The 43,901-nt window shown below is 70.2% G+C and carries 14 protein-coding genes; 13 read left to right on the forward strand and 1 reads right to left on the reverse strand.

Annotation, left to right across the window (positions count from 1 at the left end):
• Positions 1 to 1,176 (reverse strand): sigma-54 dependent transcriptional regulator (locus D7V77_RS09985; RefSeq protein WP_139922455.1); only part of this gene is annotated, 1,176 nt, incomplete at its 3' end.
• A gap of 176 nt (positions 1,177 to 1,352) precedes the next feature.
• Between D7V77_RS09985 and D7V77_RS09990 the strand changes: the two genes are divergently transcribed.
• The 13 genes from D7V77_RS09990 to D7V77_RS10045 all read left to right on the forward strand — a co-directional run.
• Positions 1,353 to 2,102: an OmpA family protein gene (locus tag D7V77_RS09990; protein ID WP_120576045.1), complete on the forward strand. Its 750-nt coding sequence runs from the start codon at positions 1,353 to 1,355 to the stop codon at positions 2,100 to 2,102.
• A gap of 23 nt (positions 2,103 to 2,125) precedes the next feature.
• Complete coding sequence (locus tag D7V77_RS09995) at positions 2,126 to 2,560, forward strand: chemotaxis protein CheW (protein ID WP_120576036.1); 435 nt, start codon at positions 2,126 to 2,128, stop codon at positions 2,558 to 2,560.
• 4 nt (positions 2,561 to 2,564) lie between these two features.
• Positions 2,565 to 2,933: a protein CrdC gene (locus tag D7V77_RS10000; RefSeq protein ID WP_120576037.1), complete on the forward strand. Its 369-nt coding sequence runs from the start codon at positions 2,565 to 2,567 to the stop codon at positions 2,931 to 2,933.
• The gene (locus D7V77_RS10005; RefSeq protein WP_120576038.1) at positions 2,930 to 4,774 is read left to right on the forward strand and encodes a methyl-accepting chemotaxis protein; all 1,845 of its coding nucleotides are present in this window, start codon (positions 2,930 to 2,932) and stop codon (positions 4,772 to 4,774) included. Before D7V77_RS10000 ends, D7V77_RS10005 begins: the two co-directional genes overlap by 4 nt.
• On the forward strand, positions 4,704 to 6,587 hold the full coding sequence (locus D7V77_RS10010; protein WP_233596788.1) for a methyl-accepting chemotaxis protein: 1,884 nt from the start codon (positions 4,704 to 4,706) through the stop codon (positions 6,585 to 6,587). Before D7V77_RS10005 ends, D7V77_RS10010 begins: the two co-directional genes overlap by 71 nt.
• Positions 6,584 to 9,511, forward strand: a complete 2,928-nt coding sequence (locus tag D7V77_RS10015) for a response regulator (protein WP_120576040.1) — start codon at positions 6,584 to 6,586, stop codon at positions 9,509 to 9,511. Before D7V77_RS10010 ends, D7V77_RS10015 begins: the two co-directional genes overlap by 4 nt.
• A 110-nt stretch (positions 9,512 to 9,621) precedes the next feature.
• Positions 9,622 to 10,680, forward strand: coding sequence for a chemotaxis-specific protein-glutamate methyltransferase CheB (gene cheB / locus D7V77_RS10020; protein ID WP_120576041.1), 1,059 nt, complete (start codon positions 9,622 to 9,624; stop codon positions 10,678 to 10,680).
• An 11-nt stretch (positions 10,681 to 10,691) separates the two neighbouring features.
• Positions 10,692 to 11,945, forward strand: a complete 1,254-nt coding sequence (locus tag D7V77_RS10025) for a protein-glutamate O-methyltransferase CheR (protein ID WP_120576042.1) — start codon at positions 10,692 to 10,694, stop codon at positions 11,943 to 11,945.
• Between the two features lie 75 nt (positions 11,946 to 12,020).
• Positions 12,021 to 12,896 (forward strand): tetratricopeptide repeat protein, encoded by an 876-nt coding sequence (locus tag D7V77_RS10030; RefSeq protein WP_120576043.1) that lies wholly within the window; start codon positions 12,021 to 12,023, stop codon positions 12,894 to 12,896.
• The gene (locus D7V77_RS45515) at positions 12,896 to 13,030 is read left to right on the forward strand and encodes a hypothetical protein (protein ID WP_255424564.1); all 135 of its coding nucleotides are present in this window, start codon (positions 12,896 to 12,898) and stop codon (positions 13,028 to 13,030) included. Before D7V77_RS10030 ends, D7V77_RS45515 begins: the two co-directional genes overlap by 1 nt.
• A 66-nt stretch (positions 13,031 to 13,096) precedes the next feature.
• On the forward strand, positions 13,097 to 14,041 hold the full coding sequence (locus D7V77_RS10035; RefSeq protein WP_199733761.1) for a 5'-nucleotidase: 945 nt from the start codon (positions 13,097 to 13,099) through the stop codon (positions 14,039 to 14,041).
• Between the two features lie 317 nt (positions 14,042 to 14,358).
• The gene (locus D7V77_RS10040) at positions 14,359 to 43,584 is read left to right on the forward strand and encodes a non-ribosomal peptide synthetase (protein WP_147452028.1); all 29,226 of its coding nucleotides are present in this window, start codon (positions 14,359 to 14,361) and stop codon (positions 43,582 to 43,584) included.
• Positions 43,581 to 43,901: hypothetical protein (locus tag D7V77_RS10045; protein WP_147452029.1), on the forward strand; the 321-nt coding region annotated here is incomplete at its 3' end. The genes D7V77_RS10040 and D7V77_RS10045, both read left to right, overlap by 4 nt.

The following is a 43,901-nucleotide window of genomic DNA, read 5'->3' on the forward strand; positions in this document are numbered from 1 at the left end:
GGGGGGCAGGGGACGGCCCCGGGGCAAGAGCTCCAGCGCGTCCGTGCGCGAGACGACCGGCCCCTCGCAGAGGATGGCCAGCCGCTCCACCAGGTTGCGCAGCTCGCGCACGTTGCCCGGGTAGTCATACGCGCTCATCACCGCGAGCGCGTCCGGCGACAGCGCCAGGGGCCGCCGCCCGTTCTTCGCGCAAGCCTCGCGCAGGAACGTGTCGATGAGGTCCGGCAGGTCCTCGCGGCGCTCACGCAGCGGCGGCGAGTGAATCTGCACGACGTTGATCCGGTAGTAGAGGTCCTCGCGGAAGCGCCCCGCGGCGATCTCCTTCTCCAGATTCTTGTTCGTCGCGGCGATGACGCGCACGTCCACCTTGAGCGTCTCCGCGCCGCCCACGCGCTCCAGTTCTCCCTCCTGGAGCACGCGCAGCAGCTTCGACTGCATCGCGGCCGGCATGTCGCCAATCTCGTCCAGGAAGAGGGTGCCCTCGTGCGCCAGCTCGAACTTGCCGCGCCGCACGCTCACCGCGCCGGTGAAGGCGCCCTTCTCATGGCCGAACAGCTCGCTCTCGATGAGGTCGTGCGGCACCGCGGCGCAGTTGAGCTTCACGAACGGCCCGCCCTTGCGCCGGGAGTTCTGGTGCAGCGCTCGCGCGATGAGCTCCTTGCCGGTGCCGTTCTCCCCGGTGATCAGCACGCGCCCCTCGCTGGGCGCCGTGCGCTGGATGAGGGAGAAGATGCGCTGCATGGCGGGCCCGCCGCCCACCATGTCGAAGCGGCCCAGCTGCGCGCGCAGCTCCTCCAGCTCCTCCATCGCCGCCTGGTGCTTGAGCGCGTTGCGCAGCGCCACCAGCAGCTTGTCGCGCGCCAGCGGCTTCTCCAGGAAGTCGCGCGCCCCCAGCTGCGTCGCCTTCACCGCCGTGTCGATGGTGCCGTGGCCGGACATCATGATGACGGGCAGGTCCGGCTTGAGCGCCGTGAGCTTCGCCAGCACCGTGAGGCCGTCCATGTCCGGCATCTTCACGTCCATCAACACGGCGTCCACCGGCCGCGCGCTCACCACGTCCAGCGCCACCTGCCCGCTGCTGGCCAGCTCCGTGCGGTAGCCGGCCAGCTGCAACGACTGGCTCAGGGTGAGGAGGATGTTCTTTTCGTCGTCAACGATGAGGACCGCAGCGGGCATGGGCAAACCGTTCACACTCTCACGGAAATAATCGGGGCATCAAGGGTCTCGTGTTGCCCGGAGGGGCAAGGAAAAGACAAATCTTTTGACTCTCCCCGGTGGGTGCGACTAGACGCGACAGCATCGGCCCGCTCCCTGTGGGCCTCTCTTTTCCCGTGGTTGCTGTCGGAGGAATGATGCGTCGGATTTCGCTTTGGGCCGGGTTGGCCCTCGCCGTGGCCGTGCTGACCGGGTGCCCGCCCACCTACCCCAAGTGCAACAACGACGAGCAGTGCCAGGAGAAGGGCGAGGTCTGCGTCCAGGGCCAGTGCCAGGAGTGCGCGACGGACGCGAACTGCCGCGAAGGCTTCACCTGCCAGGCCAACAAGTGCGCGCCCAAGCCGCCCGAGTGCACCACGGACGCGGCCTGTGGCACCGGCCGCATCTGTGAGGCCGGCAAGTGCGCCGAGGCCCAGTGCAAGGACGACTCCGCGTGCAACGGTGGCAAGTGCCAGGCCGGCCGCTGCCAGGCGCCCCGCGACACCTGCACCGCCAGCACCGACTGCGGTGAGGGCCAGGAGTGCCAGTCCGGCAAGTGCGTGACGGCGGACGCCTCCTCGCGCTGCGACTACTCGGCGGTGCGCTTCGGCTTCAACGAGTCCACCCTGGACTCCAGCGCGCAGTCCCGCCTGGGCGACCTGGCGGCCTGCATCAAGGCCAGCCAGGGCAAGATCACCCTGGGCGGCCACGCGGACGAGCGCGGCACGGAGGAGTACAACCTCCAGCTGTCCAACCGCCGCGCCGCGGCCGTGAAGCGCTACCTGGTCGACCTGGGCGTGCCGTCCAACCGGCTTTCCACGGTGGGCTATGGTGAGACCCGCCCGGTGTCCAGCGCGGCCACCGAGGAAGGCTGGGCGGAGAACCGCCGCGTGGAGTTCCAGCGCTAGTTCTGGGGTAGGCTCTGGCGCGCATGGCCGCCCTAGAGTCTGAAGCGCGTCAGTCCTACCTTGTCTTCGCGTGTGGAAGCAGTTGGTACGCGGTGCCCGCGGAAGCCGCGGCGGAGGTCGTTACCTTCCCCGAGCTGACGCGGGTACCGGGTTCCCCGCCCCACCTTCTGGGTGTGTTCGCGCATCGGGGTGAAGTCATCCCCGTCGTGGACATGAGCCTGCTGGTGGGCGGGGTTACCGCCGGGTCCCGCCGCGCCGTCCTGGTGCGGCTGTCCCGAGGCACCCTCGCCCTCACGGCCAGCAGCGTCGCCGGCGTGTCCGCGCTGATGGGACCGCTGGAGCCCCTGGGCCCCTCGGGCGTGCACGTCCACCTGCGCGGCCCCGTGAAGAGCGGCTCGCGCGACGTGGCCGTCATCGACCCGGAAGGCCTCTTCGACCATCTCAGCCAGGGCAGCTAGCCTCATGCTTCCCGCGGGCCGGGTCGAGGGGACGCTCCTGTGCCACGTGGGGCCGCACCGCATCGCCTTCGAGGCGGGCGAGGTGGCCTCCATCGCCGCGCCGGACGCGGGCACCGTGTCCGCCCACCGGGCCTTCCTGGGGGCCGGGGGCGCCCAGCGCGTGCTGGTGACGGCCACCGGAGGGACGGTGGGCGTGGACGGGCTGGAGATCGACTCGGAGGTGCTGTCCGTGCTGCCGCCCTCGCCGGTGGTGGCGGGGGCCTCCGGAGGCAGCCTGCGCGGCTTCGTCATCACGCGCGGGGTGCTCTGGCCGCTGTTGAGCCTGGACGCCTTCCAACGCTACCTGCGCGGGCTGGACGGGGAGGGCGCATGATGGCGCCGCTGGAAGTGCGCGCCCTGGGCCGCTGGACGACGCGGCCCCGCATCCCGGGCAGCTGCCTGGGCGTGGCCATCGCGTTCCTCCACATCCACCTGTCGCACACGCTGCCGGAGACCGGGCGCACGCCGCTGACGTGGCTGATGTTGGGCGCGCTCGTGCTCTTCATCAGCGTGGGGTACGCGCGCGACACGCGGGCCCTGCGCACGCTCTTCGCGCTGGGCGAGGGCCGGCTGCCCGCCACGTCCGAGCACCTGCTGGTGGCGGTCCAGGAGGTGGCGGCCATCCCCGGCCGCAGCTTCTGGTTCGTGATGCAGGGCTGGCTGGGCGGCACGCTGACGGTGGCCCTGGCCTTCCCCACCCTGGCGGACGTGCCGTGGACGGAGGGCGTGCGGGTGATGGTGCTGGGGCTGTCCATCGGGCCCCTGAGCGCCATGCTCACCTACCTGATGGTGGTGCGCCGCGCGCGGGCCACGTTGGACCGGCTGGTGTCGCTGGGGCTGGCGCCGCTGGAGGTGCTGGCCGCGCTGCCGCCCCGGCGCATGCACATCCGCCGCAGGCTGGTGGTCTTCACCGCCATCGCGGTCCTGAGCCCGTCGCTCTTCATCCTGGACGTGGCCTTCACGCGCACGGTGACGGTGGTGGACGCGTGGACCCAGGCCACCACGCCGGAGGCGCGCATGGAGGTGATGGCGCGGGCGCGCGAAGGAGGCGGGCCGCCCCTGGGGCTCATCGCGGGGATCGTCACGCTGCTCATCCTGGGCACCGCGGCGCTCGCGGGCACGGCGCTGTCGGAGCCCCTGCGCGCCATCACCGAGGACGCGACGCGCATCGCGCGCGGCGAGGTGCGGCCCCCGCGCGTCATCCACGCGGAGGACGAGGTGTGGGCCACCTCCGCGGCCTTCACCCAGATGCAGGTGCAGCTGGTGCAGGCCCTGTCGCAGCTCAAGCGGGCGGGCATTCAAATCTCCTCCACCACCGAGCAACTGGTGGCCACCAGCACGGAGCAGGAGGTGGGCGCGGACGAGCAGGCCGGGGCGCTCAACGCCACCAGCGCCACCACGGAGGAGCTGGCCCGGTCCGCGCAGCAGATCGCCGACAACGCGGAGTCCGTGTCCACCATCGCGGAGACGACCTTCGGCGCGGCGCAGTCCGGCCAGCGCGGCGCCACCGCCTTCCTGGGCGCCATGCAGCGCATGAAGGAGGACAACGAGGCCATCGCGGAGGCGGTCGTTCGCCTCAACAAGCGCGTGCAGCAGATTGGCAAGGTGGTGGAGTTCATCAACGAGATCGCCGACAAGTCGGACCTGCTGGCGCTCAACGCGGAGCTGGAGGGCACCAAGGCGGGCGAGGTGGGGCGGGGCTTCTCGCTGGTGGCGGCGGAGATGCGCCGGCTGGCGGAGAACGTCATCCGCTCCACGAAGGAGATTGAAGGCCTCATCGGGGAGATCCGCGACGCGACGAACGGCGCGGTGATGGCCACGGAGGCGGGGCTGAAGACGACGGAGCTGGGCACGCTGCTGGCGGCGCAGGTGGACGACAGCCTGAGCCTCATCCTGGAGCTGGCGCGGCAGACGTCGCACGCGGTGCGCAGCATCTCGCTGGCGACGCTGCAGCAGCAGACGGGCACGGATCAGCTCGCGGCGGCCATGGGGGACATCCTCCGCGTCACCGAGCAGAACGCCGCGGCCACCAAGCAGATGGTTGCGGCCAACGCGGACCTGTCCGCCCTGGCGGCGGACCTCCAGCACGTGGTGCGGCGCTTCCATGTCGAGCCGACTGGCGGCGAATCCACCGGAGCTTCCGGCGGGGCTCCTGTCGCGACGGGAGGTGGGTGACATGGACCACTCCTCGCGCTCGGACTCCCGGCGGGCCGCCTTCAGTCAGCAGCTGATGTTCCCCGTGCCGCTGGCGAACCTGGTCGGCTCCACGCTGGGGCTGCACTTCGCGTCGCTCGTGGTGGGCAGTCCGCTGTCCCAGAAGCTGGGGTCGCTCGTCGTCCTGGTGGTGGGCGTGAGCGCGCTGCACATGCTCCTGGGCGTGGGCGTGTCCCTGCGCCGCTTCCCCCGGCTGCGGGCCCTGGAGCGCGGAGTGCTGCCGCCCACGCCGGAGCACCTGGCGACGGCGGTGGGCGAGGTGGCGCGCGCGCCGGGCGAGGCGTTCTTCCGCTCGCTGGGGTTGTGGGCGCTGACCAACGGCGTTGTGGCGATGGCGCTCTGGTCGGCCATGGACCTGCCTGGGCACGTGACCCTGCGGGTCGCGGGGCTGGGTGCGCTGTTCGGCCCGCTCTCGTCGCTGCTCGTGTATGGGCTCGTCACGTTGAGGGCGCGGCGCGGTGTGCTGTGGGTGGCGGAGCAGGGGCTGACGCACGCGCAGGTCATCGCCGCGCTGCCCCGGCGCTCGCGCATCCGCGCGCGGCTGGTGGCCTTCACCGCCATCTGCGTGGTGACGCCCGCGGTGATGTGCGCGCAGGTCGTCACGGCGCTGACGGACCGGCTCTTCAACCGGCTGGTGGACGGAGGCAGCCCGGCCGCGCAGGGCGTGCTGGTGGACGCGTTCACGTCCAGCGCGCTCCTGTGCGCGGTGGTGTTCGGCCTGGCGCTGGCCACGGCGTACCTGGGCGGAACGCTGCTGGGGCGGCCCATGCGGGAGCTGTCCGGCGAGGCGCGCCGTATCGCCGCGGGCGACCTGGCCAGTCCCCGGCTGGTGCCCGCGGAGGACGAGGTGTGGGCGGTGTCCGCGGCCTTCACCACGATGCGCACGCACCTGGCGGACGTGCTCGCGGAGCTTCAGCGCGCGGGCTCGCAGATTTCGGCCACCACGGAGGAGATTCTCAGCACCTCCGGGCGCTACGAGGCCGGCGCCGCGGAGCAGGCCAGCAGCCTGGACGAGACGAGCGCCACCACGGAGGAACTGGCGCGCTCGGCGAAGCAGATCGCGGACAACGCGAGCTCGGTGGCGGAGATCGCCCAGCGCACGCTGGCGGCGGCCCAGGGCGGACAGCGCAGCGCGGAGTCCTTCCTGGGGGCCATGTCGCGCATGCGCCAGGACAACCACGCCATCGGCTCGGCGGTGGGGCGGCTGGACAAGCGCGTGCAGCAGATCGGGAAGATCGTCGAGTTCATCAACGGCGTCGCGGACAAGTCGGACCTGCTGGCGCTCAACGCGGAGCTGGAGGGCACCAAGGCGGGCGAGGTGGGGCGGGGCTTCTCGCTGGTGGCGGCGGAGATGCGCCGGCTGGCGGAGAACGTGCTGGAGTCCACGAAGGAGATTGAAGGACTCATCGAGGAGGTTCGCGAGGCCTCCGCCGCCGCGGTGACGGTGACGGGCGGCGGCGTGCGCGCGGTGGAGACGGGGACGGGGCTGGCGGAGCAGGTGTCCGAGTCGCTTCGGCAGATTGTCGACCTGGCGGGGCGGACGTCGGACTCGGTGCGGATCATCTCCCGGTCCACGCAGCAGCAGCAGGCGGGCACGGATCAGCTCGCGGAGACGATGGCGGACATCCTGCGCATCACGCAGCAGAGCCTCAACGCGACGAAGCAGGTGGGCGCGGCGAACGGGGACCTGTTGGGGTTGGCGCAGGACCTGCGCGGCGTGGTGGAGCGCTTCCAGATCCACCAGGCGACCCTGCGCAAGGGGGGCGGCGGGTGAACCCCAGCGAACGGCTCCTCAAGCAGTTCCGCGACCTGGTCACGGTCCGTCTGGAGCGCATCAACCGCTCCCTGATGGAGCTGGAGTCCGGGGGCAACCTGGAGGCCGGGCAGCGGGTGCTGCGCGAACTGCACGGGCTCAAGGGCGAGGCCCGGATGATGGGCTTCGGCGAAATCAACACGCTCGCGCACGAGATGGAGGAGTTGGTCCGGTGCGCGGAGCCGCAGCGCTACCGGCTGTCGTCGGAGTCCACCGACGCGCTGCTCGCCACGGCGGACACTGTGCTCGCGCTGTCGGGTGCGCTCCAGGCGGGAGAGCCGCTGCTGGCGGTGGAGACGCTGGTGGCGACGCTGCAGCAGCGGGTCATCGTGGAGTCCGCGCGTCCGGCAGAGGGTGGCCGGGCTTCGAAGTCAGAGGGCGCGTCGCACCTCATCGTGGCGGACCGCCGGGAGCCGTCCGGGGCCGTGGTCGTGCCCTCGCACTGGGGAACGCCCGCGTCACGCCCGGACGCACCGGTGGGCGCCGCCGCATCGCAGTTCCTCGCCACGGCCCTCCGGACAGAAGCCTCCGGGAGTCCGGCGGGTACGCACGGGGCGTCGTCCGCCGCAGGGGGCGCACCGGGCACCGCGCTCGGGAGCGCTGCTGCTGGCGCATCCCCAGGCTCGCACCTCGTCCATCCAGGTCACGGAGCGGCACCGGGCGCTGCGCACGGAAGTCCAGGACCTGGCCAGAGCGCGGGCGCCGCACCGGGCTCGCACGGTCTCCATCCGGGAGGCTCGGGCCATTCGCACCTCGTGGCTCCGGTGACGGGAAGCCCGGGGAGCGCACACCTCGTGGCTCCGGTGACGGGAAGCCCGGGGAGCGCACACCTCGTGGCCCCGGTGACGGCAAGCCCGGGGAGCGCACACCTCGTGGCTCCGGTGACGGGAAGCCCGGGGAGCGCACACCTCGTGGCTCCGGTGACGGGAAGCCCGGGGAGCGCACTCCTCGTGGCCCCAGTGACGGGAAGCCCGGGGAGCGCACACCTCGTGTCGCCCGCTCTTGGAAGCACGGGGGCGCACCTGGGTGGCGCCGCCGGCGGTTCAGGGAGCGCGCACCTCGTCGGCCCCGCGACGGGCACGTCCTCGAATCCAGCCGTGTCGCCCGGCACGCGGATGGTCGACACCGCCCGCTCGCGCCCGCCCGCCGCGTCGAAGCACGGAACCGCCACGGTGCGCACCGGCGACGTCCGCATGGACACGGCCGTGCGCATCGGCGTGGCCAGCCTGGACATGCTCACCAGCGCGGTCACCAACCTGGGCCAGGTGGCCCGCCGCCGCGAACTGGCCACCGCTCGCCGCCTGGAGCTTGTGCGCGAATTGAGCGAGCTGGCCCGGTCCGCGGAGGACCTGGGGCCCGCGGGCATCGCGCTCGCGGAGCGCCTGGGCCGCGCCAAGGAGCTGGCCGCCACCCTGCATCGCGAGGCCAAGCTGCTCGCCAACGCGGAGCTGCGCGACCTGGATCAGGTGTCGGAGGAGATCCAGGGCCTGCGCATGCTGCCCCTCTCCGTCCTCTTCGAACCCTATCCCCGCATGGTCCGCGACCTGGCGCGGGAGCTGGGCAAGGAGGTGGAGCTCGTCGTGGACGGCGAGGACACCCGCGCGGACCGCTCCGTCGTGGAGGCCCTGCGCGAACCGCTCATGCACCTGGTCCGCAACGCGCTGGACCACGGCCTGGAGACGCGCGTGGACCGCGTCGCCTCCGGCAAGCACCCCCGGGGCTGCCTCACCCTGCGCGCCGCCCGCGAGGGCAGCCGCATCATCCTGCGCGTGGAGGACGACGGCGCGGGCATGGATCCAGCGCTCCTGCGGCGCGTGGCCGTGCGCCGGGGCGTGCTGGACGAGCCCGCCGCCAACGCCCTCTCCGACGCCGCCGCGCGCGAGCTCGTCTTCCTGCCCGGCTTCACCTCGCGCGAGGTGGTCACCGACCTGTCAGGTCGGGGCGTGGGGCTGGATGCCGTGCGTACGTCCCTCCAGGCCCTGGGCGGCGACGTGGGCGTGGAGTCCGCGCCCGGCTGGGGCACCATCTTCACCCTGCGCGTCCCGGTGTCCCTCACCGTGGCGCCCCTGCTCTTCGTCCAGGTCTTCGACGAGACGCTCGCCCTGAGCGCCGTCCACGTCTCCCGCGCCCTCAAGGTGGACGCCTCCGAGGTGGGAGAGGTCGCCGGCCGGCCCATCCTCCGGATGGAGGGACGCGTGCTGCCCTTCGCCTCGCTGGCGTCGCTCCTGGGGCTGGCCACCGAGCGCCCGGCCCGGGAGGGAGAGCTGGTGCTGGTGGTGAAGGGCCAGGGCATGGAGGCCGCACTGGCGGTGGACCGGGTGCTGGAGGAGCGCGTCCAGGCCATCCTCCCCTTGAAGGGCATCCTCGCGCGCTACCCGCACCTCACCGGGGCCACGTCGCTCGCGGACGGGCGGCTGGCCATGGTGCTGTCCGCGGCCGCGCTGGCGGCGGCCGTGCATGGCACCGCGCCCCTGAAGCTCGCCCGGCCCCCGGTGCGCGCGCCCGCGCCTCGCCGCCGCCGCATCCTGGTGGTGGACGACTCGCCCCTCACCCGGGAACTGGTGGCCAACCTGCTGGAGGCGGTGGGGTACGACACCCTCCGGGCAGCGGACGGGCCCTCGGCGCTGGAGCAGCTGGGGCAGGAGGGGCCTCCGGTGGAGCTGGTCGTCACCGACCTGGAGATGCCGGAGATGGACGGCGTGGAGCTCACCCGGCGCCTGAAGGCGGACCCGGCCCGGCGCGGGCTGCCCGTCGTCATCCTCACCACCCGGGGAGGGGAGGCGGACCGGGCGCGTGGGTTGGCGGCCGGGGCGGACGGCTACATCACCAAGGGCGACCTCGTCCGCCAGGACCTGGTGGACGTCGTGGGGCGGCTCCTGGCCTGAAGTCCCCGAAGGCTCCGAGAGGCTCGGCGCCGCCGGAGAGCCGCCGGGAGACGCCTGGGGGCCCATCGCATTGCTATACTCCCGCGGCGCGTACGGGGTATTGAACGGACATGGGCAAGAAAGTGACGGTGCTGGTGGTGGATGACTCGGTCATCTGCCGTCAGCTCATCAGCGCGGCGTTGAGCGACGACCCGGACATCCTGGTCGTCGGCACCGCCGCGAACGGCCAGGAGGCCGTTGCCCTCACGAAGGAGCTGCGCCCCCACGTCATCACCATGGACGTGGACATGCCCGTCATGGACGGGCTCACGGCCGTGGAGCACATCATGGCCGAGTGCCCCACGCCCATCCTGGTGCTGACGGGCGATCCGCGCTCGCAGGCCCCCGCGCTGACGTACCGCGCGCTGGAGCTGGGCGCGCTGGCGCTGCAGATCAAGCCCTCCATCGACGCGGGGCCGGAGGCGTGGAACCTCACCAAGGAGGTGAAGCTCATCTCCTCCGTGCGCGTCATCCGCCATGTGCGCGGCCAGAAGCGCGGCCCGCCGGGGACGCCCCACACCCCGGTCGCGGTGCTGCCCGCGGCCTCCATGGGCATCGTCGCGGTGGCCGCCAGCACGGGCGGCCCGCAGGTGCTCTACCGGATGCTGTCGGAGCTGCCGGCGGACTTCCCGGCGCCCATCGTCATCGTCCAGCACATCAACGCCGCCTTCTCGGAGTCGCTGGCCAGCTGGCTCGCCAACGCGAGCAAGCTCAAGGTCCGGCTGGCGGTGGACGGGGACACGCTGCAGCCGGGGCTGGTGCTGGTGGCGCCGCCGGATCAGCACATGGTGGTGCCCGTGCGAGGCCGCGTGGCGCTCAAGCCCGGCGTGGAGCGCGACGGGCACATGCCCAGCGGCACCGTGCTGCTGGAGAGCGTGGCCAAGGTCTACGCCCGGCGCGCGGTGGGCGTGGTGCTCACCGGCATGGGCGCGGACGGGGCGGACGGGCTCCTGGCCATCAAGCAGGGCGGTGGGCTGGCGCTGGCGCAGAACGAGGAGTCCTGCGTGGTGTTCGGCATGCCGGGCGCGGCGGTGGAGCGCAAGGCGGTGGACCACCTCATCCACGGCGATGACGTCGCGGCCACCCTGGCGCGCCTGGCGCGCGGAGAGTCGCTGGCCGCAAGCCGCTGACCTCGCGCGCCATGACGTCCTCTCCCGAGCGCTGGACTCCCGTCCACGCCTGGCTCCAGGCCCACACGGGCATGGCGCTGAGCGGGGCCCAGCAGCGGCGGCTGGACGCGCGGCTGGACGCCCTGGGACACGGGCAGAGCGCGACGCGGCTGGTGGCGCACCTGCGCACGCCCACGGGAGCGGCGGACCTGGCGCGGTTGGTGGACGCGGTGGCGGTGCACACGTCGGAGGTGTTCCGGGACGAGGTGCAGCTGTCCGCCTTCCGCGAGCACGTGCTGTCGCCCCGGGTGCAGCGCTCCAAGACGCCGCTGCACGTGTGGAGCGCGGGCTGCGCGGCGGGCGAGGAGGTCGCCACGCTGCTCCTCCTGATGGCGCAGGAGGGCGCGGATCCCTCCAGCCGCGTGCTGGGCACGGACATCTCCGAACAGGTGCTGACCCGGGCGCGCGAATTGAGCTTCCTCGCGGATGCGCTCCGGCGCGTGCCGGAAGCCTCGCGCTCCCGCTACTTCGAGCCGAAGGGCCGGCGCCACTCGCTGGTGGCGTCGCTGCGCACGCAGGCGGAGTTCCGGCGCCACAACCTGATGGAAGCCCCGTATCCGGAGGCCCCCGGGGGCGGCGGGTTCGACATCATCTTCTGCCGCAACGTCCTCATCTACTTCACCCCGGAGGCCTTCCAGCGCACGGTGCGGAGCCTGAGCGAGCGGCTCGCGCCCGGCGGAGTGCTGGTGCTGTCCGCCGCGGAGCCGCTGCTCCAGGTGCCCCCGGAGTTGCGGCTGTTGCCCAGTGAGCACGCGTTCTTCTACGTGCGCGAGGACGCCGCGCCCGCGGAGCCTGTCCGGCCCAAGCGGGAATCCGGCCGGTTCCCGAGCATCGCCACCGGGCCCGCCGCGCCGAAGCCGGAAGCTCCGGCGGTTCCGCCCCCGGTTCCGCCCTCGGTTCCGGACGAAGCCGCGATGGCCCAGGCGGACTGGCTCTTCTCGTGCGTGCTGGACGGGGCCTCCACGGGCGTCCCGGACGAGAAGTCCGAGCGCGACCTGCGCCGGTGCCTGGACCTGGATCCGGACCACGTCGCCGCCCGCTACCTGCTGGGTCTCCTGCTGGAGCAGTGCGGCCAGCCCGGCGCCGCCCTGGAGGCCTACCGCCGGGCCCTGCGGGCGGTGGAGTCCGGGCGGGCGCGGCCGGTGCCCTTCTTCCTCAACCTGCCCCGGCTCCGGGTGGCCTGCGCCCGGGCGGTGGAGCGGCTGGAGGCGGAAGGGGCGCGCTGAAGGGCAGGGGGGCGGCCAGGCGCGATGGAAACAGAAGCGGCGCGCGGGGCACTTTGGACCTAGGATGCGCGGCCCATGCGCAGGCTCGTGCTCTTCGCCTTGTTGACCGCCGCCGTTCCCGGCTGTTTCTACCCCGCCGACCGCGGCCGTGCCCTGGAAGCCAAGGTGGACCGGCTGGGCGCGGACAACGCCAAGCTGGCCACGGAGCTGAAGGAGGCGCGCGACCAGCTCGCCGTCACCCAGCCGAAGCTCGACGAGAAGATCGCCCAGGTGACGCAGGCCCTGCAGAGCCTGGACACCGCCGCGCGCCGCAAGGACGCGGACATCGGCGTGCAGTTCCAGAAGACGGTGGAGGACCTGGCGCAGCTGCGCGGCCAGGTGGAGACGTACCTCTACAAGATTGGTGAGCTGGAGGCCGCGCTCGGCAAGAGCACGGAGGAGACCAACCAGCGGCTGCTGGCGCTCCAGGGCACGGAGGCGGTGAAGGAGGCCGAGGCCAAGAGGAAGGCCGAGGAGCTCCAGCGCCCCACGACCGCGAAGGACTTCATCGCGCTCGCGCAGGACAAGGCGAAGGCCGGCGACACGTTGATCGCGCGCCAGCTCTACAACGAGTTCGTGAAGAAGTGGCCCAAGGACGCGCTCGTGGGCGAGGCCCACTTCGGCCTGGGTGAGACGTACTTCACCGAGTCCAAGTGCCGCGAGGCCCTCTTCGAGTACGGCAAGGTGGTGCAGGACCACACGAAGACGCCGTCCGCGCCGGACGCGTACCTGCGCTCCTCCGACTGCTTCCTGAAGCTGAAGATGAAGGAGGAGTCGAAGCTGGCGCTGGAGGAGCTGGTGAAGAGCTACCCCAAGTCGGACGCGGCCAAGACGGCGAAGACGAAGCTGGCGGAGCTGGACAAGAAGCCCGCGCCCGCGCCTGCCCCCGCGCCCAAGAAGGCTAAGAAGTGATGAGCCCCCGCGCTCCCCGGCTCGCAGCCCTGGCGCTCCTGTTGTTCCTGCCGCTGGTGGCGGGGGCCGCGCCGAAGAAGCTCGTGCTGCTCTTCACCGGAGACAACGGGGGCGAAATCGCCCCCTGTGGTTGACGACACAACCCGTCTGGCGGTCTGGCCAGACGAAAGACGGTCCTGAACGAGGAGCGCGCGAAGGGCGTGCCGGTGCTCGCACTGGACGCGGGCAACGCGCTCTTCAAGACCCTGGCGGATGGCCAGGAGGCGAAGCTTCGCGCGGAGCTGCTCCTGGAGCAGTTGGACGCGCAGGGCTACGCGGCCATGGCCGTGGGCCAGCGCGACCTCGTGCTGGGCGTGGACTTCCTGAAGAAGAAGACGAAGGGCGCGAAGCTGAAGCTCGTGTCCGCGAACCTCGTGGATGCGAAGGGGCAGCCGCTCTTCCCCGCGTCGGTGGTGACGACGGTGGGCGGGCTGAAGGTGGGCATCATCGGCGTGTCCCCGGCGTCCGCGGACCCCAAGGCTCCGGCCGGCGGCTCCGAGGGCACGGCCTTCCTGCCCGAGGGTGTCCGGGGCCTGCCGGTGGGCCCGGCGGTGACCGCCGAGGTGAAGCGCCTGCGCCAGAAGGAGCAGGTGTCGCTGGTGGTGTTGCTCGCGGCGGTGCCCTACGTGGAGGCCGTGAAGCTGGCCCAGGGCGCCGAGGGCGTGGACTTCGTGGTGCAGTCGCACGACGGCCGGGGCGTGGGCATGGCGCAGCGCCAGGGCGTGTCCACGCTGGTGCCGCCCGGAGAGCGGGGCCGCCAGGTCGCGAAGCTGGAGCTGTCCGTGGAGGGCACCGGTCCCTTCGCGGACCTGTCCGAGGCGAACCGCGCCCGGGAGAGCCAGCGCATGGTGGAGGCGAACATCGCGCGGGTGCAGGAGCGCCTGAAGGCGGAGAAGAACGAGGACGCGCGCCGCTCGCTCCAGGAGACGCTGACCTCCTTCGAAGCACGTCGTGACGCCCTGGCCCGCACGGCGGCGGCGCAGGGCCCGGCGACGGGGCGCACGTACTTGCTGACATACCTGCAGCTGGGTACGGACGTGGCGTCGGATGCCGCCGTGCAGAAGCAGGTGGAGCGCGTCGAGCCGCCCGGCTCCGCGGGTCACTGAGCTTCCTCGCTCGCGGCCAACCCCGTCCATCCTGGGACGGGGGCGGAAACACCTGTTTCATCCCCTGTCGCGGGATGTGTCACGCCCGTTCCAGCCCTGCTGGAGAGCAGGCGGGCCCGGGGGCGTGGAACGCGTGGCAGGTCACTCTTCGACCGAATAATGTGATCAACAGGTTTCTGGCCTCCCCCACGCTGCTCGCACGACGAGTGGCAGGCCGCGCGTGATCGACATTTGCCGGCACTGACCCGAGGGCCCCGCGTCCAGATTTCCGGGCGTCCCTCCGGGCCGTGTCGCGTCCAGAGTTCGGAGTCATTTCGATGAGCAGCAGCGGTGATTTGTCGAAGCGGATCGCGAATCTGTCGCCGGAGAAGCGCGCGGAGCTGCTGAAGAAGATGGCCGCGCAGAAGCAGGCGGCGGGGACTCCGGCGCGGGCGGCGTTCCCGCTGAGGGACCGCTCGCGGCCGGCGGAGCTGTCCTTCGCGCAGCAGCGGCTGTGGTTCATGGACCAGCTGGCGCCGGGAAGCCCGCTCTACAACGTGCCCGTGGCGGTGCGGCTGGAGGGCGCGGTGGACGTGCCCGTGCTGGAGCGCTCGCTGCTCGAGGTGGTGCGGCGTCACGAGTCGCTGCGCACGACCTTCCAGGGCGGAGACAGCGGGCCGGTGCAGCACTTCGCGGACGCGCCCGTGCTGGAGTTGGAGCGCACGGACGTGAGCGCGTTCTCGGCGGAAGCGCGCGAGGCCGAAGCCTGGCGCCGGGTGCGGGAAGGGGCGCTGCGCCCGTTCGACCTCGCCACGGGGCCGCTGATGCGCGCGCTGCTGGTGAAGCTGGGGGACGCGGACCACCTGATGCTGGTGGCGATGCACCACATCGTGTCGGACGGGTGGTCGCTGGGCGTGCTCGTGCGCGAGGTGGCGGTGCTGTACGCCATGTTCCTGCAGGGCCAGCCGTCGCCGTTGCCGGAGCTGGCCGTGCAGTACGCGGACTACGCGGCCTGGCAGCGGGAGACGTTGCAGGGCGCGGCGTTGGAGCGGCAGCTGGCGTACTGGCGTGAGCAGTTGTCGGGCGCACCGCCCGCGCTGGAGCTGACGACGGACAAGCCACGGCCCGCGACGCGTGGCTTCCGGGGCGCGCGCACGCCCATCCAGTGGCCGCGTGAGTTGACGGACTCGCTCCGGGCGCTGGCGCAGCGGGAGGGCGCGACGCTGTTCATGGTGCTCCTGGCCGGGTGGCAGTCGCTGCTGTCGCGCTACTCCGGGCAGGACGACGTGAGCGTGGGCTCTCCCATGGCGGGCCGGACCCGCTCGGAGCTCGAAGGCCTCATCGGCATGTTCGTCAACACGCTGGTGCTGCGCGCGCGCCTCACGCCAGAGCTGTCGTTCCAGGGGCTGGTGCGCCAGCTGCGCGAGACGATGGTGGGCGCGACGGACCACCAGGACGTGCCCTTCGAGAAGCTGGTGGAGGCGCTGCAGCCGGAGCGTGACTCGGGGCGCACGCCGTTTTTCCAGGCGATGTTCGCGCTGCAGAACGCGCCGCGAGGCCCGGTCGCCGTGCAGGGCCTGAAGCTGAACGCGATGGAGGTGGACACCCAGACCGCCAAGTTCGACCTGCTCCTCCAGCTCACGGAGGCGGAAGGGAACCTGAGCGGCTACGTGGAGTACGACACCGACCTCTTCCACGCCGCCACCGTCGCGCGGATGGTGGAGCACCTGCGCGGCCTGCTGGAGTCCGCCGTGGCCCACCCGGCGATGCCCGTGGCCCGGCTGCCCATGGTGAAGGCCGCCGAGCGTCACGTGCTGGCCGTGGACTGGAACCGGACGCAGGCGGCCTATCCGCGGGAGCGGCCGGTGCACGCGCTCTTCGCGGAGCAGGCGCGCAAGTCGCCGGACCGGGTGGCGGTGGTGCAGGGCGTGGATGGCCGGACGCTGACGTACGGCGAACTGGACGCGAAGGCGAACCAGCTGGCGCACCACCTGCGCGGGCTCGGAGTGAAGCGTGGCACGCGGGTGGGCGTGTACGTGGAGCGCTCGTGGGAGATGGTGGTCGGGCTGCTCGGCATCCTGAAGGCGGGCGGCGCGTACGTGCCGGTGGACCGCAACTACCCGGCGGACCGCATCGCGCTGCTACTGGAGGACGCGGGCGTCGAAGTGACGCTGACGCAGCAGTCGCTGGTGGAGAAGCTGCCGGCCAGAGCGGGCACGCCGCTCTGCGTGGACGCGGCGTGGGAGTCCATCCGCCGTGAACCGGAGACGGCACCGGACGTGGAGGTGGGCGGCGAAGACCTCGCGTACATCATCTTCACGTCGGGCAGCACGGGCCGTCCGAAGGGCGTGTGCGTTCCCCATAGGGGCATTACCCGCCTGGTGCTGGGCAACGACTTCATGCGCTTCGGGCCAGATGCCATCTGGTCGCAGACGGGGCCGGTGGCCTTCGACGCGTCGACGCTGGAGCTGTGGGGCGCGCTGCTGCACGGGGCGAAGCTGGTGCTGGCGCCGCCGCACGCGCTGACGCTGGAAGAGTTGAGCGCGCTGGTGACGCAGGAGCGCGTCAGCGTCCTGTGGCTGACGACGGCGCTGTACGAGCAGATGGCGCTTCACCAGGGAGACGCGCTGGCGGGCGTGTCGCAGGTGCTGACGGGCGGTGACGTGATGCCGTTCCCGCGCGCAAGGGAGCACCTGGCGCGGCTGCCGGAAGGCGCGGTGCTGGTGAATGCGTACGGCCCCACGGAGAACACCACGTTCTCCACCACGCACACGATGACGGGTCGGACGGTGCTCGATGGGGCGGTGTCCATCGGCAAGCCGATTGGAAACTCGACGACGTACGTGCTGGACGCGCACGGAGACGTGGCGGGCGTGGGTGTCCCGGGTGAGCTGCACGTGGGCGGCGAAGGCCTCGCGTGGGGCTACCTCAACCGCGCGGACCTGACGGCGGAGCGCTTCGTCCCCCATCCCTTCAGCACGGAGCCCGGTGCGCGCCTGTACCGCACGGGCGACAAGGCCCGGTGGAGGGAGGACGGCACGCTGGAGTTCCTGGGGCGCACCGACTTCCAGGTGAAGGTGCGTGGCTTCCGCATCGAGCTGGGTGAAATCGAAGCCGCGCTCCTCCAGCATCCGGACGTGGCGGAAGCCACGGTGGTGGCGCGGGGGCAGGGCGCGGACAAGCAGTTGGTGGGGTACGCGGTCGCGAAGCCGGAGCGGACGCTCGACGCGGCGGAGCTCAAGGCGCACCTGCGGCAGCGGCTGCCGGAGTACATGGTGCCCACGGCCCTGATGTCGCTGGACGCGCTGCCCCTCAGCGCGAACGGCAAGGTGGATCGCAAGGCGCTGCCGGAGCCGGAAGCCCCGCGCTCGGAGAAGGTCTTCGAGGCGCCCCGCACGGAGACCGAAGCGAAGCTGGCGGCCATCTGGGCGCAGGTGCTGCGCGTGCCCCAGGTGGGCGTGACGGACAACTTCTTCGAACTGGGCGGCCACTCGCTGCTGGCGACGCAGGTGGCCTCGCGGATCCGAGCCGGGTTCGGAGTGGAGCTGCCGCTGCGGGAGCTGTTCGAGTCCGCCACCCTGGAAGCCCTGGCGCTCCGCCTGGAGCGAGCCACCCGCTCCGTCGCCCCGCCGCTGGTGCCCGTCTCGCGAGAGCAGCCCCTGCCGTTGTCGTTCGCGCAGCAGCGCCTGTGGTTCATCGACCAGCTGGAGCCGGGCAGCCCGGTCTACAACGTTCCGCTGGCGGTCCGACTGGAGGGCGCGCTGGACGTCGCGGTGCTCCAGAGCGCGCTGGATGCACTGGTGCTCCGTCACGAAGCGCTCCGCACGACGTTCACGTCGCACGAAGGCACGCCGGTTCAGGTGGTGCATCCGCCCTCGGCGATGCCGCTGGAGGTGGAGGACCTGCGCGGCGTCGAAGCGGGCGAGCGGGAGCAGGAGGCCCGCCGCCGGGTGATGGCGCAGGGGCTGCGGTCCTTCGACCTGTCGCGGGGGCCGCTGGTCCGAGCACAGTTGGTGCGGCTGGAGGAGCGCGACCACCTGCTCGCGCTCACGATGCATCACGCCATCTCGGATGGTTGGTCGTTGGGCGTGCTCGTGCGGGAGATTGGCGCGCTGTACGCGGCGTTCGTGCAGGGCCAGCCCTCCTCGCTGCCGGAGGTGCCGCTCCAGTACGCGGACTACGCGGCGTGGCAGCGCGGCTGGCTTCAGGGAGACGTGCTCGAACGCGAGGTGTCCTTCTGGAAGGGCCGGCTCGCGGGAGCACCCGCCGCGCTGGAGTTGCCCACGGACCGTCCGCGTCCGGCGGTGCGGGGCAACGCGGGCACGATGCACTTCTTCCAGTGGCCCCCTTCGCTGACACAGCGCCTGCGGGCGCTGGCGCAGCGCGAGGGTGCATCGCTGTACATGGTGCTGCTGGCGGGCTGGCAGGTGCTGCTGTCGCGCTACAGCGGACAGACGGACATCAGCGTGGGTTCGCCCATCGCGGGCCGGACGAGAGCGGAGCTGGAAGGGCTCATCGGCTTCTTCGTCAACACGCTGGTGATGCGCGCGCGGGTGGATGGGGAGACGTCCTTCCGTGAGTTGCTGAAGCAGGTGCGAGGCACGGTGCTGGAGGCCTACGAGCACCAGGACGTGCCCTTCGAGAAGCTGGTGGAAGCGCTGCATCCGGAGCGCAGCCTGAGCCACACGCCGCTGTTCCAGACGCTGCTGGCGCTCCAGAACGTGCCGCAGGGCGACCTGGGGCTGCCGGGCATGGCGCTCAAGCCGCTGATGATGGAGAGCCACACGTCGAAGTTCGACCTGAGCGTCTTCTTCGTGGAAGAGGGCGAAGGGCTGAGGGGCTCGGTCGAATACAGCACCGAGCTGTACGACGCCGCGACGGTGCGCCGGATGGTGGAGCACCTGAGGGTGCTGCTGGATGCTGCGATGGCGCGTCCGGAGGCCGCTGTGTCCCGGCTGCCGATGGTGGACGCGGAAGAGCGGCAGCGGATCCTCGACGGTGGCAACCGCATGGCGGCGGAGGCCGTGGGCACCACGCCGGTGCACGCGCTGTTCTCCGAACAGGCCCGGAAGACGCCGGACGCGGTAGCGATCCAGGTGCATGACGGGCGGACGTTGACGTACGCCGAGCTGGACGCGAAGGCGAACCAGCTGGCGCATCACCTGCGGAGCCAGGGCGTGAAGCGTGGCACGCGGGTGGGCGTGTACGTGGAGCGCTCTCTGGAGATGGTGGCGGGGCTGCTGGCCATCCTGAAGGCGGGAGGCGCGTACGTGCCGGTGGACCGCAACTACCCGGCGGAGCGCATCGCGCTGCTGCTGGGGGATGCGGGCGTGGGCGTGACGCTGACGCAGCGGTCGCTGGTGGAGAAGCTGCCAGCGAGCGCGGGCACGCCGCTGCTGCTGGACACGGTATGGGCCGAAGCGGCCCGGCATCCGGAGACGGCGCCGCGGGTGGAGGTCAGCGCCGAAGACCTGGCGTACGTGATGTTCACGTCGGGAAGCACGGGCCGCCCAAAGGGCGTGAGCGTGCCGCACCGGGGCATCACGCGGCTGGTGGTGGGCAACGACTTCCTGCGCTTCGGACCGGAGGAGGTCTGGCTGCAGCTGGCGCCGGTGGCCTTCGACGCCTCGACGCTGGAACTCTGGGGCGCGCTGCTGCACGGGGCGAAGTTGGTGCTGGCGCCGCCACACGCGTTGGCACTGGAGGAGTTGAGCGCGCTGCTGCGCAAGGAGCGCATCAGCACGTTGTGGCTGACCGCCGCGCTGTACGAGCAGATGGCGCTGCACCAGGTGGACGCTCTGGCCGAGGTCTCGCGAGTGCTGGCGGGCGGCGACGTGCTGCCGGCCCAGCGAGTGCGCGAGCACCTGAAGCGCCTGCCACAAGGCGCGATGCTGGTGAACGGGTACGGCCCGACGGAGAACACGACGTTCTCCGCGACGCACGCTCTCACACGCGACACGGAACTCACCGCTTCGGTGCCCATCGGCAAGCCGATTGGAAACTCGACGGCGTACGTGCTGGATCCGCACGGTGACGTGGCCGGAGTAGGCGTACCGGGTGAGCTGTTCGTGGGTGGCGAAGGTCTGGCGTGGGGCTACCTGAACCGTACAGACCTGACGGCGGAGCGCTTCGTTCCGAACGCGTTCAGCACGGAGCCCGGCGCGCGGCTGTACCGGACGGGAGACAAGGCGCGCTGGAAGGAAGACGGGACGCTGGAGTTCCTGGGGCGCACCGACTTCCAGGTGAAGGTGCGTGGCTTCCGCATCGAGCTGGGTGAGGTGGAAGCGGCCCTCCTCCAGCATCCGGGCGTGGCGGAAGCCGCGGCGGTGGTGCGCGACGTCGGCGGAGACAAGCGGCTCGTCGCGTGGCTCGTGGCGAAGCCGGGACAGAACATCGATCCGAAGGCAGTGGAAGCGGAGCTGCGGCAGCGGTTGCCGGAGTACATGGTGCCGTCGGCGATGGGCGTGTTGGAAGCGCTGCCGCTCACGGCCAACGGCAAGGTGGACCGCAAGGCGCTCATGGCGCTGGAAGCGCAGGAGGCAGGCACCGCCTTCGAAGCGCCCCGCACGGAGGTGGAGAAGAAGCTGGCGGCCATCTGGGCGGAGGTCCTGCGGGTGCCCTGGGTGGGGCTGAGGGACAACTTCTTCTCGCTCGGTGGCCACTCGCTGCTGGCGACGCAGGTGGTGTCACGGATCCGCTCGGAGTTCGGAGTGGAGATCTCGTTGCGCGTCCTCTTCGAGGCCCCCGTGCTCGAAGTCCTGGCCGAGCGGCTGGGAACGGCCGCGAGTCACCAGTCCACGGCGCTGAAGTCCGCCGCGAGTGATGAAGCGCCGCCGCTGTCGTTCGCGCAGCAGCGCCTGTGGTTCATCGACCAGATGGAACCGGGAAGCGCGATCTACAACGTGCCCGTCGCGGTCCGGCTGCGGGGCACCTTGAAGCGGGGTGCGCTCGTGCGAGCCCTGGACGAAATCGTCCGGCGCCACGAGTCCCTCCGCACGACGTTCGAGCTGCACGAGGGCCAGCCCGTGCAGCGCATCCATCCCCACGCGCGCCTGCCGGTAGCGGACGTCGACCTGGAGGGAATCGACAGCGAGCAGCGGGAGGCGGAGGTCCGGCGCCGGCTCGGAGTGGAGTTGGCGGAGCCCTTCGACCTGTACAGGGGGCCGCTCATCCGGGCGAGCCTGCTGAAGCTGGGCGTCACCGAGCACGTGCTGTTCATCACGATGCACCACATCGTGTCGGATGGCTGGTCGCTGGGAGTGCTGATCCGTGAAGTGGGGGCGTTGTACGCGGCCTTCACGGAAGGGCGTCCGTCGCCCCTGCCAGAGCTGTCGTTGCAGTACGCGGGCTACGCGGCGTGGCAGCGCGGTTGGTTGCAGGGAGAGACGCTCCAGAAGGAGGTGGACTTCTGGAGGGGGAAGCTCGCCGGGACGCCGCCAGTCCTGGAGTTGCCCACGGACCATCCGCGGCCGGCGGTGCGAGGCAACGCGGGAGCGGTTCATTCCTTCGTGCTGCCGTCATCGCTGGAGCAGGGACTGAAGGCGCTGGCGCAGCGCGAGGGCGCATCGCTGTACATGGTGCTGCTGGCGGCGTGGCAGGCGCTGCTGTCGCGCTACAGCGGACAGACGGACATCAGCGTGGGTTCGCCCATCGCGGGTCGGACGCGGGCGGAGCTGGAAGGACTCATCGGCTTCTTCGTCAACACGCTGGTGCTGCATGCGCAGGTGGACGGTGAGAAGTCGTTCCGTGAGTTGCTGACGCAGGTGCGGGGCACGGTGTTGGAGGCCTACGAGCACCAGGACGTGCCGTTCGAAAAACTGGTGGAGGCGCTGCAGCCCGAGCGCAGCCTGAGTCACACGCCGCTGTTTCAGTCACTGCTGGCATTGCAGAACACGCCCGAGGGAGAGGCGCGCCTGCCCGGGCTGACGATGAAGCCCCTGGAGCTGGAGATCCGCACGTCGAAGTTCGACGTGAGCATCTTCTTCACGGAGACGCCGCAGGGCTTGAGTGGAGCGGTGGAGTACAGCACCGAGTTGTTCGAAGCAGCGACGGTGCGCCGGATGGTGGAGCACCTGCGGGTGCTGCTGGAAGGCGTGGTGGCGAAGCCGGAGGAGGCAGTGGGCCGGCTGCCCATGCTGACGGAGGCGGAGCGCCAGCAGGTGCTGCTGACGTGGAACCCGACGGCCACGCAGTCCTCCCGTGACATGTCGGTGCACGCCCGCTTCGAGGCACAGGCGAAGCAGACGCCGGACGCGGTGGCGCTGAAGCTCGCGGAAGGGGGCGGCACGCTGACTTACGGCGAGCTGGACGCGAAGGCGAACCAGCTGGCGCACCACCTGCGGAGCCAGGGAGTGAAGCGCGGCACGCGGGTGGGCGTGTACGTGGAGCGCTCGCTGGAGATGGTGGCGGGGCTGCTGGCCATCCTGAAGGCCGGGGGCGTATACGTCCCGGTGGACCGCAACTACCCGGCGGAGCGCATCGCGCTGCTGCTGGGGGATGCGGGCGTGGGCGTGACGCTGACGCAGCGGTCGCTGGTGGAGAAGCTGCCGGCGAGCGCGGGAACGCCGCTGCTTCTGGACACTGCATGGAGCGAGATCGCGCACCTGCCGACCTCGGCGCCGCAGGAAGAAGTGAGCGCGGACGACCTGGCGTACGTGATGTTCACGTCGGGAAGCACCGGCCGGCCGAAGGGCGTGAGCGTGCCGCACCGGGGCATCACGCGGCTGGTGGTGGGCAACGACTTCCTGCGCTTCGGGCCGGGGGAGGTCGGGCTGCAACTGGCGCCGGTGGCCTTTGACGCGTCGACGCTGGAACTCTGGGGCGCGCTGCTGCACGGGGCGAAGCTGGTGCTGGCGCCGCCGCACGCGCAGACGCTGGAGGAGCTGGGCGCGCTGCTGCGCAAGGAGCGCATCAGCACGCTGTGGCTGACCGCCGCGCTGTACGAACAGATGGCGCTGCATCAGGTGGATGCGCTGGCGGAAGTGTCGCAGGTCCTCGCGGGCGGCGACGTGTTGCCAGCCCAGCGAGTGCGCGAGCACTTGAAGCACTTGCCGGAAGGCGCGGTGCTGGTGAACGGATACGGTCCGACGGAGAACACGACGTTCTCCGCGACGCACGCGCTCACGCGTGACTCGGCCGTCACCGCTTCAGTGCCCATCGGCAAGCCGATTGGAAACTCGACGGCGTACGTGCTGGACGGGTACGGCGGCGTGGCCGGAGTGGGCGTGCCGGGAGAGCTGTACGTCGGCGGCGAAGGCCTGGCGTGGGGCTACCTGAACCGTACGGACCTGACGGCGGAGCGCTTCGTTCCGAACGCGTTCAGCACGGAACCCGGCGCGCGGCTGTACCGCACGGGAGACAAGGCGCGCTGGAAGGAAGACGGGACGCTGGAGTTCCTGGGGCGCACCGACTTCCAGGTGAAGGTGCGAGGCTTCCGAATCGAGCTGGGCGAAGTGGAAGCGGCCCTGCTCCAGCATCCGGACGTGGCGGAAGCCGCGGCGGTGGTGCGCGACGTCGGCGGAGACAAGCGGCTCGTCGCGTGGCTCGTGGCGAAGCCGGGACAGAACATCGATCCGAAGGCAGTGGACGCGGGCCTGCGGCAGCGGTTGCCGGAGTACATGGTGCCGTCGGCGATGGGCGTGTTGGAAGCGCTGCCGCTCACGGCCAACGGCAAGGTGGACCGCAAGGCGCTACCTGAAATCGAAGCGACTGCTTCGCAGCACGAGTACGAAGCGCCTCGCACGGAGTCGGAGCAGAAGCTGGCGGCCATCTGGGCGGAAGTGCTGCGCGTCCCGCGGGTCGGGGTGAGGGACAACTTCTTCGCGCTGGGCGGGCACTCGCTGCTGGCGACCCAGGTGGTGTCGCGGATCCGGAAGGAGCTGGGCGCGGAGCTGCCACTGCGGACTCTGTTCGAGGCTCCGACGTTTGAAGCCCTGGCCCGACGGCTGGAGACGGCCGAGCGTCCGCTGCCCGTGGCGCTGGAGTCGATCGCGAACGCTGGGCCGTCGCCGCTGTCGTTCGCGCAGCAGCGCCTGTGGTTCATCGACCAGTTGGAGCCGGGCTCGGCGCTCTACAACGTGCCCGTCGCGGTGCGCCTGGAAGGCGAGCTGGACGTGGGAGCCCTGGACTGGGCCCTGCGTGAAATCGTCCGGCGCCACGAATCCCTCCGCACGACGTTCGAGCTGCACGAGGGGCAGCCCGTCCAGCGCATCCATGCCGACGAAGTCCGCCTCTCCATGGTGCAGATCGACCTGGGGGCGTTGGACGGCGAGCAGCGGGAGGCGGAAGTCCGGCGCCGGCTCGGAGCAGAGCTGGCGGAGCCCTTCGACCTGTACAGGGGGCCGCTCATCCGGGCGAGCCTGTTGAAACTGGGAGCCGCCGAGCACGTGCTGCTCATCACGATGCACCACATCGTGTCGGACGGCTGGTCGCTGGGAGTGCTGATCCGCGAAGTGGGAGCGTTGTACGCGGCCTTCTTGGAAGGGCGTCCGTCGCCGCTGCCGGAGCTGTCGTTGCAGTACGCGGGCTACGCGGCGTGGCAGCGCGGTTGGTTGCAGGGAGAGACGCTCCAGAAGGAGGTCGACTTCTGGAGGGGGAAGCTCGCCGGGACGCCGCCAGTCCTGGAGTTGCCCACGGACCATCCGCGCCCTGCGGTGCGAGGCAACGCGGGTGCGATCCATTCCTTCGTGCTGCCGTCATCGCTGGAGCGGGGACTGAAGGCGCTGGCGCAGCGCGAGGGTGCATCGCTGTACATGGTGCTGCTGGCGGCGTGGCAGGCGCTGCTGTCGCGCTACAGCGGACAGACGGACATCAGCGTGGGTTCGCCCATCGCGGGCCGGACGAGAGCGGAGCTGGAAGGGCTCATTGGCTTCTTCGTCAACACGCTGGTGCTGCGCGCGCAGGTGGACGGAGAGAAATCCTTCCGGGAGTTGCTGACGCAGGTGAAAGGCACGGTGCTGGAGGCGTACGAGCACCAGGACGTGCCGTTCGAGAAGCTGGTGGAAGCGCTGCAGCCCGAGCGCAGCCTGAGTCACACGCCGCTGTTCCAATCCCTGCTCGCGTTGCAGAACACGCCCGATGGAGAGGCACGGCTGCCCGGGCTGACGATGAAGCCCTTGGAGCTGGAGCTTCGTACGTCGAAGTTCGATGTGAGCATCTTCTTCACGGAGACGCCGCAGGGCTTGAGCGGAGCGGTGGAATACAGCACCGACCTGTTCGAAGCAGCGACGGTGCGCCGGATGGTGGAGCACCTGCGGGTGCTGCTGGAAGGAGCGGTGGCGAAGCCGGAGGAGGCAGTGGGCCGGCTGCCCATGCTGACGGAGGCGGAGCGCCAGCAGGTGCTGGTGACGTGGAATCAGCAGCAGGCGGAGTACGCGCGCGACGCGACGATTCCCCAGCTCTTCGAGGCGCAAGCGAAGCGCACCCCGAATGCTGTAGCCGTGGTGAGCGGCAAGCAGCGGCTGACGTACCGGGAACTGGAGGCGAAGGCGAACCAGTTGGCGCACCGTTTGCGCAAGCTGGGCGTGGGCCCCGAGTCCCGCGTAGGCCTGTGCGTGGAGCGTACCGCAGACGTGGTGGTGGGAACGCTGGGCATCCTCAAGGCGGGCGGCGCCTACGTGCCGCTGGATCCGAGCTACCCGAAGGAGCGACTGGGCTGGCTGCTGGAGGACGCGCAGGGCCCGGCATTGGTGGCGCACTCGCACCTCTTGGAGTCGCTGCCCGCCTTCAGCGCGAAGGCGGTCTGCCTGGACCGTGAGGATGAGTGGGCGGAAGAGTCCTGCTGCCCGCCGACGCCGGAGGTGCGCCCGGAGAACGTGGCGTACCTCATCTACACGTCAGGAAGCACAGGCCGCCCGAAGGGCGTGGCGGTAACGCACCGGAACGCAGTGGCCTTCCTGTCGTGGGCAACGGAGACGTTCACCGAAGAAGAGACGAAGGCGGTACTCGCGGCGACGAGCCTGAACTTCGACCTCTCGGTGTTCGAACTCTTCGCGCCGCTGGTGCGAGGCGGCAGCGTGGTGGTGGTGCGCAATGCCCTGCACCTGGCGGAGGAGAAGCCGGAGGCGGACGTCACGCTCATCAACACGGTGCCATCGGCGATGGCGCAGTTGGTGCGGCTGAAGGCGGTGCCGCCGTCGGTGCGCGTAGTGAATCTCGCTGGCGAAGCGCTGCCCGAGACGCTGGCAAGGGCCGTGTACGCGGTGCCAACGGTTCAGAAGCTCTACAACTTGTACGGCCCGTCGGAAGACACGACGTACTCGACGTGGTCACTGGTGGGGCGCGCAGAGGTGCCGAACATCGGCCGGCCGCTCACCAACACGCGGGCGTACGTGCTGGACAAGTACCTGCAGCCGGTACCGGCGGGCGTAGCGGGAGAGTTGTTCCTGGCAGGCGAAGGCCAGGCGCGCGGCTACCTGCTGAGGCCGGAGCTGACGGCGGAGAAGTTCCTGCCGGAGGTGTACGGCCCCGAAGGCAGCCGCATGTACCGCACGGGAGACCGGGTGCGGTACCGCGCGGACGGAGTGCTGGAGTACCTGGGCCGAGTGGACTTCCAGGTGAAGGTGCGAGGCTTCCGCATCGAGCTGGGCGAAGTGGAGTCCGCGCTGCGCCAGCAAGAGTCGGTGAAGGAAGCGGTGGTGGTGGCGAAGGGGGAGGGCGCGGAGAAGCGGCTCGTGGCGTACGTGGCCCCGAAGGCCGGCGCGACACTGGAAGCGGAGGCCTTGAAGGCGAGTCTGCGCCAACGGCTGCCGGAGTACATGGTGCCCGGTTCAGTAGTGGTGCTGGAGGCACTGCCGCTCAACTCCAACGGCAAGGTGGACCGCAAGGCCCTGCCGGATCCGGAGGCGCCGGCAGCCATCATCACCTACGCAGCCCCGCGCACGGAGACGGAAGCGAAGCTGGCGGCCATCTGGGCGGAAGTCCTGCGAGTCCCTCGGGTGGGCGTGAAGGACGACTTCTTCGCGCTGGGTGGCCACTCGCTGCTCGCGACACAAGTCGTGTCGCGAGTTCGCGCGGAGACGGGCGCGGAGCTGCCGCTGCGTGCGCTGTTCGAAGCGCGAACGGTGGAGTCGCTCGCTCGTCAGCTGGGGCAGACCGCGTTCTCTGGCAAGAACACGATGGAGCGCAGGCTGGGGGATGCCGCCCGGCCGCTGTCGTTCGCGCAGCAGCGGTTGTGGTTCATCGACCAGCTGGAGCCGGGGACGGCGCTCTACAACGTGCCCGTCGCGGTGCGGCTGGAGGGAGCGCTGCGCCAGGACGTCCTGGAACGGGCGCTGCGCGAAGTGGTGCGGCGCCATGAAGCGCTGCGGACGACGTTCGCGGAGAAGGATGGTCAGTCCCTCCAGGTCATCCACTCGGACATGACCCTGCATCTGGAGCGGGTGGAGGTGTCCTCGGGGGATGCGCGGCAGCGGATTGAGCAGGAGATGTTGAAGCCGTTCGACCTGTCGCGCGGTCCGCTGATCCGGGCACTCCTGCTGACGCTGGGAGGCGCGGAGCACGTGTTGGTCGTCACGATGCATCACATCGTGTCGGACGGCTGGTCGCTGGGCGTGTTGATCCGGGAGGTGGGCGCGCTGTACGCGGCCTTCGCGGAAGGCCGTCCGTCGCCGCTGCCAGAGCTCCCTGTGCAGTACGCGGACTACGCGGCCTGGCAGCGCGACGGGTTGCAGGGCGCGACGCTCCAGCAGGAGGTGGACTACTGGAAGCGGAAGCTCGTTGGCGCGCCGCCGGTGCTGGAGTTGCCCACGGACCATCCCCGTCCGCCGGTGCGTGGCAGCGCGGGAGCGACGTACTCCTTCCCCCTGTCCCGGTCGCTGACGGGGGACCTCAAGGCGCTGGCCCAGCGGGAAGGTGCGTCGCTGTACATGGCGCTGCTTGCGGGTTGGCAGGTCCTGCTGTCGAGGTACTCGGGGCAGGACGACATCAGCGTGGGTTCGCCCATCGCGGGCCGCACGCGCGCGGAGGTGGAGGGCCTCATCGGCTTCTTCGTCAACACGCTGGTGCTGCGCGCCCAGGTGGATGGAGGCCAGTCCTTCCGGGCGCTGCTCACGCAGGTGCGGGAGACGGTGCTGGGCGCGTACGAGCACCAGGACGTGCCCTTCGAGAAGCTGGTGGAGGCGCTCCAGCCTGAGCGCGACCGGCGTCACACGCCGTTGTTCCAGGTGTTCCTGGCGCTCCAGAACCTGCCTGAGAGCGAAACGCGACTGCCGGGCTTGACGCTCAAGCCCGTGGCCTACGAAGGCCGGACGTCGAAGTTCGACCTGAGCCTCTTCTTCATGGAGACGCCAGACGGTCTGACGGGTGCGATGGAGTACAGCACCGACCTGTTCGAAGCAGCGACGGTGCGCCGGATGGCGGAGCACCTGCGAGTGCTGTTCGAAGGCATGGTGGCGAAGCCGGACGCAGCGGTGGGCCATTTGCCCATGTTGATGGAAGCGGAGCGCCAGCAGGTGCTGGTGACGTGGAACCAGCAGCAGGCGGAGTACGCGCGCGACGCGACGATTCCCCAGCTCTTCGAGGCGCAAGCGAAGCGCACCCCGAATGCTGTAGCCGTGGTGAGCGGCAAGCAGCGGCTGACGTACCGGGAGCTGGAGGCGAAGGCGAACCAGTTGGCGCACCGTTTGCGCAAGCTGGGCGTGGGCCCCGAGTCCCGCGTAGGCCTGTGCGTGGAGCGTACCGCCGACGTGGTGGTGGGAACGCTGGGCATCCTCAAGGCGGGCGGCGCCTACGTGCCGCTGGATCCGAGCTACCCGAAGGAGCGACTGGGCTGGCTGCTGGAGGACGCGCAGGGCCCGGCATTGGTGGCGCACTCGCACCTCTTGGAGTCGCTGCCCGCCTTCAGCGCGAAGGCGGTCTGCCTGGACCGTGAGGATGAGTGGGCGGAAGAGTCCTGCTGCCCGCCGACGCCGGAGGTGCGCCCGGAGAACGTGGCGTACCTCATCTACACGTCAGGAAGTACAGGCCGCCCGAAGGGCGTGGCGGTAACGCACCGGAACGCCGCGGCCTTCCTCGCGTGGGCAACGGAGACGTTCACCGAAGAAGAGACGAAGGCAGTGCTTGCGGCGACGAGCCTGAACTTCGACCTCTCCGTCTTCGAACTCTTCACGCCGTTGGTGCGAGGCGGCAGCGTGGTGGTGGTGCGCAATGCCCTGCACCTGGCGGAGGAGAAGCCAGAGGCGGAGGTGACGCTCATCAACACGGTGCCGTCGGCGATGGCGCAGTTGGTGCGGCTGAATGCAGTGCCGCCGTCAGTGCAGGTCATCAACCTCGCCGGTGAAGCATTGCCGGAGACGTTGGCGAAGGCCGTGTACGCGGTGCCGACGGTGCGCAAGCTGTACAACCTGTACGGCCCGTCGGAAGACACGACGTACTCGACGTGGTCGCTGGTGGGGCGCGCAGAGGTGCCGAACATCGGCCGGCCGCTCACCAACACGCGGGCGTACGTGCTGGACAAGTATCTGCAGCCCGTACCGGTGGGCGTCGCGGGAGAGCTGTTCCTGGCGGGCGAAGGCCAGGCACGTGGCTACCTGCTGAGGCCGGAGCTGACGGCGGAGAAGTTCCTGCCGGAAGTCTACGGCCCGGAAGGCAGCCGCATGTACCGCACGGGAGACCGGGTGCGGTACCGGGCGGACGGAGTGCTGGAGTACCTGGGCCGAGTGGACTTCCAGGTGAAGGTGCGAGGCTTCCGCATCGAGCTGGGCGAAGTGGAGTCCGCGCTGCGCCAGCAAGAGGCAGTGAAGGAAGCAGTGGTGGTGGCGAAGGGGGAGGGCGCGGAGAAGCGGCTCGTGGCGTACGTGGCCCCGAAGGCCGGCGCGACGTTGGAAGCAGAGGCACTGAAGGCAAGCCTGCGTCAGCGGCTGCCGGAGTACATGGTGCCCGGAGCGGTGGTGGTGCTGGAGGCACTGCCGCTCAACTCCAACGGCAAGGTGGACCGCAAGGCCCTGCCGGAGCCGGATGCGCAAAAGGCCGGAAGTACCTACGAGGCTCCGCGCACGGATGCGGAAGCAAGGCTCGCGGCCATCTGGGCGGAGGTGCTGCGGGTGCCCCAGGTGGGCGTGAAGGACGACTTCTTCGCGCTGGGTGGCCACTCCCTGCTGGCGACACAGGTGGTGTCGCGAGTGCGCGCGGAGATGGGCGCGGAGCTGCCGCTGCGCGCGCTGTTCGAATCGCGCACGGTGGAGTCGCTCGCCCATCAGCTGGAGAAAGCCGCGTTCTCGAGCAAGACGGCGATGAGGCGCCGGCTGGGGGCCACTGCACGGCCGCTGTCGTTCGCGCAGCAGCGGTTGTGGTTCATCGACCAACTGGAGCCAGGCACCGCGCTCTACAACATGCCCGTGGCACTGCGGCTGGAAGGTGACCTGGACGTGGGCGTCCTGGAGCGCGCCCTGCGGGAGGTCGTGAGCCGTCACGAGGCCCTGCGCACGACCTTCGAGGTGCAGGACGGTCAGCCCCTCCAGGTCATCCATTCGGACCTGGCACTGCACCTGGAGCGGGTGGAGGTGTCCGAGTCAGCTGCACGGCAGCGGATTGAACAGGAGATGTTGAAGCCGTTCGACCTGTCGCGCGGTCCGCTGCTTCGAGCGCTCCTGCTGAAGTTGGGCAATCGGGAGCACGCGCTGGTCGTCTCGATGCACCACATCGTGTCGGACGGCTGGTCGCTGGGCGTGTTGATCCGCGAAGTGGGCGCGCTGTACGCGGCCTTCTCCTCGGGGCAGCCGTCACCCTTGCCAGAGCTGCCCGTGCAGTACGGGGACTACGCGGCCTGGCAGCGTGACTGGCTGCGGGACGAGGCCCTGGCGCGCGAGGTGGACTACTGGAAGCAGTCGTTGATGGGGGCGCCGCCGGTGCTGGAGCTGCCGACGGACCGTCCGCGTCCGGCGGTGCGCACCAACGTCGGCACGACGCTGGGCTTCATGCTGCCGCTGGATCTGTCCCAGCGGTTGAGCGCGCTGGCCCTGCAGGAGGGCGCCTCGCTGTTCATGGCGCTGCTGGCCGGGTGGCAGGTGCTGCTGTCGCGCTACTCGGGGCAGACGGACATCAGCGTGGGTTCGCCCATCGCGGGCCGGACGCGCGCGGAGGTCGAAGGGCTCATCGGCTTCTTCGTCAACACGCTGGTGCTGCGCACCCAGGTCGACGGAGAGGCGTCCTTCCGTGAGCTGCTGAAGCAGGTGAGGGGAACGGTCCTGGGCGCGTACGAGCACCAGGACGTGCCCTTCGAAAAGCTGGTGGAGGCGCTGCAGCCCGAGCGCAGCCTGAGCCACACGCCGCTGTTCCAGACGTCGATGTCGCTCCAGAACGTGCCCATCGAGGAGTCCAGACTCCCCGGCCTGGTTCTCAAGCCTGTGCCCTACGAAGGCCGCACGTCGAAGTTCGACCTGAGCCTCTTCTTCACGGAGACACCGGACGGGCTGGCCGGAGCGGTGGAGTACAGCACTGACCTGTTCGAAGCAGCGACGGTGCGCCGGATGGTGGATCACCTGCGCATGCTGCTGGAAGGCATGGTGGCGAAGCCGGACGCAGCGGTGGGCCAGCTGCCCATGCTGACTGAAGCGGAGCGCCAGCAGGTGTTGGTGACGTGGAACCAGCAGCAGGCGGAGTACGACCGGAACGCGACGATTCCGGCGCTCTTCGAGGCGCAGGCGAAGCGCACGCCGGATGCCGTGGCCGTGGTGAGCGGCAAGCAGCAACTGACGTACCGGGAGGTGGAGGCGAAGGCGAACCAGCTGGCACACCGGCTGCGCAAGCTGGGAGTGGGACCGGAGTCGCGAGTGGGCCTGTGCGTGGAGCGCACGGCGGACGTCGTGGTGGGGACGCTGGGCATCCTCAAGGCCGGCGGCGCCTACGTGCCGTTGGATCCGAGCTACCCGAAGGAGCGACTGGGCTGGCTGCTGGAGGATGCGCAGGGCCCGGCGCTGGTGGCGCACTCGCACCTCTTGGAGTCGCTGCCTGCCTTCAATGCGCAGGCGGTCTGCCTGGACACGGACGCGACATTGGCCATGGAGCCGACCGAAGCGCCAGAGGCAGGGCCCCGGCCTGAAAACGTGGCGTACCTCATCTACACGTCGGGAAGCACAGGCCGTCCGAAGGGCGTCGCTGTGACGCACCGGAACGCGGTGGCCTTCCTGTCGTGGGCAACGGAGACGTTCACGGAGGAGGAGACGAAGGCAGTGCTCGCGGCAACGAGCCTGAACTTCGACCTCTCGGTGTTCGAGCTGTTCACGCCGCTGGTGCGAGGCGGCAGCGTGGTGGTGGTGCGCAATGCCCTGCATCTGGCGGAGGAGAAGCCAGACGCGGAGGTGACGCTCATCAACACAGTGCCGTCGGCGATGGCGCAGTTGGTGCGGCTGAACGCCGTGCCGCCGTCGGTGCGCGTAGTGAATCTCGCTGGCGAAGCACTGCCGGAGACGTTGGCGAAGGCCGTGTACGCGGTGCCGACGGTGCAGAAGCTCTACAACCTGTACGGCCCGTCTGAAGACACGACGTACTCGACGTGGTCGCTGGTGGGGCGGAATGAGGTGCCGAACATCGGCCGGCCGCTCACCAACACGCGCGCGTACGTGTTGGACAAGTACCTGCAACCGGTTCCGGTGGGCGTAGCGGGAGAGCTGTTCCTGGCGGGAGAGGGCCAGGCGCGCGGCTACCTGCTGAGGCCGGAGCTGACGGCGGAGAAGTTCCTGCCGGAAGTCTACGGCCCGGAGGGCAGCCGCATGTACCGCACGGGGGACCGGGTGCGGTACCGCGCGGACGGAGTGCTGGCGTACCTGGGCCGAGTGGACTTCCAGGTGAAGGTGCGAGGCTTCCGCATCGAGCTGGGCGAAGTCGAAGCAGCCCTGCGTCAGCAGGAGGCGGTGAAGGACGCAGTGGTAGTGGCGAAGGGGGAGGGCGCGGAGAAGCGCCTCGTGGCGTACGTGGCGCCGAAGGTCGGCGCGACGTTGGAAGCGGAGGCACTCAAGGCAAGTCTGCGTCAGCGGTTGCCTGAGTACATGGTGCCCGGAGCGGTGGTGGTGCTGGAAGCCCTGCCGCTCAACTCCAACGGCAAGGTGGACCGCAAGGCCCTGCCGGAGCCGGAGGCACCGACCTCCACCCGCACGTACGTGGCCCCGCGCACGGAGATGGAAGCGAAGTTGGCGGCCATCTGGGCGGAGGTGCTGCGAGTCCCCCAGGTGGGCGTGAAGGACGACTTCTTCGCGCTCGGAGGCCACTCGCTGCTGGTGACGCAGGTGGTGTCGCGCATCCGCACGGAGACCGGCGTGGAGCTGCCGCTGCGCGCGCTGTTCGAGGCTCCCACGCTCGAGGCCCTGGCCCAGCGGATGGGGACGGCGGGCCGCGGTCAGAGCTCGATGCCGGGCGACTCGTTGATGGGCACGACGCCGCCGCTGTCGTTCGCGCAGCAGCGCCTGTGGTTCATTGACCAGCTGGAGCCGGGTACGGCGCTCTACAACCTGCCCGTGGCGGTACGGCTGATGGGCTCGCTGGATGTCGCGGCCCTGGAGCGGGCCCTGAACGAGGTCGTGCGCCGTCACGAGGCCCTGCGGACCACCTTCGAGGAGCGCGGCGGGCAGGCCATCCAGGTCATCCAGCCCACCCTGTCGCTGGAACTGGCCCGGGAGGGCCTGCGGACTGTCGACGAAGCCCGCCGCGAGGCGGAGGCCCGCTGGCAGGTGGAGCAGGAGATGCTCCGTCCCTTCGACCTGGGCCAAGGGCCGTTGATCCGCACCCGGCTGTTCACGCTCGGGGAGCGCGAGAGCGTCCTCGTGGTGACGATGCACCACATCGTGTCGGACGGCTGGTCGCTGGGCGTGTTGATCCGCGAGGTGGTCGCGCTCTACGCGGCCTTCTCCTCGGGGCAGCCGTCCCCCCTGCCCGAGCTGCCCGTGCAGTACGCGCGCTACGCGTCCTGGCAACGCGGCCGGCTCCAGGGAGAAGTCCTCGCGCGGCAGGTGGACTACTGGAAGCGGAAGCTCGCCGGCGCGCCGCCGGTGCTGGAGCTGCCCACGGACCGCCCGCGTCCGTCCGAGCGGGGCATCGCGGGAGCGACGTACTCCTTCACCCTGTCCCGGTCGCTGACGGGGGCGCTCAAGTCCCTGGCCCAGCGGGAAGGGGCCTCGCTGTACATGGTGCTGCTGGCCGGGTGGCAGGTGCTGATGGCGCGCTACAGCGGCCAGCAGGACATCAGCGTGGGTTCACCCATCGCGGGCCGCATGCGCGCGGAGCTGGAGGGGCTCATCGGCTTCTTCGTCAACACGCTCGTGCTGCGCGCGAACGTGGACGGCGCCCTGTCCTTCCGGCAGTTGCTCGCCCAGGTGCGCGAAACGGTGCTGGATGCGTACGAGCACCAGGAGGTCCCGTTCGAGAAGCTGGTGGAGGTCCTCCAGCCCGAGCGCAGCCGCAGCCACACGCCGCTCTTCCAGACGATGCTCTCCCTCCAGAACCTGCCGATGGGCGAGCTGCGGCTGCCGGACCTGGCGCTCCAACCGGTGAACGTGGAGAGCCCCGTCGCGAAGTTCGACCTGAGCGTGTCGTTCATGGAGATGCCTCAGGGCTTCTCCGGATCGATGGAGTACAGCACGGAGCTGTTCGACGCGGGCACCATCCAGCGGATGGTCTCGCACCTGCTCTCGCTGTTCGAAGGCGCGGTCGCGCGCCCGGACACGCGCGTGTCCCGCCTGCCCATGCTGACCGGCGCCGAGCGCCGCGAAATGCTGGTGGAGTGGAACGCCACGCGCGTGCCCTTCCCCGAGTCCTGCCTGCATGCGCTCTTCGAGGCGCAGGTCCGTCGCGCGCCAGAGGCCGTGGCGGCTGTCTTCGAGGGAACGCAACTGACGTACGCGCAGCTCGACGCGCACGCCAATCAGCTCGCCCACGCCCTGCGCCGTCGTGGCGTGGGCCCGGAGGTCCGCGTCGCCCTCAGCGTCGAGCGCTCCCTCGACATCGTCATGGGCCTGCTCGGCATCCTGAAGGCCGGTGGCGCCTGGGTGCCCGTGGATCCGCTCCTGCCCCGGGAGCGCCTGGCCTTCATGCTGGAGGACAGCGCGGCGCAGGTGCTCGTCACCCAGCAGCCACTGGTGGCCCGTTTCCCGGAGGCCCTGCATTCCCGTGCGCTCTGCCTGGATACGGAGCGCGAGTCGCTGGCCAGGGAGTCGACGGATGCGCCCGTGACGGGCGTGACGCCCGCGAACATGGCGTACCTGCTCTACACCTCGGGCAGCACGGGGACGCCAAAGGGCACGGCGGTGGAGCATCGCGGCGTGGCCAACCTGGTCACCCACGAAGCGGTGGCGTACGGCATCGGCCCTGGCAGCCGCGTGCTTCAGTTCGCCAGCCTCAGCTTCGACCTGTCGGTGGAGGAGATCTTCACCACGCTATGCAACGGCGCCACGCTGGTGCTCGCGCCGCTGGAGAAGCTGATGCCGGGCGTGTCGCTGCCCGTGCTGCTGCGTGAGCAGGAGCTGAGCGTCGTCAGCCTCACCCCCGCGGCGCTGGCGGCCACGTCCTCCGAGGGGCTGCCCAACGTACGCACCGTCATCTCCGGCGGTGAAGCCCTGCCCGCGGACGTCGCCGCGCGATGGGCTCCGGGTCGGCGCCTGCTCAATACGTACGGCCCGACGGAAGCCACCGTCATCGCCACACTGGGCGAGGTGGTGGCGGATGGGAACGTGCCGCCCATCGGCAAGCCGCTGGCGAACGTGCGCGTCTACGTATTGGACCCGCACGGGCAGCCGGTGCCCGTGGGCGTGCGCGGCGAGTTGCACATCGGAGGCGTGGGCGTGGCGCGTGGTTACGCGGGACGTCCGGGACTCACCGCCGAGCGCTTCGTGCCGGACGCCTTCTCGGGCGAAGTGGGCGCCCGTCTCTACCGGACGGGTGACGTCGTGCGCTGGCGTGCGGACGGACAGCTGGACTTCGTCGGCCGCATCGACTCGCAGGTGAAGGTGCGCGGCTTCCGCATCGAGCTGGGCGAGGTCGAAACCGCGCTGGCGCGGCAACCGGGCGTGAGCGAGGCCGTGGTGCTGGTGCGGGGCGACGGTGGCGACAAGCGGCTGGTGGGCTACGTCGTGGCGAAGGACGGCCACGCGCTGGACGTGGACACGCTGCGCACGGGCCTGCGCCAGGGGATACCCGAGTACATGGTGCCGGGGGCGCTGATGGTGCTGGACGCCCTGCCGCTCAACGCGAACGGCAAGGTGGACCGCAGGGCGCTGCCGGAGCCCGAGGCCGCCCGTGGGGGAGACGCCTACGTGGCCCCGCGCACCGTGACGGAGGCGAAGCTCGCGTCCATCTGGGCGGAGGTGCTGCGCCTGGAGCGTGTGGGCGTGAAGGACAACTTCTTCGCGCTGGGTGGACACTCGCTGCTGGCGACGCAGGTGGTGTCGCGCATCCGCACGTCGCTGGGCGTGGAGATGCCGCTGCGTCTGCTGTTCGAAGCGCCCACGGTGGAGGCGCTGGCGCAGCGGATCGAGCAGCTGGGACGCTCCGGCGTGCCCACGCTGAGCGCCGGAGCGCGTCCGGCGTCGCTGCCGCTGTCCTTCGCGCAGCAGCGGTTGTGGTTCATCGACCAGCTGGATCCGGGCAGTCCGCTCTACAACGTGCCCACCGTGGTGCGGCTGGAGGGCGACCTGGACGCCGCGGCGCTGGAGCAGGCCCTGCGGGAGGTCGTGCAACGGCACGAAGCCCTGCGCACGACGTTCGAGGAGGAAGCAGGTCAGCCCGTCCAGCGCATCCACGCGTCCGTGGATGTGCCGTTGAGCATCATGGACCTGACGGGTTCCGGCCCCGAGCGGGAGGACGTGGCCCGTCAGCGGGTGCTGGAGGAGTTGGCGAAGCCCTTCGACCTGATGCGTGGACCGCTCTTGCGGGCGCTGATGGTGCGCATGGATGCACGCGACCACCTGCTCGTGCTCACGATGCACCACGCCGTGTCGGACGGCTGGTCCGTGGGCGTCCTGCTCCGCGAGCTGGGGGCGCTGTACACCGCGCGGGCGAGCGGCCTGGCGTTGGCACTGCCACCGCTGCCGGTGCAGTACGCGGACTACGCTGCCTGGCAGCGCGACTGGCTGAGGGATGAAACCCTGGCGCGCGAGGTGGACTACTGGAAGCAGTCGCTGACGGGAGCACCGCCGGTGCTGGAGTTGCCGACGGACCGTCCGCGTCCGGCGGTGCGCACGAACGCCGGCTCGACGCTGGGCTTCATGCTGCCGCTGGAGCTGTCCCAGCGGTTGGGCGCACTGGCTCGAAGTGAAGGCGCGTCGCTGTTCATGGTGCTGCTGGCCGGGTGGCAGGTGCTGCTGTCGCGCTACTCGGGGCAGGCGGACATCAGCGTGGGTTCGCCCATCGCGGGACGCACGCGCGCGGAGGTGGAGGGCCTCATCGGCTTCTTCGTCAACACACTGGTGCTGCGCACCCAGATGGATGGAGACCCATCCTTCCGCGCGCTGCTCGCGCAGGTGCGGGAGATGGTGTTGGGTGCGTACGAGCACCAGGACGTGCCCTTCGAGAAGCTGGTGGAAGCGCTGCATCCGGAGCGCAGCCTGAGCCACACGCCGCTGTTCCAGACGTTGATGTCGCTCCAGAACGTGCCTATCGAGGAGTCCCATCTCCCAGGGCTGGTGCTCAAGCCCATGAGTCTCGAGGGCCGCACGTCGAAGTTCGACCTGAGCCTCTTCTTCACGGAGACGCCGGACGGTCTGGCCGGAGCGGTGGAGTACAGCACCGACCTGTTCGAAGCGATGACGATGCGCCGGATGGTGGAGCACCTGCGCGTGCTGCTGGAAGGCATGGTGTCAAAGCCGGATGCAGCGATGGGCCGGCTGTCCCTGCTCACGCCCGTGGAGCGTCAGCAGGTGTTGGTGACGTGGAACCAGCAGCAAGCAGAGTACGAGCGCGACGCGACGATTCCCCAGCTCTTCGAGGCGCAGGCGAAGCGCACGCCGGATGCGGTCGCCGTGGTGAGCGGCAAGCAGCGGCTGACGTACCGGGAGGTGGAGGCGAAGGCGAACCAGTTGGCGCACCGGCTGCGCAAGCTGGGCGTGGGGCCGGAGTCGCGAGTGGGCCTGTGCGTGGAGCGCACAGCCGACGTCGTGGTCGGAACGTTGGGCATCCTGAAGGCGGGCGGCGCCTACGTGCCGCTGGATCCGAGCTACCCGAAGGAGCGGCTGGGCTGGCTGCTGGAGGACGCGCAGGGGCCGGCGTTGGTGGCGCATTCGCACCTCCTGGAGTCGCTGCCTGCCTTCAGCGCGCAGGCGGTGTGCCTCGACACGGACGCGACGTTGGCCAAGGAGCCGACCGAGGCGCTGAGGGCAGAGCCCCGTCCTGAGAATGTGGCGTACCTCATCTATACGTCGGGAAGCACAGGCCGCCCGAAGGGCGTCGCGGTGACGCACCGGAACGCAGTGGCCTTCCTCGCGTGGGCGACGGAGACGTTCACGGAGGAGGAGACGAAGGCGGTGCTCGCGGCGACGAGCCTGAACTTCGACCTCTCGGTGTTCGAACTCTTCGCTCCGTTGGTGAGGGGCGGCAGCGTGGTGGTGGTGCGCAACGCTCTGCACCTGGCGGAGGAGAAGCCAGAGGCGGAGGTGACGCTCATCAACACGGTGCCGTCGGCGATGGCGCAGTTGGTGCGGCTGAACGCGGTGCCGCCGACAGTGCAGGTCATCAACCTCGCCGGTGAAGCATTGCCGGAGACGCTGGCGAAGAGCGTCTACGGCATCCCCACGGTGAGGAAGCTGTACAACCTGTACGGCCCGTCGGAAGACACGACGTACTCGACGTGGTCGCTGGTAGGGCGGAATGAAGTGCCGAACATCGGCCGGCCGCTCACCAACACGCGGGCATACGTGCTGGACAAGTACCTGCAGCCGGTGCCGGTAGGCGTGGCGGGCGAGTTGTTCCTGGCAGGAGAAGGCCAGGCACGCGGCTACCTGCTGAGGCCGGAGCTGACGGCGGAGAAGTTCCTGCCGGAAGTCTACGGCCCGGAAGGCAGCCGCATGTACCGCACAGGAGACCGGGTGCGGTACCGCGCGGATGGCGTGCTGGAGTACCTGGGGCGAGTGGACTTCCAGGTGAAGGTGCGAGGCTTCCGCATCGAGCTGGGCGAAGTCGAAGCAGCCCTGCGCCAGCAGGAGACGGTGAAGGAAGCAGTGGTGGTGGCGAAGGGGGAGGGCGCGGAGAAGCGGCTCGTGGCGTACGTAGCGCCGAAGGCCGGCGCGACGTTGGAAGCGGAGTCGCTGAAGGCAAGCCTGCGCCAACGGTTGCCGGAGTACATGGTGCCCGGTGCGGTGGTGGTGCTGGAGGCGCTGCCGCTCAACTCCAACGGCAAGGTGGACCGCAAGGCCCTGCCGGAGCCAGAAGCCCAGAAGTCCGGTAACACGTACGAAGCGCCCCGCACGGAAGTGGAAGCGAAGCTGGCGGCCATCTGGGCGGAAGTGCTGCGAGTGCCTCAGGTCGGCGTGAAGGATGACTTCTTCGCGCTGGGTGGCCACTCGTTGCTCGCGACGCAGGTCGTGTCGCGGCTGCGCGCGGAGACGGGCTCGGAGCTGCCGCTGCGCGCGTTGTTCGAAGCGCCCACGGTGGAAGCCCTCGCTCGCCGGCTGGAGAAGGCCGGGCGCGCGAAGGCACCGGCCATCGTGCCCGTGTCACGAGACGCAGCGCTGCCGCTGTCGTTCGCGCAGCAGCGCCTGTGGTTCATCGACCAGCTGGAGCCGGGCACGGCGCTCTACAACGTGCCCATCGCGGTACGGCTGGAAGGCGACCTGAACGTGGAGGTCCTGGACCGGGCCCTGCGTGAGGTCGTGCGACGTCACGAGGCCCTGCGGACAACGTTCGTCGCGGGCAATCCCGAGCCGGAGCAACGGACCACGTCCGATAGCGCCTTCACGCTGGCGGTGGATGACCTGACGTCGAACACCGCCGCGCTTCGCAAGCGTGTGGAGCAAGAGGTGCTGAGGCCCTTCGAACTCGCACACGGCCCGCTCCTCCGAGCGCTCCTGCTGAAGCTCGACGCGCGTGAACACGTGCTCGTCGTCACGATGCATCACATCGTGTCGGACGGATGGTCGCTCGGGGTGTTGGTCCGCGAGGTCGGCGCGCTCTATGCGTCGTTCGTGCAGGGCCAGCCCTCACCGCTGCCAGAGCTGCCGGTGCAGTACGCGGACTACGCGGCCTGGCAGCGCGGCTGGTTGCAGGGCGCGACGCTCCAGCGGGAGGTGGACTACTGGAAGCAGAAGCTCTCCGGTGCGCCGCCGGTGCTGGAGCTGCCCACGGACCGTCCGCGTCCCGCGGTGCGAGGAACCGCGGGAGCGACCCAGAGCTTCCTCTGGCCGCAATCGCTGGCTCAGGGGCTGCGTGGCCTCGCGCAGCGCGAAGGCGCCTCGCTGTACATGGTGCTGCTGGCGGGCTGGCAGGTGCTGCTGTCGCGCTACAGCGGCCAGCAGGACATCAGCGTGGGTTCGCCCATCGCGGGCCGCACGCGCGCGGAGGTGGAGGGCCTCATCGGCTTCTTCGTCAACACGCTGGTGCTGCGCACGGACCTGTCTGGAGACCCCAGCTTCCGGGGCCTGCTCCAGCAAGTGCGTGAGACGGTCCTGGATGCGCAGGAGCACCAGGAGGTGCCGTTCGAGAAGCTGGTGGAGGCACTGCAACCGGAGCGCAGCCGCAGCCACACGCCGCTGTTCCAGACGCTGCTGGCGCTCCAGAACGTGCCCGTCGGTGAAGCCCGGCTGCCCGGCATGACGCTCAAGCCCGTGGAGATCGCGGGCGGAACGTCGAAGTTCGACCTGAGCGTCTTCTTCGTGGAGACCGCGGAGGGCCTGAGCGGAACGCTGGAGTACAGCACCGACCTGTTCGAAGCAGCGACGGTGCGCCGGATGGTGGCGCACCTGCACGTGCTGCTGGAAGGCGTGGTGGCGAAGCCGGAGGATGCAGTGGGCCGCTTGCCCATGCTGACGGAGGCGGAGCGCCAGCAGGTGCTGGTGACGTGGAACCAACAGCAGGCGGAGTACGACCGGGACGCGACGATTCCGGCGCTCTTCGAGGCGCAGGCGAAGCGCACGCCGGATGCGGTGGCCGTGGTGAGCGGCAAGCAGCGGCTGACGTACCGGGAGGTGGAGGCGAAGGCGAACCAGCTGGCGCACCGGCTGCGCAAGCTGGGAGTGGGACCGGAGTCGCGAGTGGGCCTGTGCGTGGAGCGCACGGCGGACGTCGTGGTGGGCACGCTGGGCATCCTCAAGGCGGGCGGCGCCTACGTGCCGTTGGACCCGAGCTATCCGAAGGAGCGCCTGGGCTGGCTGCTGGAGGACGCGCAGGGTCCGGCACTGGTGGCGCACTCGCACCTGCTGGAGTCGTTGCCCGCTTTCAGCGCGCAGGCGGTGTGCCTGGACCGTGAAGAGGAGTGGGCGGAAGAGTCCTGCTGCCCGCCGACGCCGGAGGTGCGCCCGGAGAACGTGGCGTACCTCATCTACACGTCGGGAAGCACAGGCCGTCCGAAGGGCGTGGCGGTGACGCACCGGAACGCGGCGGCCTTCCTGTCGTGGGCAACGGAGACGTTCACCGAAGAAGAGACGAAGGCAGTGCTCGCGGCGACGAGCCTGAACTTCGACCTCTCCGTCTTCGAACTCTTCGCGCCGTTGGTGCGAGGCGGCAGCGTGGTGGTGGTACGCAACGCCCTGCATCTGGTGGAGGAGAAGCCGGAGGTGGACGTCACGCTCATCAACACGGTGCCGTCGGCGATGGCGCAGTTGGTGCGGCTGAACGCGGTGCCGCCGTCAGTGCAGGTCATCAACCTCGCCGGTGAAGCCTTGCCGGAGACACTGGCGAAGGGCGTCTACGGCATCCCCACGGTGAGGAAGGTCTACAACCTATACGGCCCGTCGGAAGACACGACGTACTCGACGTGGTCGCTGGTGGGGCGCGCAGAGGTGCCGAACATCGGCCGGCCGCTGACCAACACGCGGGCCTACGTGCTGGACAAGCACCTGCAGCCGGTGCCGGTGGGCGTCGCGGGAGAGCTGTTCCTGGCGGGCGAAGGCCAGGCGCGCGGCTACCTGCTGAGGCCGGAGCTGACGGCGGAGAAGTTCCTGCCGGAAGTCTACGGCCCGGAAGGCAGCCGCATGTACCGCACGGGAGACCGGGTGCGGTACCGCGCGGACGGAGTGCTGGAGTACCTGGGCCGAGTGGACTTCCAGGTGAAGGTGCGAGGCTTCCGCATCGAGCTGGGCGAAGTCGAAGCAGCCCTGCGTCAACAGGAGTCCGTGAAGGAAGCGGTGGTGGTTGCGAAGGGGGAGGGCGCGGAGAAGCGCCTCGTGGCGTACGTGGCGCCGAAGGCAGGTGCGACACTGGAAGCGGAGTCGCTGAAGGCAAGTCTGCGCCAACGGCTGCCGGAGTACATGGTGCCCGGAGCGGTGGTGGTGCTGGAGGCACTGCCGCTCAACTCCAACGGCAAGGTGGACCGCAAGGCCCTGCCGGACCTGGACGTCACCACGTCCCAGGCCGAGAACTTCGTCGCACCCCGTGACGCGCTGGAGTCCCAGCTCGTGGCGGTGTGGGAAGAGGTCCTGGGCGTGAAGCCCATCGGGGTGCGCACCAGCTTCTTCGCGCTGGGAGGCCACTCGCTGCTCGCGGTCCGCCTGATGGCCGCGCTGCGCGAACAACTGGGCCGCGATGTCCCCCTGGCCGCGCTCTTCCAGCACCCCACCGTGGAGGACCTGGCCAACCTGCTTCGCGCCGAGACGGAGACGTGGTCGCCGCTCGTCCCGCTGGAGAAGGGCGACGCGGGCCTCCGGCCCCTGTTCCTCGTCCACCCGGGTGGCGGCAACGTGCTCGCCTACCCGGAGCTGGCGCGGCTCCTGGGGCCCCACCAACCCGTCTTCGGCCTTCAGGCTCGCGGCCTCCAGGCCGGCCATGCCGTGGTGGAGACCGTGGAGGAGATGGCCACCCTGTACGTGGCCGCCATTCGCGCGGAGCAGCCGGAAGGGCCGTACCGCCTCGCGGGCTGGTCGCTCGGCGGCGTCATCGCCTTCGAGATGGCCCGCCAGCTGCGCGCTCAAGGCCAGACCGTGGGGCTGCTGGCGCTCCTGGACGCCTACGTCCCCGGCGTCGGAGCGCCTCCTGGTGACGTCCCCAAGAAGGACCCCGACGCCAGCACACGCGTCGCCTTCGCCCTGACGGTGGCCCAGGCCTTCTCCCTGACCCTGCCCGTGCCCGACGAGGCCCTGGAGCGCATGGATGACGAAGCCATGCTGGGGACGCTCCTCGCCATGGGCGTCCAGGCCGGCCTCCTGGAGGAAGCGACGGGCCGCGAGCAATTGCGCGCCCTGTTCCGCGTCTACCAGGCCAACCTGCGCGCCATGGACCGCTACGTGCCTGGCCCCTACGACGGACCGGCGCTGCTGCTCGCCGCCACGGAAGGGACCCCCACCCCCGGGGTGCCCCGCCATCGCGGCTGGGAACCCTTCGTCCGGGGGGGACTGGACGTGAGGGATATCCCTGGGGGACACCATCAACTCATGCAGGAGCCGTACGTGCGGCACGTGGCCACGCTGTTGCGCGAGGCCCTGGAGGACAAGTCATGACCACTGAAACATCCGCGACATCCAGCGGGGGCTCACCGTGGCCCAACCGCATCATCCTGGCCATCTGGTTCGTGTGCTTCTCCGTGGGCTCACTGATCCACATCCTCGTCGTGGCGAAGTACGGCCTCTTCGCGAATGATCCGGCGGATCCGCTGCCCATGCCGTTCGTCGTCGTGAACGAGCTGTTCACGGTCCTCAACCCGCTCACCATCGCGCTGCTCATCTTCAAGCGGCGGGCGGGCATCCTCTCCGCGCTGGGCGTGGTGGCGCTTGTCTACGTCCTCAACCTGGCCCTGATCTGTCTCTTATACATATCT

Origin of the sequence: Corallococcus sp. CA041A, assembly GCF_003612075.1 — a bacterium.
In the GTDB taxonomy this organism is placed as follows: Bacteria; Myxococcota; Myxococcia; order Myxococcales; family Myxococcaceae; genus Corallococcus; species Corallococcus exiguus.

What these genes read in the sequence shown, in the direction of transcription:
- D7V77_RS09990 (WP_120576045.1), top strand. Translation starts at nt 1,353, where the DNA reads ATGCGTCGGATTTCGCTTTGGGCCGGGTTGGCCCTCGCCGTGGCCGTG.
- D7V77_RS45515 (WP_255424564.1), top strand. Translation starts at nt 12,896, where the DNA reads ATGAGCCCCCGCGCTCCCCGGCTCGCAGCCCTGGCGCTCCTGTTGTTC.
- D7V77_RS10030 (WP_120576043.1), top strand. Translation starts at nt 12,021, where the DNA reads ATGCGCAGGCTCGTGCTCTTCGCCTTGTTGACCGCCGCCGTTCCCGGC.
- D7V77_RS10005 (WP_120576038.1), top strand. Translation starts at nt 2,930, where the DNA reads ATGATGGCGCCGCTGGAAGTGCGCGCCCTGGGCCGCTGGACGACGCGG.
- cheB (WP_120576041.1), top strand. Translation starts at nt 9,622, where the DNA reads ATGGGCAAGAAAGTGACGGTGCTGGTGGTGGATGACTCGGTCATCTGC.
- D7V77_RS10010 (WP_233596788.1), top strand. Translation starts at nt 4,704, where the DNA reads ATGTCGAGCCGACTGGCGGCGAATCCACCGGAGCTTCCGGCGGGGCTC.
- D7V77_RS09995 (WP_120576036.1), top strand. Translation starts at nt 2,126, where the DNA reads ATGGCCGCCCTAGAGTCTGAAGCGCGTCAGTCCTACCTTGTCTTCGCG.
- D7V77_RS10040 (WP_147452028.1), top strand. Translation starts at nt 14,359, where the DNA reads ATGAGCAGCAGCGGTGATTTGTCGAAGCGGATCGCGAATCTGTCGCCG.
- D7V77_RS10025 (WP_120576042.1), top strand. Translation starts at nt 10,692, where the DNA reads ATGACGTCCTCTCCCGAGCGCTGGACTCCCGTCCACGCCTGGCTCCAG.
- D7V77_RS10000 (WP_120576037.1), top strand. Translation starts at nt 2,565, where the DNA reads ATGCTTCCCGCGGGCCGGGTCGAGGGGACGCTCCTGTGCCACGTGGGG.